Annotated in this window: 37 protein-coding genes; 23 read left to right on the top strand and 14 right to left on the bottom strand. The window is 49.0% G+C overall.

The genetic code is table 11. The features are described 5' to 3' along the window. Positions 1-195: 195 nt before the first annotated feature. The 9 genes from tldD to csrD form a co-directional block, all read right to left on the bottom strand. Positions 196-1,641, bottom strand: a complete 1,446-nt coding sequence (gene tldD, locus HMPREF3091_RS19650; protein WP_070718276.1) for a metalloprotease TldD — start codon at positions 1,639-1,641, stop codon at positions 196-198. Positions 1,642-1,648: 7 nt separating this feature from the next. Continuing rightward, complete coding sequence (nit1, locus tag HMPREF3091_RS19655; protein WP_008815385.1) at positions 1,649-2,497, bottom strand: deaminated glutathione amidase; 849 nt, start codon at positions 2,495-2,497, stop codon at positions 1,649-1,651. Between the two features lie 4 nt (positions 2,498-2,501). Beyond that, entirely contained in the window at positions 2,502-6,305 is a 3,804-nt protein-coding gene (yhdP, locus tag HMPREF3091_RS19660) for an AsmA2 domain-containing protein YhdP (RefSeq protein WP_070718278.1), read from the bottom strand. 42 nt (positions 6,306-6,347) lie between these two features. Next, positions 6,348-7,817: a ribonuclease G gene (gene rng / locus HMPREF3091_RS19665; RefSeq protein WP_070718281.1), complete on the bottom strand. Its 1,470-nt coding sequence runs from the start codon at positions 7,815-7,817 to the stop codon at positions 6,348-6,350. Next, complete coding sequence (locus HMPREF3091_RS19670) at positions 7,807-8,400, bottom strand: Maf family protein (protein ID WP_035504371.1); 594 nt, start codon at positions 8,398-8,400, stop codon at positions 7,807-7,809. Before HMPREF3091_RS19670 ends, rng begins: the two co-directional genes overlap by 11 nt. A 46-nt stretch (positions 8,401-8,446) precedes the next feature. Beyond that, complete coding sequence (gene mreD / locus HMPREF3091_RS19675; RefSeq protein ID WP_004097168.1) at positions 8,447-8,935, bottom strand: rod shape-determining protein MreD; 489 nt, start codon at positions 8,933-8,935, stop codon at positions 8,447-8,449. Next, positions 8,935-10,011: a rod shape-determining protein MreC gene (gene mreC / locus HMPREF3091_RS19680; protein ID WP_004097167.1), complete on the bottom strand. Its 1,077-nt coding sequence runs from the start codon at positions 10,009-10,011 to the stop codon at positions 8,935-8,937. The genes mreD and mreC overlap by 1 nt, the downstream gene beginning before the upstream one ends. A 157-nt stretch (positions 10,012-10,168) precedes the next feature. Further along, the gene (mreB, locus tag HMPREF3091_RS19685; RefSeq protein WP_004097166.1) at positions 10,169-11,212 is read right to left on the bottom strand and encodes a rod shape-determining protein MreB; all 1,044 of its coding nucleotides are present in this window, start codon (positions 11,210-11,212) and stop codon (positions 10,169-10,171) included. A 441-nt stretch (positions 11,213-11,653) separates the two neighbouring features. Next, positions 11,654-13,555 carry an RNase E specificity factor CsrD gene (gene csrD, locus HMPREF3091_RS19690; protein WP_004097165.1) on the bottom strand — a complete coding sequence of 634 codons (1,902 nt, stop codon included), beginning with the start codon at positions 13,553-13,555 and terminating at the stop codon, positions 11,654-11,656. Between the two features lie 296 nt (positions 13,556-13,851). On the opposite strand from csrD, the gene HMPREF3091_RS19695 reads away from it, so the two are divergent. The 9 genes from HMPREF3091_RS19695 to prmA all read left to right on the top strand — a co-directional run bounded on the left by HMPREF3091_RS19695 (position 13,852) and on the right by prmA (position 21,967). Beyond that, entirely contained in the window at positions 13,852-14,829 is a 978-nt protein-coding gene (locus tag HMPREF3091_RS19695; RefSeq protein ID WP_070718284.1) for an acrylyl-CoA reductase (NADPH), read from the top strand. A gap of 170 nt (positions 14,830-14,999) precedes the next feature. Next, positions 15,000-16,001, top strand: coding sequence for a protein-methionine-sulfoxide reductase catalytic subunit MsrP (gene msrP / locus HMPREF3091_RS19700; protein WP_070718287.1), 1,002 nt, complete (start codon positions 15,000-15,002; stop codon positions 15,999-16,001). Between the two features lie 29 nt (positions 16,002-16,030). Then, positions 16,031-16,630 carry a protein-methionine-sulfoxide reductase heme-binding subunit MsrQ gene (gene msrQ / locus HMPREF3091_RS19705; protein WP_070718290.1) on the top strand — a complete coding sequence of 200 codons (600 nt, stop codon included), beginning with the start codon at positions 16,031-16,033 and terminating at the stop codon, positions 16,628-16,630. Between the two features lie 242 nt (positions 16,631-16,872). Further along, positions 16,873-17,325 carry a type II 3-dehydroquinate dehydratase gene (gene aroQ / locus HMPREF3091_RS19710; RefSeq protein ID WP_004097160.1) on the top strand — a complete coding sequence of 151 codons (453 nt, stop codon included), beginning with the start codon at positions 16,873-16,875 and terminating at the stop codon, positions 17,323-17,325. A gap of 92 nt (positions 17,326-17,417) precedes the next feature. After that, positions 17,418-17,867 (top strand): acetyl-CoA carboxylase biotin carboxyl carrier protein, encoded by a 450-nt coding sequence (gene accB / locus HMPREF3091_RS19715; RefSeq protein WP_070718291.1) that lies wholly within the window; start codon positions 17,418-17,420, stop codon positions 17,865-17,867. Positions 17,868-17,878: 11 nt separating this feature from the next. After that, positions 17,879-19,228 (top strand): acetyl-CoA carboxylase biotin carboxylase subunit, encoded by a 1,350-nt coding sequence (gene accC, locus HMPREF3091_RS19720; RefSeq protein WP_004097156.1) that lies wholly within the window; start codon positions 17,879-17,881, stop codon positions 19,226-19,228. Positions 19,229-19,385: 157 nt separating this feature from the next. After that, the gene (locus HMPREF3091_RS19725; RefSeq protein WP_004097154.1) at positions 19,386-19,628 is read left to right on the top strand and encodes a YhdT family protein; all 243 of its coding nucleotides are present in this window, start codon (positions 19,386-19,388) and stop codon (positions 19,626-19,628) included. Then, positions 19,618-21,075: a sodium/pantothenate symporter gene (panF, locus tag HMPREF3091_RS19730; protein WP_070718293.1), complete on the top strand. Its 1,458-nt coding sequence runs from the start codon at positions 19,618-19,620 to the stop codon at positions 21,073-21,075. Before HMPREF3091_RS19725 ends, panF begins: the two co-directional genes overlap by 11 nt. A gap of 10 nt (positions 21,076-21,085) precedes the next feature. Next, positions 21,086-21,967, top strand: a complete 882-nt coding sequence (gene prmA / locus HMPREF3091_RS19735; RefSeq protein WP_070718296.1) for a 50S ribosomal protein L11 methyltransferase — start codon at positions 21,086-21,088, stop codon at positions 21,965-21,967. A gap of 27 nt (positions 21,968-21,994) precedes the next feature. Here prmA and HMPREF3091_RS19740 read toward each other — a convergent pair whose 3' ends face one another. Then, positions 21,995-22,474 carry an ASCH domain-containing protein gene (locus HMPREF3091_RS19740; RefSeq protein ID WP_070718299.1) on the bottom strand — a complete coding sequence of 160 codons (480 nt, stop codon included), beginning with the start codon at positions 22,472-22,474 and terminating at the stop codon, positions 21,995-21,997. Positions 22,475-22,784: 310 nt separating this feature from the next. On the opposite strand from HMPREF3091_RS19740, the gene dusB reads away from it, so the two are divergent. From dusB to HMPREF3091_RS19805, 13 genes are all read left to right on the top strand, one after another. Further along, positions 22,785-23,789, top strand: coding sequence for a tRNA dihydrouridine synthase DusB (gene dusB / locus HMPREF3091_RS19745; RefSeq protein ID WP_004097146.1), 1,005 nt, complete (start codon positions 22,785-22,787; stop codon positions 23,787-23,789). Continuing rightward, positions 23,771-24,067 (top strand): DNA-binding transcriptional regulator Fis, encoded by a 297-nt coding sequence (gene fis / locus HMPREF3091_RS19750; protein WP_004097144.1) that lies wholly within the window; start codon positions 23,771-23,773, stop codon positions 24,065-24,067. Before dusB ends, fis begins: the two co-directional genes overlap by 19 nt. Before the next feature lie 411 nt (positions 24,068-24,478). Beyond that, positions 24,479-25,975 (top strand): C69 family dipeptidase, encoded by a 1,497-nt coding sequence (locus HMPREF3091_RS19755; RefSeq protein ID WP_070718303.1) that lies wholly within the window; start codon positions 24,479-24,481, stop codon positions 25,973-25,975. A 255-nt stretch (positions 25,976-26,230) separates the two neighbouring features. Continuing rightward, complete coding sequence (locus HMPREF3091_RS19760; protein ID WP_004097090.1) at positions 26,231-26,962, top strand: FadR/GntR family transcriptional regulator; 732 nt, start codon at positions 26,231-26,233, stop codon at positions 26,960-26,962. 178 nt (positions 26,963-27,140) lie between these two features. Further along, on the top strand, positions 27,141-27,983 hold the full coding sequence (locus HMPREF3091_RS19765) for a 2-dehydro-3-deoxygalactonokinase (protein ID WP_246840030.1): 843 nt from the start codon (positions 27,141-27,143) through the stop codon (positions 27,981-27,983). Next, the gene (locus HMPREF3091_RS19770; protein WP_070718309.1) at positions 27,980-28,630 is read left to right on the top strand and encodes a 2-dehydro-3-deoxy-6-phosphogalactonate aldolase; all 651 of its coding nucleotides are present in this window, start codon (positions 27,980-27,982) and stop codon (positions 28,628-28,630) included. The genes HMPREF3091_RS19765 and HMPREF3091_RS19770 overlap by 4 nt, the downstream gene beginning before the upstream one ends. Next, a complete protein-coding gene (locus HMPREF3091_RS19775) occupies positions 28,627-29,502 on the top strand; it encodes an SMP-30/gluconolactonase/LRE family protein (RefSeq protein WP_070718312.1) in 876 nt (291 codons plus the stop codon). The genes HMPREF3091_RS19770 and HMPREF3091_RS19775 overlap by 4 nt, the downstream gene beginning before the upstream one ends. Positions 29,503-29,524: 22 nt before the next feature. Continuing rightward, positions 29,525-30,925, top strand: a complete 1,401-nt coding sequence (locus HMPREF3091_RS19780; RefSeq protein ID WP_070718316.1) for a sugar porter family MFS transporter — start codon at positions 29,525-29,527, stop codon at positions 30,923-30,925. A gap of 33 nt (positions 30,926-30,958) precedes the next feature. Then, positions 30,959-32,305 carry an MFS transporter gene (locus tag HMPREF3091_RS19785; protein WP_070718319.1) on the top strand — a complete coding sequence of 449 codons (1,347 nt, stop codon included), beginning with the start codon at positions 30,959-30,961 and terminating at the stop codon, positions 32,303-32,305. 132 nt (positions 32,306-32,437) lie between these two features. After that, complete coding sequence (gene ilvD / locus HMPREF3091_RS19790) at positions 32,438-34,147, top strand: dihydroxy-acid dehydratase (RefSeq protein WP_070718322.1); 1,710 nt, start codon at positions 32,438-32,440, stop codon at positions 34,145-34,147. A 2-nt stretch (positions 34,148-34,149) separates the two neighbouring features. Then, on the top strand, positions 34,150-35,046 hold the full coding sequence (locus HMPREF3091_RS19795; protein ID WP_070718325.1) for a dihydrodipicolinate synthase family protein: 897 nt from the start codon (positions 34,150-34,152) through the stop codon (positions 35,044-35,046). Positions 35,047-35,061: 15 nt separating this feature from the next. Further along, positions 35,062-35,835 carry an SDR family NAD(P)-dependent oxidoreductase gene (locus tag HMPREF3091_RS19800; protein WP_004097072.1) on the top strand — a complete coding sequence of 258 codons (774 nt, stop codon included), beginning with the start codon at positions 35,062-35,064 and terminating at the stop codon, positions 35,833-35,835. Between the two features lie 379 nt (positions 35,836-36,214). Continuing rightward, positions 36,215-36,631, top strand: coding sequence for a hypothetical protein (locus HMPREF3091_RS19805; RefSeq protein ID WP_070718328.1), 417 nt, complete (start codon positions 36,215-36,217; stop codon positions 36,629-36,631). A 95-nt stretch (positions 36,632-36,726) separates the two neighbouring features. Here HMPREF3091_RS19805 and HMPREF3091_RS19810 read toward each other — a convergent pair whose 3' ends face one another. The 4 genes from HMPREF3091_RS19810 to agp form a co-directional block, all read right to left on the bottom strand. Continuing rightward, complete coding sequence (locus HMPREF3091_RS19810) at positions 36,727-38,163, bottom strand: 6-phospho-beta-glucosidase (RefSeq protein ID WP_004097069.1); 1,437 nt, start codon at positions 38,161-38,163, stop codon at positions 36,727-36,729. A gap of 39 nt (positions 38,164-38,202) precedes the next feature. Then, complete coding sequence (locus HMPREF3091_RS19815; protein ID WP_004097067.1) at positions 38,203-39,714, bottom strand: PTS transporter subunit EIIC; 1,512 nt, start codon at positions 39,712-39,714, stop codon at positions 38,203-38,205. Between the two features lie 237 nt (positions 39,715-39,951). Continuing rightward, complete coding sequence (locus tag HMPREF3091_RS19820) at positions 39,952-40,686, bottom strand: MurR/RpiR family transcriptional regulator (RefSeq protein WP_070718333.1); 735 nt, start codon at positions 40,684-40,686, stop codon at positions 39,952-39,954. 124 nt (positions 40,687-40,810) lie between these two features. Continuing rightward, on the bottom strand, positions 40,811-42,124 hold the full coding sequence (gene agp / locus HMPREF3091_RS19825) for a bifunctional glucose-1-phosphatase/inositol phosphatase (protein ID WP_070718336.1): 1,314 nt from the start codon (positions 42,122-42,124) through the stop codon (positions 40,811-40,813). A 226-nt stretch (positions 42,125-42,350) separates the two neighbouring features. Between agp and HMPREF3091_RS19830 the strand changes: the two genes are divergently transcribed. Continuing rightward, on the top strand, positions 42,351-42,686 hold the full coding sequence (locus HMPREF3091_RS19830; RefSeq protein WP_035504363.1) for a DUF2002 family protein: 336 nt from the start codon (positions 42,351-42,353) through the stop codon (positions 42,684-42,686). Positions 42,687-42,838 lie beyond the last annotated feature (152 nt).

Below are 42,838 nucleotides of genomic sequence, written 5' to 3' on the forward strand. Positions count from 1 at the left end.
ATTCACTCGGCTGTCCGGTAATGTGCCGGAAAAGATCAACGTCAAAACCAAAGGACAAAATCAAAACGTTTTTTGGTTTTTAGTTTAAGTATTCGTAGGAAGAATCGCCGGAACAGGGATGTACCGGCGGAGTTTGAGGCGGGGCTAGATGACCGATACCAAAATGGAGCGAAGATGGCATCTCAGAAACGGGAGTTACGCCGTCCCACCTACCGTCATCGAATCTAACTTCAGGGTTGGTTGTCCTACACCGACCGGTACGCTTTGCCCCTCTTTACCGCACACGCCAACGCCTTTATCCAGCGCCAGATCGTTGCCGACCATAGAGATTTGCTGCATTGCTTCAATACCAGAACCAATCAGCGTAGCGCCTTTCACCGGTTTAGTGATTTTGCCATTCTCGATCAGATAAGCCTCTGATGTAGAAAACACAAATTTGCCAGAAGTGATATCCACTTGACCGCCCGCGAAGTTTGGCGCATACAGGCCATACTCGACGCTGGAAATAATATCCTGTGGGGTAGATTTCCCTGCCAGCATGTATGTGTTGGTCATACGTGGCATTGGCAGATGTGCGTAAGATTCACGACGACCATTTCCCGTTGGAGCAAGCCCCATCAGGCGGGCATTCATTTTGTCCTGCATAAAGCCTTTCAGAATGCCGTTTTCAATCAATACGTTGTACTGCCCCGGCACGCCTTCATCGTCGATAGCCAGAGAACCACGGCGACCACTGATAGTGCCGTCATCAACAACGGTACACAGCTCAGAAGCAACTAACTGCCCCATCTGACCGCTGAATACTGACGTGCCACGACGGTTGAAGTCACCTTCTAAACCATGCCCTACCGCTTCGTGCAACAGCACGCCTGGCCAACCAGCCCCCAGAACGACCGGCATCGAGCCCGCAGGAGCTGCAACCGCCGATAAATTCACTAACGCCATGCGCACCGCTTCTTTAGCAAACGCATCAGCGCGAACGTCGCCATCGACCAGTTCAAGGAAATATTCGTAACCGGAACGACCGCCACCGCCGCTAGAACCGCGCTCACGACGCCCATCTTCTTCTACCAACACGCTTACCGAAAGACGAACAAGAGGACGAACATCTGCCGCCAGCGTGCCATCGGTCGCAGCCACCAAAATCAGTTCATACACGCCAGTAATGCTGGCAGAAACTTCCTGCACTCGCGGATCTTCAGCACGAGCAACGTTGTCCACGCGATGTAACAGCGCAATTTTCTCTTCACGCGGCAGGCTTTGCAGCGGATCAATGGCCGGATACAGTAAACTATGAGGGATGTTACCCAAGGTTTGGACTTTGCCATTGCCTTGTTCACGCACAATGCTACGAGCGGCCTGAGCGCTTTGATTGAGCGCGTTAAGGGTAATCTGATCCGCATAGGCAAAACCGGTTTTCTCGCCGCTGATAGCGCGCACACCAACGCCTTGATCGATGTTGTAAGAACCGTCTTTAATTATACGGTCTTCAATCACCCAAGATTCGTGGTAACTGGACTGAAAATAGAGGTCAGCGTAATCAAGCTGACGCTCAGCCAGTGTGCCCAATACTGAAAACAGATCTTGATGACTCAGTTTGTTAGCAGCCAATAACTGCTCACTGACGAACGTCAGACTCATAGCGTTTTTACTCTTGTTTATCCAAAGGATTAACCAGCTTCGGCTGGAATCGGTTGTGTTGGGCGACCGGCATCTGGGTGCGGATATTCTCAAGTGAGTGAGTATTCACCTTCACCTTAATCGGCATAACCAAATCGGCATTTTGTTCAATCACATTGCCCCAGCCATCAACCGCCATGGTGTGCCCCCATGTACGGCGAGTTGCGCCATGACGACCAACCTGAGCCGGAGCCAAAATATAGCACTGGGTTTCGATAGCGCGTGCGCGCAGCAAAATCTCCCAGTGAGACTCTCCGGTCACGCGGGTGAACGCAGCCGGAACGGAAATAATTTCTGCACCTTTATCACGCAGCGCTTGGAATAAGCCAGGGAAACGCAGGTCATAGCAAATTGTCATGCCCAATTTGCCTACCGGTGTATCCACGACGGTAAGGTGCTGGCCGTGCTGATAGGTATCAGACTCGCGATAATGACCGTGAGTATCTTTGATATCAACATCAAACATATGTAGCTTGTCATAACGCGCTTTCAGCTCGCCTTGATCGTCAAACAACAGACTGCTCGCGGTGATTTGTTTGCTGTCTTCACGACTGACGAGCGGCATTGAGCCGACCAGAATCCATACGCCGTAGCGGCGCGCCATATCACGGATTGCATCCTGCAACGGCCCAGTGCCTTCCTGTTCCGCCTGTTGATGGTATGCTTTCGAATCAGCAAACAACAGCGCATTTTCTGGCGTCATGACCAGCTTGATATTGCTATTTAACTGTTTGAGTTGCTGTTCTATTTGCGCCAGATTCGACCGGATGTTATCTCCGCTGCACAGTTGCAATAAAGCAATATTTGCATTCCTCATCGTGCTATTTCTCCTTTGGCTGGCGTAACACTTCATTAATAGTTGGGTGATCTAAACTACCTGTAATGTTGTAGCGTATGAGCGATATTTTATTCCACAATGGCGCAAGCACTTTCGATGCGGCAAACACCGCAGCCCCCACCACGGGATTAATAACAAATGCGGTAGCGACGCCTACAGTCGCGGAAATCTCAGGCGCAACAACAGCCTGCATATCGATACGGCGCGTGACGAAGTTCACTGAACCATCCATCGCGATATCAGCGGCTAAGCCGTCTATCAGCAAATCATTCGTGGATAAAATACCATTCTTAAACTTACCATTGCCGCGAATGCTGTCATAGTAGAACCCCTGACCAAACGTATCGCTAAAATCAAGTTTTAGCTTACGCAGCAATGCATCAAAACTCACTAAACGTAGCAACTGTCCTGCTCGGCCACCGCCCGCGTTATCAATCTCACCTTTACCCAGCTTACTGCTTAGCGTGCCATTAAGCGAATTCACCTGTGGCCTCCACGGCTCACCAATCCAATTCACGTCGAAATGGACATCGAAAGGTGAATTTTTCAGCGGAGAAGCGAAACCAAAGTAGTCACTGCTGTTGGTCACGTTAGCGCCCTTCAGCCGGCCTTTGAGTACAGTATGATCTTTCTCGCCGCTTTGGTTCCAAGTGCCAGTCAACGTCAGTTGAGTATTACCCGTATTTATCAACCCGTTGCTTAATACCAACTGGTCGCCACGAGGTGCCAAATCGGCATTAACCTGACGCAACCGCTGCCCCATCATCCAGCAGTCCTGACAGCGAAGTATCATGCTTGGCCATTGGCTGAAAGAGACCCTCTTAACGGAGGGTGGAGCCGCCATAACATCGCTAGCCGCTGGCGTCGCCGTGCTCCACTGCGGGTTATAATACAGATACGCTAAATTCGCGCGCAGTACGTTATTGTTATCGAGATCGGCCTCGCCGGTAATTTCACGCCCTTTGGCACTAATATGGGTACCGTTCGCCAACTTAGAAGCCGAAACGGTTAGCTGATGCCATGTTTGCCCAGCCAGAATTAACTGCGGCGTACTCAAATTAACCACTTGTGGATAGCTAAAACTGGAGCCCGAGGCTTTCGATTTATCGCCCAGTGCAGGCGCCAGTGCCGCCAGCCACTCTTCGCCATCCAGCGCAGGTAGATTTAACGTCAACGATTCATTTTCTGGCAGCGCTGGAACCTTGCGACTGTTATCACTCCATGCCGCTCGCGCCAGTTTCACACCGTGTTTTTGCAGAATAAGCTGGCTGTTAAAATGATTCTTTGGCCCCAAGCTTCCCGAAAGCATGAAACCATTAAGATCGCCTTTGGCATTAACCACGAGAGGTAATGCCTCTCCCCGCGCTTTATCTAGCGGAGAAGGTAAGTGACTGCTTACATTTTTTAGATCTGCATTGACCTGAACGTCATACGATGGATGGCCTTTGTGCGGCAGTTTGATCGCAACGTTACTGTTCCAAGGCGCAGAGCCACTGACGTCTTTCGCCAATGCCGTCGGCATCCATGGCAGTTTGGCAGGCTGCCAATCCGCATTTAGCTCAACATTAACACCGAAGTCCTGTTCACCTTCCGCCGTTGAGAAAGTGAAATTCACTGGCTGACCAAACCACGACGCATTCATTGGGCTGCTGGTTAAATTGCCATTGTCGAAGTGCAATGAGCCGTTTAGCTGGGTAAAGGTGCTGGCGAGTGGTTTAATCAGCAAAGCGTTATTTTTGAACGTGACATCCCCCGAAGCGCGAGTGGCTTTGCCGTCCAAGGGAATATCGAGATGTAAGCGCCCACTGACACTTCCATCGACTTCCAGCTCATCTAACGCCGCGCCCACAGAATTCGCCAACGGTGACTCTTTAAAGTATTCATGCACCGCCTTACCTGAACCGGCGACCTTAGCATCAACCAAGAGCTTTTTATTGTGGTAAACCGGGATAACCGCAGTGATATCCGTGCCATCAACATCGCCCAGCTTGGTATGCGGTGCGTCCATCCACAGCCCATCGTTGAGGAAGTTTAAGTCAATGGCCAGATTGTTCAGCGGGGCCCAACCAGGCTGGAAGCGGAACGTCGCATCGCGCAACGGCACGTACACTTGGAACTGGCCTTCATTATGCTGATACGGGAAATAATGTGGGTTACCTGAATACACCAAGGTCGCATTATCGACTTTGCCGCCTTCTAATGCGCCAGTCAGATAGTCTACCAAGTGCGTGCCCATCAGCGGCTCAGGGAAATAGCGCCATGCCTGGGTGGCGTCATACAGCCGAATCCCAGACAAGATACCCAGCCACGGCTGCCCCTCTTTAGGGTGCTGATATTTAAATTCGCCTGTCGCCCATAAAGACTTGGCTTGAACATCAAGATTGTCACCTGAAAGCGACCATCCCTTGTCGTTATTAGTAAAGGAGGCATAGCCACTCGCGTGACTGACTTCCAACGGTGCACGGAACATATTGCCATAAGGCAATATGCTGTCTTTCAAGGAGAATTTCAGCCCCGCATTCATCGCGCTGCCGGAAACACTACCGTCGAAGTGATCCACTCCCGGCAATAATTTCCATGGCTGCCAACTCACACCCTGCCACGCACCAATAAACCGTGAACGTTCAGGCTGCTGTAGGGGAATATCTACCCCTGCATAGGAAACATGGCCCTTTGGCTGAATGTCATCCCAGTGGCCAATAGCATCCGGCGTCAAGAATGCCAACGTCGGTAAAATAGGCCCGATGCGCTCTAGCTGCAAATCTGTCGCCCGCAGACGCAGTTCTTCTGGCTGATCGGGACCAATAAAGCGGGTGTTCTCAGGACGATACATCGCACTTAGTGAGCCTTTAGGCCATGCAACGCCATCGGTAGCGAGGTTCAACTGAGGAATATCAAAGGTCCAGCCGCCAGCCACTCGCCCGACTTGCAAATTAAGGTTATCTACCGTGAGATCGTGCTGTTTATCCGCCGTGCTCCAATTGGCCTCACCTTGCTTGAGAACCAGATGCCCACCTTGAATTTCGCCGTCGGCCACCGTGAGCCACGATGCAAGGCTGAACTTCGCGCTATGCAGACCCGTGTTACGGTTCACCCAACGACTCAACCATGGCTTCATCTCAATCTCATCGGCCTGTAAATAGACCTGACCATCGCTCAGCAAGCCATTTTTATCATGCAAATCCATTCGAACCTGCAAATTGCCATGCTGGCCTTCCTGCGTCGAGAACATCACCTGTCCTTCAGCACGATGGCGCGTGGCGGTGTTTAACCATGTCAGATTAGGGATATTAAGTTGAATGCGTGTGCCAGACGGGCTAGGAAACGTAATCTTGCTATCGCGCAGGATAAAATGGTCAAACTGATAGAGGAAAATATTGGTGAGGGTGTCACTTTCAACCCCATCGGTACCCGATGAAGAGCGGCTGAAAGGCTCATTGCTGTTAGCGTTTAAATGATAAAACGTTAGATCGCGGAACTGCCAGCGCCAGTGCAGTAAAGACTGCCACACATCCAGCGCCACGGTCACGCGCTGAATTCTAATATTACCTTTAGGCTGTACCAGTGAAATGTCGCGCACATCCAGCGTTGGACCAAATGATTGCCAACTGGCATCTAGCGTACCGATCTTCATCGGTACACCAGAGTACTGCTCAATTTTTTCAACGATTTGTGGACGAAAACGCTCAAGATGAGGCAACGCCAAGCGCAGACCACTCACTATCAGCGCCACCAGCACAGTCAATGTCACCAGTGTCGCCAGTAAGTATCCAGACAATCGCCTCACGCTCTTCTCCTTGAAATCATTATCGTAAGTTGAGCGTGCAAATCACATCATAACCACGTCGAATTGTTCTTGGTTGTAGAGCGGCTCAATCTGTACTTTGACCTGTTTACCGACAAAAATCTCTACCTCAGCCAAAGAATGAGATTCTTCGCTTTTCAGCGCTTCGCCAACGGCGGGTGATGCATAAACAAGGAAGCGGGCACTGTCATAAGCATGATGAACACGCACGATTTCACGCAAAATTTCATAGCACACCGTTTCGACCGTTTTCACCGTTCCGCGTCCACGGCAAGTTGGGCAGTCGCTGCACAGTACGTGCTCAATACTCTCACGCGTTCTTTTACGCGTCATTTCCACTAATCCTAGCTGGGAAAATCCATTTATGCTGGTTTTTGCACGATCTTTACTGAGCGCTTGTTCTAACGAATGTAAAACGCGACGGCGATGATCCTCGCTGCTCATATCGATGAAATCAATAATGATTATGCCACCTAAATTCCGCAAGCGTAACTGACGCGCGATAGCCTGCGTCGCCTCTACATTCGTATTAAAGATGGTTTCATCCAGATTACGATGCCCCACAAAGGCACCGGTATTGATATCTACCGTTGTCATCGCTTCGGTCTGATCGATAATCAGATAGCCACCCGATTTTAATTCGACACGACGATCGAGCGAACGCTGGATCTCATTCTCAACATCATAAAGATCGAAGATCGGCTGCTTACCGGCATAGAGTTCCAGCTTAGACGTCATTTCTGGAATATATTCGCGAGTGAATTCGGTAAGTGAATCAAAATTAAGACGAGAATCCACACGAATGCGATCCAAAGCAGCGCCAGCAAAATCGCGCAATACGCGGTGCGCCAACGCCAATTCACCATACAGCTTACATTTGGTTTTATTACGGCGTTTGCGTTCCATCACTTTGGTCCACAAACGCTTTAAAAATGCGGCATCTTGTGCCAATTCTTCGTCATCAATACCTTCAGCCGCAGTGCGGATAATAAAACCGCCCTGCTCATCACAGTATTCAGAAACGATCGATTTCAATCGATTACGCTCCGCTTCCCCCTCAATACGCTGAGATACGCCGACATGGCTGGCTCCCGGCATAAAAACTAAATAGCGAGAAGGTAGCGTGATATCCGTTGTCAGACGAGCACCTTTCGTACCCAAAGGATCTTTTACCACCTGAACCATCAGGTCTTGTCCCTGACGAACCAGCTCAGCGATATCGCGGACATGGAAATTCTTTTGTTCATCACCCGCTACGCATTCAGTATGCGGCATGATGTCCGAGGCATGTAGGAAGGCTGCTTTATCTAATCCAATATCGACAAATGCGGCCTGCATACCTGGAAGTACACGGCTGACACGCCCTTTGTAAATATTGCCAACGATACCGCGTTTAGATTCGCGTTCGATGTGGATTTCTTGCAGGATCCCCCCGTCAATGTAGGCGACCCGTGTCTCTGAAGGTGTAACGTTAACTAGCAATTCAGCTGTCATGGTCTCTCCTCACGTCCCGTAACGCCATAAACTGTTCAAGTAGCTCCTGTGTTTCCACTAACGGTAGTCCCATCACAGCATGATAACTACCGGAAATGGATCTCACGAAGCAGCCACCTTTTCCTTGTATTCCGTATGCACCCGCTTTATCCATGGGTTCGCCGCTGGCGATATAGTCGTGAATATCCTGTTCGCTGAGAGCCCGAAATGTCACGTCGGTAATCACATGACAATATAACTGATGTTGGCGATCGGCCAGTGAAACCGCCGTAATGACCTGATGGGTTCGCCCCGACAGTTGGCGCAGCATCTGCGCTGCATGCTCGCTATTACGCGGCTTCTCCAATACTTGTCTATCAAGGACAACAATCGTATCAGCACCCAATACCGGTTTATCTTCAGGCGCAGCTTGAACGCCGGCACGTGCTTTATCCTGTGCCAGACGACATACATATTCCAACGGAGCCTCTTCTGGCTGACGCTGCTCTTCCACATCAATAATCAGTCGTTCAAATGGAATATCCATTAACGCTAATAATTCACGACGGCGCGGCGATCCAGATCCCAGATAGATAGAGTCCATTGATAATTCTCTTTATATAAATGAATGATCTTTACCCAGAGGTAAATCATTGAACCGCAAAACGACGGCGTACCTTACGCATCAGCAGAAATAGCCACGGCCAAAGTACACCGTTAACCACACTACTCCAGAACACCTCTGGACGGAAAGAGGCATTTGCAATAACAAATTCCCCCCAGAAAACAACAATGTCCATCGCCGCAGTCAGTAAGACCACCATCAGAGCCTGTTGCCATAGCGCCATATTGCGGAATAGCTGAAACTTGAAGGCGACTAAATAGGCCAGCAGGCTAAACGCCAATGCCCGAATACCAAGCGTTGAACCTAAGATCAAATCCCAGATTAGCCCCAGCACAAACCCTGTGCCCACATTCACGCGGTGTGGCAACGCCATAACCCAATAAATCAGAAACAGCGCTAACCAATTAGGCCGGAACATCATCAGCTCATCCGGCCACGGCATGATCTGCAAAACAAAGGCCAGCAAAAAGAATAGCCAGATAACCCAGCGACCTTGGCTACGATATCCCGACATTAACGGCCCCCTTGCGTACGAGCAGGAAGCGACGTTGCGGATGGCGATACCGCTGGTGCAGCGCTGTTATTTGCAGGTGCTGCTGGCGTCGTTGGTGCAACGGCAGTGGTGCCTGGAGGCGTGATCCCTGCGGCTGGAGCAGGTTGCTGTGGCCCCATCTCTGACGGCGTTGGCAATACCTGTGGCATCATTTGCATCAGACGCTCATTGGCAACCCGATGCACTTCATCTGGCGGCAGCGGCATCGTGCCGTTGCGATCGGCTCCCCACAGCAGCAACAGGTAGCGTAAGCGCTGGAGTCCTGCGGTTGGGCGCGCTTTGATTACGGTATACGCACGCTGGTTATCAACTTTAACCGAAGAGACAACCGCAACCGGATAGCCTTCTGGGAAGCGCCCACCTAATCCTGATGTCACAAGCACATCGCCGACACGAATGTCAGTATTGGCCGGTAGATGTTCAAGCTGGAGATCGTCGGTGCAACCATTGCCCGCAGCCAACACTCGGATATCGTTGCGTAAGACCTGAATAGGTAAGGCATGCGATGCATTACAGATAAGCAGCACGCGGCTGGTCATCTTACCAACCGCAACAACCTGACCAACCACGCCTTTATCGCTAATTATAGGCTGACCAAAATAAACACCGCTGTTACTGCCCTTGTCAATCACCACCTGATCGCTATAAGGATCGGGCAACGTTGAAATAACCTGAGTCACCATCTTGTGCTCATCCTGACGTAGCGGTGAGCCTAATAATTCGCGCAGGCGAGCATTCTCTTGTTTAAACTGGCCGAGTAACAGGGTATCGCTATTTTTTAATAGGAGTTCTTGGCGTAATGCCCTGTTTTCCAGTTCCAATTGTTCGCGAGTGGCCAACGTATTGGATACATTGTCCAGAATCTGACGGGGTCCGTTTGACAGATAATAAAATGGACTGACGGCGGTATCGAGGTAGCTACGGATGTGCAGAAAAGTGCCAAAACGGCTATCTGCAACTACTAATCCTATAGCAACAACCACGGCCAGAAAAAGTCGGAGTTGCAGAGAAGGACCTCTGCTGAAAATCGGCTTCATAAAATTGCGTTATCCTCGACAGCAGGGAAACAGGCAAATTTTCCCGAGCGGTATTAGCGATTCCACGATGCACAACCACCGGCTTGGGGATCCCAATCCGGTGGCAGACACGTGGCATCACCGGCAAGCAGAAGCTAAGCCTCTGCCTACTGGCTGATTATTCTTCGCTGAACAAATCACCGCCATGCATATCGATCATTTCCAACGCTTTACCACCACCACGCGCCACACAGGTCAACGGGTCTTCGGCAACAACAACTGGAATACCGGTTTCTTCCATCAGCAGACGATCCAGATTACGCAGCAGTGCACCACCGCCGGTCAGAACCATCCCGCGTTCAGAGATGTCAGAAGCCAACTCTGGTGGACACTGTTCCAGAGCTACCATCACCGCGCTCACGATACCCGTCAGAGGCTCTTGCAACGCTTCGAGGATTTCGTTGGAGTTCAGCGTGAATCCGCGAGGAACACCTTCAGCTAAATTACGGCCACGAACTTCAATCTCATGAACTTCATCACCCGGATAAGCAGAACCGATACCGTGTTTGATACGTTCAGCGGTTGCTTCACCAATCAGTGAGCCGTAGTTACGACGCACATAATTAATGATGGCTTCATCAAAGCGGTCACCACCAATACGAACAGAAGAGGAGTAAACCACACCGTTCAGGGAGATAACGGCAACTTCGGTAGTACCACCACCAATATCCACAACCATTGAGCCAGTTGCTTCAGACACAGGCAGGCCAGCACCAATTGCCGCAGCCATCGGTTCTTCAATCAGAAAGACTTCACGTGCGCCAGCACCCTGAGCAGACTCACGGATCGCACGACGTTCAACCTGAGTGGCACCAACCGGCACACACACGAGAACGCGTGGGCTTGGACGCATGAAGCTATTGCTATGCACCTGTTTGATAAAGTACTGAAGCATCTTTTCAGTCACGAAGAAATCGGCAATAACGCCGTCTTTCATTGGACGAATTGCAGCAATATTGCCCGGTGTACGACCCAGCATCTGCTTAGCTTCATGCCCTACCGCAGCAACACTTTTCGGGGAGCCTGCGCGGTCCTGACGAATCGCCACTACGGACGGTTCGTTCAATACAATGCCTTGTCCTTTCACATAAATCAGGGTATTGGCTGTACCCAAGTCGATGGACAAGTCATTTGAAAACATGCCACGGAATTTCTTAAACATAACTGAAGGATAATCCTGAAAGCTGGGGGCGAAAAATAAAATCCGCCTACTTTACCAACCACACGAAGCAGCGACAAGGCGCAAAAACGTCCTACTTCGGTGAAAATTTACACCATGTTTGAGATTCAACGAATTAGGCTCGCAGGTCAGAGAAACAACAGCACAATCTCACCTTCAACAGCCACAGAAACACCACGCCGGTAATTCGTTTAACGGTAAAACACAGCACACATAAGCTTTAAAACTGACCGACAGACAATATACTGCTCAGCAGATCCATTAACGTAAATGCGTTGAATACTGCGCACGGTCCTTTGTATCAATCGGCAGGCGATAAACAAACGTTAGCACCTACCAACTATGAATGACTTGGTCGCGCGCTATTCTACGTGAATTTCACGCGACAAAAAGGCCAATTTATTGCCTATGCGAATATTTTTTTTACACACGGCTAACCGGTCTCGGTTTTGCAAAGAAATCGCCCTGACCGCCGGCAATTCCCTTCTCTTTTAGCACCAGCCATTCCTCTTTGGTGCGAACACCTGCGGCAAAAACTTGCGCCGAAGTTCCCTCACAGGCACCTGTCAGACTCTGAACAAACAGCTGATTTTCTACGCGCTTGTGAATATTGCGAACCAAACCGGGATGAAGTTTTACCAACGTCACCTGCAATTGCTTAATATAAGAAGTGCTAACCACTTTTAAGCCCGCTTGAGAAATAACAATATGACATCCGAGTCCTTGCAGCAGTCTAACAACTGGGCGCAAGCGGTCTATATGCTGGCTCACATCTGCTTCAGCTAATTCAAAGAAAATGCGCTGACGGAGCGCTTTTTCATTCTGAAGCAGAGTATCGCGCAACCAACGTTGAAAACTGCGCTGCAATAATGAGTCAATACTAACCGGAAAGGCCAGTTTCTCTGCAGAAAAATGACGCAATAACGGAATAATCTGAAGCAGCATCTGGCGGTCGTAACTTTCAGCCATACCAAGCTGTTGAACTAGCGGATAATATTCGGCGCTGGGTAACGCCTGACCACCGTCGTAAATATAAGGCAGGATATCGTGATGATGCACATCACCTTTGACGTCGATGGCCTCTTTGTGCAAAAGCGTTGGGCCGCCTCGTGCCAGCGTTTGTTCTAATAAAGTGCGCCATTTGACGCTACCACGAACCACCTCAGGAACGGGATTATCATCCACGAACCATCCATTACTCCCCTGTAATGCAGCATTACGCGCTGCCTGCTCCGCCTGATCCATGACCTGTTCCGTACTTTGTCCATAGTGGTACAGGCTAATGCCAATATGCAGTACTTCTTCGATATCAATTCCGTTGGCCGGCGGTATTGCGCTAATAGAGTTAATGAGCTGCGCTGCAAATCCTTCCGCTTCTTTTAATGAACGATGAGGAAGTAATACGGCAAAATTATTTTGAAAATAACGAGCTAATAACCCCGATGGATAACGCATAACCGACGTCGATAGCATATTCACCAGCGAATAACGGAATTCTTCTCGCTCCCGCTTTCCGTGTAAACCTGCCAGCGATTCCCAATCAGGCACACGGATAACCATCACAACGCCATGGGCCCCTTCATCTTCAAGCTGTGTCGTGAGTTGGTTATCAAAAAAGAGGCGATTATTCAGACCGGTTCGAGAATCCTGGGCTGCAAATGCGCGGATCAGCGTATCAACGCGTCCACGTTCTTCTCTAGCATCAGCAAGATCGGAGAGTAATCGGTCAATCGCACTGCTCGCATTAGGAGGAAACTCGTGTACATCGCCGCGAACCGCATTCTCTCGTTCACCGGCAAGAATTTTACGCGCTCTACGCTCAAGCTTTTCCAACCCAAGGGTTTGCTCACGCAGCCAGCGATAGCTAAAAAGCAACACCACAATCATTAAACATATAGAGATCGTAACGGGGAACATTGTCTCCAGTGAGCGGGTATAGCTGGCAGTGGGGTCGATATACACCATTTTTAGGCTATAGCCCGGATGATGCATTAACGTGGCTTCGACATAGCGCTGATTCGTCAGGGTGTCCCATACGTTATATGTATTGGGCAATTTAAGTTGATAAACCTGATGGGAGTCATTATGGACAATGATTTCACTCACTCCGGAGGATCGCATCACCACCGGCAGCCATTTTTTAACGTTATCGCGCGGCTCAGTGAGGAGAAGCTGATCAATCGTGGTCGCGAGTGCATTCAATTGGCGCTCAGCGTGATTGTGGCTCTGATTGAAAAAACTGTATGTACTGCCTAGCAACATCAGCAGCATGGCTAATGCGACTAAAACAGTAATAAACGCAAATAACTTGGTTGTGATACGCATCCCTGTCAGTACCCACCTATATAATGTAACTTAGCCAAGAAATATGGCACCCAAGCGCTTTTCCTTTACACAATGCAGACATCCTAAGAGCTTCATTGCTCTATATCAAAGACAACTTTTCAAATTATTCACACACTGATTAATCTACTACTAGCATAGCGAATTACTGATTAATCTGAGACGATTTCTATCAACAATTAGTTCGGTAGTTATTTTTTACCGATTTATAATTTTTCACGATTTATCACTTCCCGACGGTTCGCTCGGCAATCTCACGACCTCAACGAGGATCCCGCATGAAAGCTTTAGTGCTTGAACAACTTGATGGCAAAACCATTGCCAATATTCAGACTCTGAAAACTGACGATCTCCCTGCCGGAGATGTTCTCGTTGATGTCCAGTGGTCTAGCCTGAACTATAAAGATGCCCTCGCAATCACTGGCAAAGGAAAAATTATACGCAATTTTCCGATGGTTCCCGGCATCGATTTCGCAGGCACTGTACACCACAGCGAGGATCCCCGTTTTCACGTTGGCCAATCCGTTATTCTCACTGGCTGGGGTGTGGGGGAAAATCATTGGGGCGGCCTATCCGAACAGGCTCGTGTCAGCAGTGAATGGTTAGTTGCGCCGCCGCATGGTCTAGATGCGCGTAAAGCTATGATTATTGGTACTGCAGGCTTTACTGCGATGCTGTGTGTCATGGCTTTAGAAGACGGCGGAGTTACGCCAGACAGTGGAGAAATTCTGGTCACCGGTGCCAGCGGCGGTGTAGGTAGTACCGCTGTCGCACTGCTGAGTCGACTAGGCTATCGCGTTGTTGCCGTCAGTGGCCGCGAAAGTAATGAAGAGTACCTAAAATCACTCGGCGCCGAACGCGTTCTGCCCCGCAGCGACTTCACCGCAGACAGCCGTCCATTAGAGAAACAGATCTGGGCTGGAGCTATTGATACCGTTGGCGACAAAGTATTGGCAAAAGTGCTGGCTCAGATGGACTACAACAGCACGGTTGCAGCCTGTGGTTTAGCCGGTGGCTATCAGCTACCGACCACCGTCATGCCATTCATCCTACGCAACGTGCGCCTGCAAGGCGTGGATTCCGTGATGACCCCTCATGAGCGCCGCACTGAAGCGTGGCTGCGTTTAGCTGATTTACTGCCAGAAAGTTTCTATCAGCAAGCCTCCACGGAAGTCACCTTAGAAAACGCGGCTGAAACCGCAGCCGCACTGATGGATAACAAAGTCACTGGCCGAACCTTAGTCAAGGTACGCTGAACCACAGGAATTCTTGGCTAATTTCTGTATTACTTCCACTCCCGCGAATAAGGGGGAGTGGAAGTCTGCCCTCATTTATAACAATTTCGTGATACTCATCCATTACGCGCAAATCCTGCCATCATGTTTTTCAAGAGCGACAATAATTAAGAAAAACGAGGGCATCGATCATGGCCAAATTCCCGAAATTCACCGAAGCAGAAGTCACGCCAGAAAGCGTATTTCACCAACGCCGCAGTGTGTTAAAAGCCTTAGGCATTACCGCTGCATCATTAGCCCTTCCCCATGCCGCACAGGCCGACTTGCTATCGTGGTTTAAAGGCCACGATCGTCCCGCCGCGCCAGCGGGAAAACCACTCCAGTTTAGCCAACCGGCGCAATATCAAGCCAAGCTGGCGCTAACCCCAGAAAATAAAGTTACCGGTTACAATAACTACTACGAGTTTGGATTAGATAAAGCCGATCCTGCCGCCAATGCGGGAACACTGAAGACCGAAGGCTGGAAAATCCGTATCGATGGCGAAGTCGCCAAACCACTAACGCTCGATATGGACGATATCTATAAGCACTTTGCTTTAGAGGAGCGCATCTATCGCATGCGCTGCGTTGAGGCTTGGTCGATGGTGATCCCTTGGGTGGGGTTTGAGCTTGGTAAGCTGCTAAAAATGGTAGAACCTACCAGCAAAGCTCGCTATGTAGCCTTCCAAACGATCTATGACCCCGACAATATGCCTGGGCAAAAAGATCGCTTCATCGGCGGCGGATTGAAATATCCCTATATAGAAGGATTACGTCTAGATGAAGCAATGCACCCGCTCACCTTGATCACCACAGGTGTCTACGGCAAAGAACTTCCACCGCAAAATGGTGCACCGCTACGTCTAACGGTGCCATGGAAATACGGTTTTAAGGGAATCAAATCGATTGTCAGCATTCGCCTCACCCACGACGAACCGCCAACAACGTGGAATACCAGCGCACCCGATGAATATGGGTTTTACGCCAACGTTAATCCGCACGTTGATCACCCTCGTTGGTCACAGGCCAGCGAGCGTTTTATCGGCTCGGGTGGAATTTTGGACGTAAAACGTCAGCCTACGCTGTTGTTCAACGGTTACGCTGAACAGGTGGCGTCACTCTATAAGGGCATGGATCTTAGGACGTTTTTCTAAGGGAATTACGTACGGAGAATCATTCTAAGATGAAAAGAATCACACTTAAGCAGGTAAAAATTCTCAAAGTGCTGATCTGGCTGGCGGTAAGCCTGCCGCTACTCTGGCTGGTATTTGCTGCGACGCAAGGATTGCTCAGCGCCGATCCCGCCAAAGATATTCAGCACTTTACCGGCAGAATGGCGCTAAAACTGCTGTTAGCCACTTTGCTCATCACTCCACTGGCTCGCTATGGCAAACAACCGCTGTTAATCCGCTGCCGTCGTTTACTCGGAGTATGGTGCTTTGTTTGGGCCTCTATTCACTTAGCCAGCTATACAATTCTTGAACTTGGGTTAGACTTCTCACTACTCGGTAGTGAGTTGATTAAACGCCCTTATCTGACGCTAGGTATCATCAGTTGGCTGATTTTGTTCGCATTAGCAGCAACCTCGACGCAATGGGCAATGCGAAAAATGGGTTCCAGCTGGCAGAAATTACATAATTTTGTCTATATTGTGGCCATTCTCGCCCCCATTCACTATCTGTGGTCGGTGAAAACGCTATCACCACTGCCTATTTTTTACGCGATTGGCGCGGTTATTTTGTTAGCATTCCGTTATCAGAAAATTCGCCAATGGTGGCGGTAACGGTTGGAACTTATTAGTATTTTTCTGCCGAAATTCATACAACGTGTTTCCAACTGGCGAAGTTCGCAGTTGAATATCTTCGCTGATTCGACCAGTATTTAGCTGCTAATTGCCACGAAATCATTATAATGCCCGACCTTATACGCCGATCTGTGCCACAAATTGACACAGAAAAGGTGACAAGTCGGTGACATAGGGTTATTTTGACGGATGATCGTCTGATTGCCGGAGATAGCAGCACAATGGCAGATAAGTTCAACATTTTGCTTTTAAACGGACCTAACCTGAATTTGTTGGGAACCCGTGAGCCTGACAAGTACGGTAGCACCACATTGCCGGAAATTGTCAGCCACTTAGAACAGGCCGCCAATGCGCTGAACGTTTCGCTCAGTCATTTGCAGTCTAATGCCGAATTTGAACTCATCGATCGCATTCATGCTGCTCGTGGCAATACCGACTTCATTCTGATCAACCCAGCGGCATTTACGCATACCAGCGTAGCGATCCGCGACGCATTACTGGCAGTTCAGATCCCGTTTATCGAGATTCACCTGTCAAACGTGCACGCTCGCGAGCCTTTCCGTCATCATTCCTATCTGTCTGATATCGCCGTTGGCGTCATCTGTGGTTTGGGTGCTGATGGATACGAATTCGCTCTGCAGGCGGCAGTTAACCGCCTGAAAAAATTTAACTAAGGATGTCATTCCTGCCTATCCGAACCGATGGTTTAGACTCAGGCGGATGAACATCTATATTCTACGTAACAACAAAGAGTACGGAATCACACATGGATATTCGTAAAATCAAAAAACTGATCGAACTGGTTGAAGAATCTGGCATTTCTGAGCTGGAAATTTCTGAAGGTGAAGAATCAGTACGCATTAGTCGTGCCCCAGCAGCTGGCAGCATGCCAATGATGCAGCCTTACTACGCGGCAGCACCTGCACAAGCAGCAGCGGCTCCAGCGGCAGCACCGGCAGCAGAAGCTCCGGCAGCGATTAGCGGTCACATTGTACGTTCTCCGATGGTCGGTACTTTCTACCGTACTCCAAGCCCAGATGCGAAATCTTTCGTTGAAGTTGGCCAAAAAGTGAATGCAGGCGATCCGCTGTGCATCGTAGAAGCCATGAAAATGATGAACCAGATTGAAGCCGACAAATCCGGTGTGGTGAAAGCCATTCTGGTTGAAAACGGCCAACCGGTTGAATTTGACGAGCCTCTGGTCGTCATCGAATAACGAGGCGAGTCATGCTAGATAAAATTGTTATCGCCAACCGTGGTGAGATTGCGCTACGTATCCTACGTGCTTGTAAAGAACTGGGAATTAAAACCGTTGCAGTCCACTCCACGGCTGACCGCGATCTAAAACACGTGCTGCTGGCAGACGAAACTGTCTGTATCGGCCCTGCACCATCAGTCAAAAGCTATTTGAATATCCCTGCTATCATCTCTGCAGCTGAAATTACCGGCGCAGTAGCGATTCATCCAGGATATGGCTTCTTGTCTGAAAACGCTGATTTTGCTGAGCAAATCGAGCGTTCCGGCTTCATCTTTATCGGCCCTCGTGCAGAAACTATTCGCCTGATGGGTGATAAAGTTTCGGCCATTAGCGCGATGAAAAAAGCGGGTGTTCCTTGCGTACCGGGTTCTGACGGCCCACTAGGCGACGATATGGTGAAGAACAAAGCCATCGCCAAACGCATCGGTTATCCGGTCATCATCAAAGCTTCTGGCGGCGGCGGCGGACGCGGTATGCGTGTTGTTCGCGGCGATAAAGATCTGGAACAGTCCATCATCATGACCAAAGCGGAAGCTAAAGCAGCTTTCAGCAATGACATGGTTTACATGGAAAAGTATCTGGAAAACCCACGCCACATCGAAATTCAGGTGCTGGCAGATGGTCAAGGCAACGCAATCTATCTGGCAGAACGTGACTGCTCCATGCAGCGCCGTCACCAGAAAGTTGTCGAAGAGGCACCAGCACCAGGTATTACGCCTGAGCTACGTCGCTACATCGGCGAACGTTGCTCCAAAGCCTGTGTCGATATCGGCTACCGCGGTGCAGGGACTTTCGAATTCCTGTTCGAAAACGGCGAGTTCTATTTCATTGAAATGAACACCCGTATTCAGGTTGAACATCCAGTGACCGAAATGATCACCGGCGTTGACCTGATTAAAGAACAGCTTCGTATTGCCGCTGGTCAACCGTTGTCTATCAAGCAGCATGAAGTTCAGGTGCGTGGCCATGCGGTAGAATGCCGTATCAACGCGGAAGACCCTGATACCTTCCTGCCAAGCCCGGGTAAAATCACGCGTTTCCACGCGCCGGGTGGCTTTGGTGTTCGTTGGGAATCTCATATCTACGCAGGCTACACCGTGCCTCCGTACTATGATTCCATGATTGGTAAGCTTATCTGTTACGGTGAAAACCGTGACGTGGCGATCGCTCGCATGAAAAATGCGTTGGCAGAACTGATCATTGACGGCATCAAGACTAACGTTGAGCTGCAACAAAAGATTATGAATGATGAAAACTTCCAACACGGTGGTACCAACATTCATTATCTGGAGAAAAAACTCGGCTTGCAGGAAAAATAACTGCGTGTGAGTTTTGTCTCTCTTAAAAGGTCGGGTAACCGGCCTTTTTGCTTTTTAGTTGCCTAATCGTCTGAAGAAACGATAACGCTGCATAAAAAGAACGGTTGCCGTAAAATCCCCTACCTTATGATTTTGTACTTATAAATGGGAGACCCCCATGGATGCTCGCTTTTTGCAGGCAAATCGTGAAGCCCGCTGGGCTTTGTGGCTGACCATTGCTTATCTGGTGTTGTGGATCATAGCGGCCTATGTTCCTAACAGCTTACAAGGCATAACAGGACTGCCGCACTGGTTCGAAATGGCCTGTTTACTGCTGCCACTGGCGTTTATTTTGCTGTGCTGGGCAATGGTTCGCCTGATTTTCAAAGATATACCCTTAGGGAACAATGATGCAGACTGATGTCATTTTACCGCTAGTCGGCTATCTGTTACTGGTATTTGGTCTGTCGGTCTATGCCTACCGTCGCCGCCAAAAAGGTAACTTCCTCAACGAATATTTCATCGGTGACCGCTCGATGGGGGGCTTCGTATTAGCCATGACGCTAACGGCCACCTATATCAGCGCTAGCTCCTTTATAGGCGGCCCAGGGGCTGCCTATAAATATGGGTTAGGCTGGGTATTACTGGCGATGATTCAGCTACCAGCAGTGTGGTTATCGCTCGGGGTTCTGGGCAAGAAATTCGCTATTCTGGCGCGCAAATACAATGCAGTAACGCTCAATGATATGTTGTATGCCCGCTATAAAAGTCGCCTGTTAGTTTGGGTGGCTAGCCTCAGCCTACTGGTTGCTTTTATTGGCGCCATGACCGTGCAGTTCATCGGCGGAGCGCGTTTGCTGGAAACTGCAGCGGGTATCCCTTATGACACTGGGCTTTTGATATTTGGCATCAGCATCGCTCTCTATACCTCGGTGGGAGGATTCCGTGCGAGCGTTTTGAACGATGCCATGCAGGGTTTGGTGATGCTGCTCGGCACGATTATTTTGCTCGCCGGAGTGATCCATGCCGCTGGCGGTTTGCATGCCGCAGTGGATACTTTGCAAAATATCGATCCTAAGCTGGTTTCGCCGCAGGGCGCTGACGATATTTTAAGTGCGCCATTTATGGCATCGTTCTGGATATTGGTGTGCTTTGGGGTTATCGGCTTGCCACATACGGCTGTGCGTTGTATTTCCTACAAAGACAGTAAAGCGGTTCATCGCGCCATCGTTATTGGCACTATCGTGGTGGGAATACTGATGTTTGGTATGCACCTTGCGGGTGCGTTAGGCCGTGCTGTGTTGCCAGATTTAAAAGTGCCAGATTTAGTTATCCCTACCCTGATGGTCAAAGTTTTACCGCCGTTTGCTGCAGGTATTTTTCTGGCAGCGCCGATGGCGGCGATTATGTCCACGATCAATGCTCAGCTGTTACAATCGTCGGCAACCATCGTTAAAGACCTGTATTTGGGGATGCACCCTCAGGCGCTCAAAAACGAAAAACGCTTGGCGAGAATGTCCAGCCTGTCTACGCTGATTTTAGGGCTTTTACTGTTGCTGGCGGCATGGCGTCCTCCAGAAATGATTATCTGGCTAAATTTGCTGGCCTTTGGTGGCTTAGAAGCGGTATTCCTGTGGCCACTCGTACTAGGGCTTTATTGGGAGCGTGCTAATGCACACGGCGCGCTGAGCTCAATGATTTCTGGTGCCATTTGCTACGCTGTACTTGCTACTGCTGACTGGCATATATTCAGCTTACATCCGATTGTTCCATCGCTGCTCATTAGCTTAGCAGCATTTGGGATCGGCAACTTTTTTGGCGAGCGTGGTGAAACAGTGCCAGCCGCGACTGAATTAAATTCAAAATAGAGACTTCGAGATGCCTTGGATTCAAATCAAAATCAACACGACCGGTAATCAGGCTGAATCCCTGAGTGATGCATTGATGGAAAGCGGTGCTGTATCAGTGACTTTCCAAGATACTCATGATAATCCGGTATTTGAACCACTGCCGGGCGAGACTCTGCTTTGGGGCGATACCGACGTTATCGGCCTGTATGACGCAGAAACCGATATGAAAGAGATTGTGGCGATTCTGGAAAATGATCCAGCGTTAGGCAAAGGCTTCCACCACAAAATCGAACAGATCGAAGATAAAGATTGGGAACGCGAATGGATGGATAATTTCCACCCAATGCAGTTTGGTCGCCGTCTATGGATCTGCCCAAGCTGGCGCGATGTTCCCGATCCAAGTGCGGTCAACGTCATGCTTGATCCTGGTTTGGCATTTGGTACTGGGACTCATCCCACAACCGCACTGTGTCTGCAATGGCTAGACGGTTTGGATCTGGAAGGCAAGACCGTGATCGACTTCGGCTGCGGCTCGGGTATTTTGGCCATCGCAGCCTTGAAACTCGGCGCTGCACGCGCTATCGGGATCGACATCGATCCTCAGGCTATTCAGGCAAGCCGTGACAATGCGCAGCGTAACGGTGTTTCCGAACGTTTAGAGTTGTATCTGCCAAAAGATCAGCCTGCAGACCTCAGCGCAGACGTCGTAGTCGCTAATATTCTGGCAGGCCCACTGCGCGAACTGGCGCCGCTGATCAGCGATCTGCCAAAATCTGGCGGTCATCTGGGTCTATCCGGTGTTCTAGCAACGCAGGCGCCAAGCGTTGCAGAAGCTTACGAAGATAAATTTATCATCGATCCTGTCGCTGAACGCGAAGAGTGGTGCCGCATTACCGGCATTCGCCGCTAAGCGACTTCGCTATACAAAAACAGCGCTTTATATAGGCGCTGTTTTTGTTTCTGCCACCCCTAACAAACGGAAGTATTCGCATACTAGCCACATATCTTCGCTAAACGTCTTATCTATCGCCTGCTGCGAAGTTTCAAAAAACGTCTGATGAGCCTGTCTCCAATAAGCCAAAGACTTATCCCCTTCGCCTTCTGCAGCCGCGAATATGGCGTCCACATCACGAAAGCGACGCAAAGATACCTGCATTGTTTCTATCGCCGCCACGGGCTTTTCATGCCCATCTAGCACAATAGTCAGATAACCCGCGGTAGGAATGGTCATCCCCTCATGCCAATACTCATCCAAAGCACTACAGGTGGCATATTTTTCACCGCTCACGATAAGTTCAGACAGCTGCTGAGCTAAGTCCCCTGGCGTACCAAAATGCTCAACGTGATAAATTCGCCCCTCTAATTCAGGATGCTGTTGTACTATTTTCAACCAGAATAATGCGATTTCACTATCCATATCATCCTCTAAAATGCGATATGCATCTCATTTATAGCGCCATTATTGTGGATTTCTTAAGCGTTTTATCTGGCAACAGGCACCAAAACTGACCTAAAACGACCAATAAGAAAGGGAAAAAACAAAAGAGCATTTTTTAACCATTAATACATAACCATATGTTAAACAACAAAAATAATCAAATACGAAGCGCCAGCTAGTGATTTCATTGATCTACAACAGCTGATTGTTCAAAGTTTGGCCTTTCATATCCGAGCAAAAATGCGTAATATACGCGCCCTTGCGGACACAGTATGGTCAGTCTTTGTCTATGCGCATTGGACATATAGAACTTAAAAATCGCCTCATTGCTGCGCCTATGGCCGGCATAACCGATCGCCCTTTTCGGACGCTTTGCTACGAAATGGGTGCCGGGATGGCTGTCTCTGAAATGCTCTCTTCCAATCCGGAAGTGTGGCAAACGGATAAGTCACGTCTGCGCATGGTTCATTTAGACGAGCCTGGGATCCGAGCCGTGCAAATTGCTGGCTGTGACCCTGATGACATGGCTGCTGCGGCCAAAATCAACGCTGATAGCGGCGCGCAGATCATTGACATCAACATGGGTTGCCCGGCAAAAAAAGTGAACCGCAAACTCGCGGGTTCTGCTCTTTTGCAGTATCCCGACTTGGTTGGAAAAATCCTCAGCGCGGTGGTTAACGCTGTAGACGTACCGGTAACGCTTAAAATTCGTACGGGCTGGAGCCCAGAACACCGTAACTGTGTTGAGATTGCCCAATTGGCTGAACGCTGCGGAATTCAGGCCTTGACGATTCATGGCCGAACCCGTGCTTGCTTATTCAACGGCGAGGCGGAGTACGACAGCATTCGGACAGTTAAGCAGAGTGTTTCCATCCCGATTATCGCGAATGGAGACATAACTGACCCGCATAAAGCCAGAGCGGTGCTCGACTACACTGGAGCCGATGCTCTAATGATAGGACGTGCCGCTCAGGGGAGACCCTGGATCTTCCGGGAAATCCAGCATTATCTGGACACAGGGGAGCTGCTTCCGCCCATGCCGTTGGAGGAGGTTAAGCACTTGTTATTAGGGCATGTACAAGAACTGCATAATTTTTACGGTTCTGGTAAGGGATTTCGCATTGCCCGCAAGCACGTATCTTGGTATCTCCAAGAACACGCCCCATGTGACCAGTTTCGGCGCACATTCAACGCCATAGAGGATGCCAGCGAACAGCTGGAGGCGTTGGAGGCATATTTCGAAAATCTTAGCGTAAAAAAAGAGCTGACAGAACTATGTTCGAACAACGCGTAAATTCTGACGTACTGACCGTTTCTACCGTAAACTCCCAGGATCAGGTGACTCAAAAGCCACTGCGTGACTCGGTTAAACAAGCCCTTAAAGGCTATTTTGCTCAACTGAATGGTCAAGACGTTAATGATCTGTATGAGCTGGTACTGGCTGAAGTAGAACAGCCACTGTTAGACATGGTGATGCAGTATACTCGCGGTAACCAAACCCGCGCTGCGCTGATGATGGGTATCAACCGTGGTACTCTGCGTAAGAAATTGAAAAAATACGGCATGAACTGATACTAGTCAGTTAACGTATTGAAAAAAGGCGCTTCTCCTTTATTGGATTAGCGCCTTTTTTATTAAAGTGAGTAGATGAATTCACCACAGCAATTAATCCACAGCATTATTCTGGTTTATGCCCCTCCTACCTTGGTAAACACGACTGCATTGAGAGCCGAGTCACGGTATTCAGTCACTGTAAGTTGTTAATCTTTCAAACATTACAATGGAATATCCAAATACATCAGTGTTCATAGATATATCCATCGTTGATTCAAATCGCATACACGCTGGCTAAGCTCGTCACTCAACTCTCCCCTGAGCCTCGCCCCTCTAACTAGCGTATTTAGCCTGCAACTCACGTTCGCAAGGGTATAGATGCGTTGTTTGATTGATCGTTTTTGTTTACTCACTTAATAGGGAAAAGAAATGTTTTTTTTCAAGAAATGTGTGGTCGCATTGTCGATTAACATTGCTCTCATTTCATCGGGTTTCGCCTGTACAACTTTGCTCGCAGGTAATGAAGCGACAACCGATGGCTCGGTGTTTGTTGCTCGCAGCGCGGATAGTGACGCACTCAAGGCACAGCATTTCGTTATTCATCCAGCGCAGAAAAATCAGACCGGCGTCTATAGCACCAAAGCGCACAACGGTGCGAATGACTTCTCCTACCCACTCCCGAAAAACTCATTGCGCTATACAACGGTGCCAAATTGGAAAACACAATTGCATGGTGCGACCGGTTTTAACGAACTCGGCGTTGGTGTAACCGGCACTGAGTCTATTTTTGCATCACCTAAAGCTTTAGCTGTCGATCCTTATGTCGAAGATAAAGGGATCACCGAGGACGATATTCCCGATATCCTGCTCTCTCAAGCCAAAACGGCACGGGAAGCTGTAGCCTTGCTCGGCAGTATTGTTGAAACACACGGCGCTGGTGAAGGATTTGGGGTTGCCGTCGTTGATGAGCATGAGGTGTGGTATTTAGAGACGGGGAGCGGCCACCAGTGGATGGCACAGCGTGTGCCAAATGATAAATATTTCGCCACCGGCAATCAGGGGCGTTTACAACAGTACGATGCAAAAGATCCTAACGTGATGGGGTCAAAAAACCTGATCGAGTTTGCTACCGAAAAAGGTCTGTATAATCCAAAAACAGACGGTGAATTTAATTTCTCTAAAGCCTATACCCGCGACGACGAACGCGACCGCACCTATAATGATCCCCGCGTCTGGACAATCCAGAAGATCTTTAACCCATCAGTCAATCAAGACGTTTCTGCTGGAAGACAATTCCCCGTCCTGCTAACTCCAGAGAAAAAGCTTTCACTGGATGATGTTAAGGCCGTGCTGCGTAACCATTATGATGGAACAAAACACGATCCTTACTCTAACGGCCTGAATGGAAAAGAGCCGTGGCGCCCAATCAGCGTGTTCAGAACCTATGAGTCACATGTGATGCAGGTTCGCCCATGGTTGCCGAAAGAGATTGGCGAAGTGACCTATGTGGGTCTGGGTATGGCCGATCTCACCGCATTTGTTCCTTACTACAGTGGATTACAGGCATACCCACAAAACTATGCGCAGGGTACCGATAAAGCGGATAGTGATTCTATTTACTGGAAATATCGTAAGCTGCAAACGCTCGTTATGACCGATTATCCGAAGTTAGCTCCGATTGTTAAAAAAGCCTACCATGACTGGGAGATCAAAGTTGCCGATGAACAGAAGGCAATGGAATCTAAGTACCTGAAAATGGCTAAAACCGACAAAGCTGGCGCGGATAAAATGCTGAATGAGTTTAATCTACGCGTGATGGCTGATGCGGAAAAACTCACTGAAAATCTCACTAACGAAATTTTCACCCTCCGCACCAAAGATATTCAATCTGATATCTTCTTTGCCAACGCAGCCAAGAAGGATTAAAGCACAGGCATTTTAATCACGGTGACATCGTGTTTTGTGTCGCTGCTATTATCATCAAAAGGTGACTGCTACAGCGGTCACCTTTATCCAGAATCAATCCCCGCCCAGCCTACTCATTCGAATATCCATGTCTTAAACAGACAACGGGATAACATCCTCATTTATCGCGCTAACAATGTTAATATAACGCTCAGGCGAGATTCACTTCATGCCACAAAACCATGTTTTCTGTTTACCACGGCCTCCGAGATTGCCATGAACAAACCTGCATCTTCTGTTTCTGAATCGATTACCCGTGATTTAGCTCTACGTATTATCCGTGGCGAGTTAGCTGAAGGTATGGCAATTCCAGGGGAGCATGAGCTTGCACAGCAGTACGAGGCATCTCGCACATCTGTACGCAACGCATTGCAAGTACTTGGTGCTAAAGGCATGTTACTGATCCAAGCCAAACGCCGTAGCACGGTTACGCCACGCGAGCAGTGGAGTTTTCTCGACGCAGAAGTCCTATCCTGGTTGGAAAATGTAGGTATTGAATCTGAACTGGTTGAACAACTGATGCTAACGCGCCTCATTTTCGAGCCCGACGTTGCCGCTATGGCTGCGCTCAACGCCAACGGTCATGATTTAGCGGCTATCGAAGATGCTTGGCATACCATGCAATTAGGGCAAAAAAACAATTCAGCAGAGCAATTCGAACGCGGCGATCTCGCCTTCCACACCGCGGTGCTACGCGCCTGCCACAACCCCTTTCTTGCTTCTGTCGGCAATGCACTCTCTGCGGCAATGATGCTGTCATTCAAACACACTCTAGAAGACGATCTCCAACTCACTCAAGACGCTGTTCAGCAACACCGGGATCTGTTGGAAGCGATCCGCTTAAAGCAGGCCGATCAGGCTCGCCAATCTATGCGTCATATCCTATTAAGTGCGGCTCACAAGCATATTTGGCGCGAGATCCCAGAAAAATATCAGCACTTTTTCTAATCCCACACTTTTTGCATATTTCTTTTAGCTCGTAGCTAACTTTCGATCTCGTTCACAGATCTAAGCTTATTTATTCGCCATTATTCTTGTCATACAAGAATTGACATGTTGTAACTCAAGAATGAATAATCACTGGATTGCCATCGATTGGGGAACCTCAAATTTCCGAGCGTTTCTGATGAATAACAACCAATGCATTGACACGATAAATGCGCACTGCGGACTGCTTAGCGTACCTGACCGTCAATTTGATGCTGCCCTTTTGCCGCTTATCACGCCTTGGCTAATGGAGTATCCCAATCTCCCGATACTGATGGCGGGAATGGTCGGGTCACAACAAGGCTGGCAAGAAGTGCCTTATGTCGCTCTCCCCGCAAGCTATCAATGCTTTGCTCAACAAACCGCTCAGGTCACAACTTCGTGGGGAAGCCCTTGCCGAATTGTGGCGGGAGCGAGTGGCGCCAATACTTTTGGCTTACCCGATGTCATGCGCGGAGAAGAAGTACAACTGATTGGCCTAGCGGCACAATATCCGCAAGAACAGCATTTAGTGATTCTGCCCGGAACCCATAGCAAACACGCCACGATCGCTCACGATCACATCCTGCACTTTAATACTTTTATGACGGGTGAGATCTATGCGGTGATGCTAAATCACTCGTTGCTCGGCAAGGATCTTCCTGAATCTGATGAAGATCATTACGCCTTTGCCCTTGGTGTGCAAAACGCGCAAAACGCCCCCAATCTCAGTAACGCATTATTTTCAGCTCGCACGCTAAAGCTCGCCGGTTCTATCACCCCAGCGCAGGTTGCCAGTTATCTATCTGGTTTGCTCATCGGCTCTGAATTGTCGGCATTACCGGGCAAGCAGGCGTGGATCGTGGGCTCTGCAACCCTTACCGAACGCTATACCCGCGCAGCGAGTCTGCTTGGCATCACGCTAACGCCTGCCAACGGAGACGACTGTTTTATCCACGGCATGAACACCATTTATCAATCCTTAACCGGAGCATTGGCATGAATTACATGAATTTTGCACTGCGCTGGCAGCAGTGCTCGCTGCCACTGGTCGCGATTTTACGCGGAGTAACGCCACAGGAAGCCCAAGGAGTAGCAGAAACACTTCTCGAGTGCGGTTTCACTTATTTGGAAGTGCCGCTCAACAGCCCGCAACCACTCGAATCCATCACAATAATGGCTAAAACCGTAGGCTCAAAAGGGTTCGTTGGGGCAGGAACAGTGCTGACTGAACATCAGGTTCATCAGGTTGCCGAGGCTGGAGGGCAATTAATCATTTCGCCCAATATGGAACCTTCGGTGATCCGCGCGACCTGTGAACTAGGGCTTATCAGCATGCCCGGCGTCGCCACGCCCAGCGAGGCTTTTACCGCGCTACGCGCCGGAGCCAGCGCACTTAAGCTCTTTCCTGCCGAATTAGTGACACCCACGATTGCCAAAGCGATGAGCGTAGTGCTTCCCGCCGAAACGGTCTGCCTACCGGTGGGAGGAATTAATCCTAACAGCGAGCAAATGCGTAGCTATCTGAACTCTGGTGCGCGAGGTTTTGGTCTAGGCGGCGGTTTATATCAGTCTGGGATTTCGCTGGCGACTCTGCGTGAACGAGCTATGGCCTACCACCACGCATGGCAACAGGCCAATCAAAAATGATCGCTAATGCGCTGCAAGACTTATCTGTCATCGGTGACTACCGCGCCCTTCTCGGAGAATCTCCGGTGTGGTGTTTCCGATCCCAGTCGCTTATCTGGGTAGATATTTTACAACGTCGCCTATTGCGCTATTGGCCGCAACAGGGGGAAAAGATCGAGATCCACGAATTACCTTTTCTTTGTAGCGCTGCCTTACTCACCGAAGAATCCGAACAATTTCTCCTTGTGACGGCACAAGGCGTCATGCTTTACGACTATAGCCAGCAAAGCCATCGCCAACTCTGTCCGTGGCCTGAAGATGAACAAACCCGTCCGAACGAAGCGGCGATCGCACCCGATGGATCGTTGTGGTTCAGCACGATGGAGCTCACGGCTCGCTCAGCAATCGGGAGCTGGTATCGCTATGAGTACGGCGACGCCCTGCCTGAAAAAATGCTTAGTGACCAACATGTGCCCAACACCTTGGCTTGGCTGGGGTCATATGTCTGGTTTGTAGACACTTTCCGTCACCGTTTTTGTCGCAGCGCGGCGCATCGCATCAGCACACAAACCCTGAGCGAATGGCCGATAGAAGACTTGCTTGCCGACGGCTCGGCGCTGACCCTCGACGGAATGCTGCTCAATGCCTGTTGGGGTAGCGCTTGCCTCACCGCCTACCGTTTAGGCGATGCCGCTCCTGAATGGCTCGCAACACATCCACTGCCTGTAACACAACCCACTAGCTGCGCCTTTGGCGGGCCTGATTTACACGATTTATATATCACCTCAGCCTCTGATGGGCTTGCTATGCCATCAAAAACTGAGGGGGCACTTTTATGTTATCGAACTCCCTACACAGGACAGCAAGCAATGCTGTTCAACCTAAAAAGATAAATAATCACCCACGAGGTTAACCATGACTACGCATTCGATTTCGCAGTCAACACCCCATACAAATCGGCAGACTCTGCTGATCTGTTTTCTCGCTGCACTGGCAGGTCTGCTGTTTGGACTGGATATGGGCGTTATTGCTGGCGCACTTCCCTTCTTAGCCAAAGAGTTTGCACTCAGCAGCCACCAGCAAGAGATGGTCGTCAGCATCATGATGTTAGGTGCCGCACTGGGCGCGTTATGCAGCGGCCCACTATGCGCACGAATCGGACGTAAAAAAACGCTGTTAATCGGATCTATTTTATTTGTTGTTGGATCAATTGGCTGCGCGCTTGCTCCTGATTTATCAACGCTGGTTATCTCACGCTTCTTACTCGGCGCTGCAGTCGGCGTGGCTTCTTTTGTTGCCCCGCTTTACCTATCTGAAATCGCACCAGAACACATTCGCGGCAGCATGATCTCGCTGTACCAGTTGATGATCACGATTGGCATTCTGGCGGCATTCCTCTCTGACACGGCTCTCAGCGCTAGCGGCAACTGGCGCTGGATGCTAGGCATCATCACCATTCCTGCTCTAATCCTGTTTTTTGGGGTACTCACCCTACCAGAAAGCCCTCGCTGGCTGATGATGAAAGATAAACATGCGCTGGCAGAGAAAGTACTGCTATTGCTGCGTTCTACCCGTGAAGAGGCGCATAGCGAACTGGAAGCTATCCGCGAAAGCGTTCAGGTGAGACAGCGTGGTTGGCAGCTCTTCCGTGCTAATAGCCATTTCCGCCGTTCAACCTACCTTGGCATTTTGCTGCAGTTCATGCAGCAGTTCACCGGCATGACCGTAATCATGTATTACGCACCAAAGATCTTCGCGATCGCAGGATTCGCGTCAACCGAACAGCAAATGTGGGGAACCGTTATCGCAGGGTTAACCAACGTGCTGGCGACGTTTATTGCCATCGGCTTAGTCGATCGCTGGGGACGTAAACCCATCCTCAAACTCGGTTTTAGCGTCATGGCTATCTGCATGGCATCAATGGGTTACATGTTCTTCGTGGGTATCACAAGCGCGACCGAACAATACACCGCAGTGACCCTGCTACTGATCTTTATCGTCGGTTTTGCTATGAGCGCAGGTCCACTGATCTGGGTACTTTGCTCCGAGATCCAACCGTTAGCCGGACGTGATTTTGGCGTCACCTGTTCCACCATGGCTAACTGGATCGCCAACATGATTATTGGAGCCACATTCCTAACGCTCATCGATACCATCGGCAGCGCAGGAACTTTCTGGCTCTACGCTGGACTCAACGTCGTCTGCATTGTGCTCACCCTGTTGTTTGTCCCTGAAACAAAAAATATCTCTTTGGAAAACATCGAGAAAAACTTAATGACCGGCCTACCGTTGAGAAGCATCGGCAGCGCACTCTAATTCACTGTTATTTTTGTTTCGCCGAGGTCAGATATGACAGCTTTGGACATCACAAATACCTCTGATAGTGAGAAAAAGATCGCCGCGGTATATAACAAAATCACTCGCCGCCTGATCCCGTTTTTGATCCTGTGTTATTTCTTCGCCTATCTGGATCGCGTCAACGTTGGCTTCGCTAAGCTGCATATGCAGGATGCGTTGAACTTTAGCGATACCGTATACGGCGTGGGAGCAGGGATCTTCTTTATTGGTTATTTTCTGTTTGAGTTGCCAAGTAATCTATTGATGCAGCGTTTTGGACCACGCTTTTGGATCGCTCGGATCATGATCAGTTGGGCAATTCTCTCAGCGCTGATGATCTTCGTGCAAACGCCTACTCAATTCTACGTTCTGCGTTTTTTGCTAGGTGTTGCAGAGGCTGGATTTTTTCCCGGCATCGTGTTTTATCTCACGCTATGGTTCCCGTCATGGCGTTCGGCACGCACGCTGGGGCTATTTATTCTAGTCACGCCGCTATCCACCATCATTGGCAGCCCGTTATCGGGGTTTATTCTTAAATTTTTTGATGGTGTTGATGGCCTGCATAACTGGCAATGGCTGTTTGTTGTCGAAGCCATTCCTTCGTTCCTTCTGGCGTTCGTGGTGCTACGTTATCTCGACAATGACGTCAAATCTGCACGCTGGTTGAGCACGGAAGAGAAGCAAATTGTCGCAGACGATCTAGAAACGGATCGTCTGCGCAACCTCATTGCCAATGAGGGCAAGCCCCCGCAAAACCTAAAAATGATGTTCCGTAATGGCTACGTATGGCTGCTGGCGCTGATCTTCTTCAGCTTCAACATCGGCTATTACGGTATCAATTTCTGGCTACCGTCGATCATTAAAAGCTCCGGTGTTAACGACGATTTTCATATCGGCTTACTTGCCGCGCTGCCTTACGTTTTTGGTGCCGTCTTCATGGTGTGGAACAGCCGTCACTCCGATCTGTGCTGTGAACGCCGCTGGCATATAGCCATTCCGGCCATATTAGGTGCCGTGGGTCTGACGCTAAGCGCCTATTGCAGCGGTTCCACCCTATGGATGATGGCGTGGATTTGCTTAGCCATGTCCGGCACGTTAGCGCTTATCCCAACCTACATCAGCCTACCGGGTACGTTGTTGTCTGGCACAGCTGCCGCGGCTGGCATCGCTTTAGTTAACTCAGTGGGCAATTTAGCGGGGTTCTTCGGCCCTACGGTGCTCGGCTGGCTGAAAGACAACACAGGCAGCACCAATGTAGGTCTATATATTCTCGCCGCATTTTTATTGCTGTGTGCTCCATTGATGTTTTTGTTACCAGCCAAGCTGGTTAATCCCCGCCGTAATGCTGGCAGATCCTAAACCCTAAATAATTCGAGTTGCATTGAGGCGGCAAGTGAGTGGACGCGACCAACAAAAATGCAACTTTGAAGTATGACGGAGATAAATGCAAAGCGCGGCTGGCGTTATATCGTTATTGAAAAGAGGCAGTTTATGAGTGGATGTAAAAGCTGTGGCACCTGTGGTGATGGGCACTTTAACCCTGTACTTAGTGGGGATGATGGTGCGCTTAAGCGGGCCCTGTACAAATCGATGGGACATACGGATGAACAGCTACGCCGTCCGGTGATCGCGGTGGTTAATAGCTACACCAATGCCACTGCTGGCCATGCAAATCTCAACGAACTCACGGCAGAAGTCTTAAAAGGTATAGATGAAGCTGGCGGCGTTGGGATGGTATTCGGCACGATTGCACCTTGCGATGGTATCGCCGAAGGGCATTTGGGCATGCGTTATATTCTTGCCGCCAGAGAAGTGATAGCGAGCTCAATCGAAGTGATGATGCGCGCCCACCGTTTTGACGGCATGGTGCTACTCGGTTCCTGCGACAAGATCGTCCCTGCGATGCTAATGGCCGCTGCACGATTGGATATTCCAGCCATTCTGGTTAATGGTGGGCCGATGTATCCCGCCGAATATAAAGGTAAGCACTGGGACGGCAATATCGTCACCGAGGCCATTGGCTGGAAAAAACGCGGAGAGATCGACGAAGCTGAATTCCGACATATCGAGGATATCGCTGAGCCGGGTCCAGGTTCCTGCACCATGTACGGCACCGCCAACACCATGTGCTGTATTTCTGAGGTGCTCGGCATGAGCCTGCCGGGTAGCAGCACATTGCCAGCCGTGTCACAGGAGCGCCGAGAATGTGCCTTCCGCACGGGTCAAACGGCGGTTGATTTAGTTAAGCGCGGCGTCAATGCGCGCCAAATTATCACACCACAGTCAATCCGCAACGCCATGATTTATCTACTCGCCACCGGCGGATCTACAAATGCTATTTTGCATTTACAGGCTATCCACTATGAAGGCGAATACGGACATCTGCCGCTGTCGGATTTTGACAAACTAAGCCATCACGTTCCGCTCGTGGCATCACTCTACCCTGCTTCTGAATACGACATGATCGACTTCTGGGAAGCGGGTGGTGTCGCGGCCGTTGAGAAAGAGATTGCCTCACTGATGGACCTCAACGCCCTTAGCGTCAGCGGTCAATGCAAAGCCGAATGGTTGGCTCAGGTTCCTGTCAGCCAGCGACCTGAAGTCATCCATACACTAGCAATACCGGTTCGCAATGAAGCTGGGGTTGCGGTGCTGCATGGCAATCTGTCTCCGCTTGGCTGCGTCGTAAAACCTGCCGCGGTGCCAGAGCACTTGATGACCTTCACTGGCCCAGCCGTGGTATTTAACAGCGAGCAAGAATCCGTTGATGCCATCCTTTCTGGAGATATCGCGTCAGGTTCTGTGCTGGTCTTACGTTATGAAGGCCCTAAAGGTGGACCGGGTATGCCTGAAATGTACAAGCCAATGAAATGTCTCGAAGGTATGGGACTTTCAGATAGCTGCGCGCTGATTACTGACGGCCGTTTCTCAGGCTCTAACCGAGGGCTGTTCGTTGGTCATATTTCCCCTGAGGCCAGCGATGGCGGCGATCTCGCACTAGTCGAAAACGGCGATACCATCACCATCAATATCCCTACTCGTGAGCTCACGCTGAACGTCGACGAAGCCACATTGGCAGAGCGTCGCAAACATTGGGTTCCACTGGAGAAACAGGTACCACGCGGATTTTTACGGTTGTATCGCCGCTGGGCATTACCTGCGGCACAAGGCGCAGTGCTTGCAGACAGAGATGAGGAATAATCATGTACCAATCAGCAGACATCTGCGGTGTCAATCCCATTGCGGCCATGCCATTTAACCCACAAGGTGAGCTAGATTTTCCCAGCTTTAGCCGCATGCTAGAGCACTTGGCTACAACGGGCATCCAAGGGCTAACCCTGTTTGGTATCGCCAGCGAATTTCCTAAGCTGGATGACGACGAACGCTTGCAGCTCTCCAATCGGTTTTTATCCGACCTTCGTGGCAGCGGTATTTTTCGAGCGATTTCGGTCACAGACCACAGTACAGAAATTGCGGTTAAACGCGCTCGCGACTATCAAAAACGTGGGGCAGACGCCTTAATGCTGTTGCCTCCGTTTTTTCTTCAGCCCAGCCCAGAAGCGATTTCGCATCATATTTTCTCGGTGCTAGAGGCCGTGGATATCCCAGTAATGGTGCAGTACGCGCCGGGTGAAACTGGGCTTGCAATCACTCCTGAGCAATTGGCCAACGTCGCCACTCGTTATCCTCATGCGGTATTTAAGATTGAGTGCAATCCTCCAGTGGACTACACCCAAAAGTTCTTACAGCAAGCACCGCAGGCTAGCGTACTAAATGGTTATGCAGGGCTTTACATGCTTCAAATGTTGGAAGCTGGCGGCAAAGGCGTCATGCCGGGCTGCTCTTTTAGTGAGATTTATGTGCGGATATATCAGCTCTGGCAAAACGGTGATAAAGCCGCAGCGCAGGAACTGCATAGACAGCTGTTACCGTGGATCCAACGCTGGATGACACACTGCGAATACATTATCCAAGTAGAAAAAACGATCCTCCAACGCAGAGGGATCATTACCAGCGATTATTGCCGTCATCCCGGATGGGCATTAACGGATCAGGATCGTGTGATGATCGAAAGTTTCATCTCAACATTTTCCCTTTAATTTTGCGGAGTCTCTATGTCTACATCAGCCCAACAACCACGCATTATCATTGTTACCGGAGCCAGCCAAGGTATCGGCCACGCCATCGCACAAACGTTCTTAAAACAGGGTGATATCGTTATCGGTTGTGCCTTTTCCTCCATTGAAAAAGCCCCCCACGCGAAAGAACTTTTAGATCTTTACCCTGAACATTTTCATTATTATTCGGTTGATATCACGCGTACCGAATCTATTGCCGAATTTATCGCCTCGGTAGAACAGCGCTTTGGGCGTCTCGATGTGCTGGTTTCTAATGCGGGTAAAAACGTGTTTAAAGGTATCGATTGTGAACTGGAAGATTGGCACCACAATCTTGATCTTAACCTGCGTTCTCATTGGTATATGGCGAAATCCTGCCGAAGTATGTTAGAGAAATCTAAGGGCGTTATTCTGGTCATGACGTCTAACCACGCCTTTTCAACCATGCCAGGATGCGCGCCGTACAATATCACCAAACGAGCCCTGCTTTCGTTGGTGCAAAGCCTGACCATTGAATGGGGGCCTGCAATTCGCAGCGTAGGCATCGCTCCGGGTTTTATTGATACCGCCGGCAATCAAGTATGGTTTGACTCCCATGGCGACGGAGAAAAAGCACGCCTTGAAACTATTGCTAAACACCCCGTCGGTCGCATCGGGACTTCCGAAGAAGTGGGCGAACTATGCCTGTTCTTAGCCAGCCCCGCCGCTGGGTTTATTGCTGGAACCACCATCATCATGGACGGCGGGCGCAGCGCATTAATGCAAGACTGATTGGACGCTATCTCTACACCTGAAACATCAACCGCCTATCGGGGCGGTTTTTTTTCGTAACTCAGAAAAACTCACCTTACCGACAGAACTGCGTGTGCAGAGAGAGTTCTCACAAAAGTATTGCTGTATCTTTCAAGATACAACGATCCATTCATATTAAAAGCAATTTCTATCGCATTGAATTATAAGAAATATAAATAACTTTACCTTTTCTGATGCGATAAAAGCTTCACAAGCCCCTGCCAGAAGACATAAATTCTTGCAGAGCAAATTGGACAGATGGAGAAGGTTTTATAAAATCGGTTGTCCAAGCTACAAGCAATAGCCATTGAACTTAACGCGCTGAAATAATGAACTTTTACTAATTGAGAACAATTCCATGAAGAAAACACTGTTAGCTCTATTCGTTCTCGCGCCATTTGCCAGCATCGCTGCACCAACACCACAGCCGATGATTGGCAACTATCACGCTGTAGGCTATACAACCTGTGGTGGATATAAAGTGCTTTCGAGCGCCATCAGCAATGAAAATGTCATGGTGCTACAAATCACTGACCCCGTTACCAAAGCATCACAGATTTTCTATGGCGATCGCAGCTCAGACGAGACTGAAAAAGTGCCTTACGTGCTTTCAAACTACGATGCAAGCACACAAAAATTTACGCCGGATCCCTCAAATACGACGATTCAATTCGGGATCAAAATGGGGAATCCAGGCAAGCCAGGAAATGATTTATATAATCTGACGATGGGTGGCCAAACTTACGTCTGTAAACAGTTCACCATCTTTAGCTGATGCAATAAGCAACAATCATCATTGATTCGTTGTATTTTGCTCATACAAAAAGCCACCGAGGTGTTATCGGTGGCTTTTGTTTTTAAATCAGATGACTAGAGCTGTTCGCCGTTGCTTTCAATGACCTGTTTGTACCAATCAAAACTCTGCTTTTTAGCGCGTTGTTGAGTGCCGCTACCGTCGTCGTGTTTATCCACGTAGATAAACCCATAACGCTTGCTGTACTGGCCAGTGGTGAAAGAAACACAGTCGATACAACCCCACGGGGTATAGCCCATCAGTTCAACGCCGTCGTCAATCACCGCTTTCTTCATTTGCTCAATATGAGACTTCAAATAAGCGATACGATAATCGTCGTGGATCTGTCCATCAGCACTTGGCTTATCTATCGCACCAAAACCATTTTCCACGATGAACAATGGCTTCTGATAACGCTCATACAGAATGTTAAGCGTGTAACGTAAACCCACAGGATCAATCTGCCAGCCCCACTCTGAGGCCTTCACATGAGGATTCGGCACCGAGCCTTCAAACCCTGCCAGCGCGGTTCCTGTTCCGGCAGAATTTGCCTGCACGGCATTACTCATGTAGTAGCTCAGCCCAATATAATCCGCACAGCCCGCCCGCAGGATTTGTTCATCCCCCGGCTGCATTTCAATGTGATATCCCTTGCGTTCCCACTCTTTAAGAATGTACGAAGGGTAATAACCACGCATATGCACATCTCCAAACAGGAAACGCTCACGCATGGCTTCCTGCGCGTACATCACATCATCTGGATGGCAGGAATAAGGATAAAGCGGCACCATCGCAATCATGCAGCCAATTTTTAGCTCTGGATTGATGTCGTGCCCCAATTTAACAACCAGTGCGCTCGCAACAAACTGATGATGTAGTACCTGATACATACATTCTTCGGGGTTTGGCTCATTCGTGTAAATCACCCCAGAACAGCAATAGCCAAACAGCGGCGTTTTCCAGTTACGCTGATTATTGATTTCGTTAAACGTCATCCAGTACTTCACTTTATGCTGATAACGTTTGATCACTACTTCGCTAAAACGAACAAAGAAATCAACGACTTTACGATTTTTCCAACCACCATACTCTTTGACTAAATGCCACGGCATCTCGAAATGAGATAGCGTAATGACTGGCTCAATACCGTATTTCAGTAGTTCATCAAACATGTCATCGTAAAACTGTAGCCCTGCTTCATTCGGCTCGAGTTCGTCGCCGTTAGGGAAAATACGCGACCATGCAATCGAAGTACGAAAGCATTTAAACCCCATTTCAGCAAAAAGGGCGATATCACCTTTATAACGATGATAGAAATCAACGGCCTCATGGTTGGCGTATAAATAACCATCCTGAATACCGTCGGTAATCACACGATCAACACCATGCGCTCCGCTGGACAATACGTCGACGATGCTGAGCCCTTTTCCACCCTGATCCCAGCCGCCTTCAACCTGATGGGCTGCGACCGCACCGCCCCACAGAAAATCATCCGGTAACCGTTGTTGTTTCATGCTGTTGCTCTCTTCTTTAATCAATTTTGTGGTTTACTCTTAAACAGCTTCTGGCTGTGCTGAGGTTTTAACTTCCGTTGAGGGAATTTCTTCTTTAAATCCAGCAAACCACGTAAATATCGCGCCTAGCACAAAGGCCACGCTAATCGACAACACAAAGCCGAGGAACTGCGGTAGATGCCCTTCTTTAAAGAACACCGGCAATACGGCGATCCCAGGAATACAGTAGCTCCAAGACACGGCGTTAAATGAACCAGCAATAGCACCACCAACCGCTCCCGCCATGCACGCGCACACCATCGGGCGTTTTAAGCGCAACGCCACACCGTAAATAGCTGGTTCAGTGATGCCAAACAGGCCTGTCATACCCGCAGACAGCGCAACACGTTTCATCTCAGCATCTTTGGATTTCAAATAAACCCCCAGAACGGCTCCCGCCATGCCAAATACAGCGGAAGCCTGCAATCCGGTGAAAGTGTCATAACCGAGCGTGGCATAATTGCCGACCGTTACCGGCGTGATCCCCCAGTGAACACCAAGAGTTACCAGCGGCGTCCACAGCGCACCAACCACGAATCCGGCAACAGCAGGGCTAAGGTGATACAAAGTGTTATAAACACCGCCGATAGCCCCACCGATCATGTTTCCAATGGGACCAAAGACCAGCAGCGTAAGCGGAACAATAATGGCCAAACAGAACATCGGCGTGAACAGGTTACGAATAACCAACGGTAGGATGCGTTCAAAAAAGCGCTGCACGTAAGACATCATCCATACCATTAAAATGATTGGTATCACCGCAGAGGTGTAGCTTAGATACTGTACCGGCATGCCCAAGAAAGTCAGCGGATCGGCACTCAGTGGAATACCCACCACTTCTGTCAGCACACGTGCAATCTGTGGATTGTTGACGGCCTCTTTCATGAGCGCCTGCATCGCAGGATCGGCCGAATTCACCAGCAGGATCTTGTTAGCGGTAAGCATGTTCATGTAGTCGGGACAAACCAGCGCACAAGCTGCGATCACCGCGGTGAAAGGGTTAACGTTGAATTTCTTCGCCGCGGTATACGCCACCATCACGGGCAGGAAGGTGAAACCAGTCCAAGAAACGAAGTTAAGAATACGGTAAGTACCGCTGGCAGGATCCATCCAGCCTAAAACAGCAAACAATGAGATTAAGCCTTGTAGCACACCACAGGCAGCTAGAGGATAAAGGAACGGTGCAAAAATACTGGAAATGATATCCATCAAGCGGCTAACAATGCCAACATTTGGCGCACTGACGGCAGCATTTTCGTCAACGTGAATCAGCTTTAATACTTCCTGATAAGCATCCCCCACATGGTTGCCAATTACGACCTGTAATTGACCACCAGACTCTATTACCGTAATAACGCCTTTAACGCGCTTTAGAGTTTCTTTATCTGCCTGAGCATTATCTTTTAATACAAATCGTAATCGAGTTGCACAATGTGTGACGCTAATCACATTATTATCGCTACCAATTAACTTTACGATTTCCTTGGCCGAATCTGCGTAATTAATTGCCATAGAATTAACCCTTCTGTAAGTACAGAAATCCCTATTCAATTAAATCTGAGAGGAGGATTTATACCCTCAATAATTCGAGCGCAACCAACGCACATGCTGCTTGAAGTATGACGGATATATTATGCATGGACTGGATAGTAGCAAAAAATTAAACAAAGTCACGATATAACAAAAAAACATAAATGTGATTTGTCACGTCGAAGAAACATGATGTTTTTTATTCGATCAATCTCTCAATTATTGAGTTGATAGATTTTTGGCGAGTTTTTTACCAATGGCTTCAAGCATATAAATGACAGGAACCTGAGTCGTAATATTATATTCACTGGCAATCAGGATTTGTGGCATATGATAGGAGAGATTGAAGTCTGCCATTCTAGCCAAAGAGGAGGTTTCACTATTGGTGATACTGATGATTTTACACTGATGCAGGCTAAACTGGCTGGCCAGTTTTAATATTTCAGGCGTTTCGCCAGAAACGGATAAAATAACAGCTATCGCATTTTTATACATATCCGAACTAATAGGATAGTAAGGATCGTCAATATAATTACTGAATTTACCCACATTGGAGAAAAAACGAGCGCCATATTTACCTAGCGTACCTGAAGTTCCGGCCCCAACAAAGATAATCCGATCAGCCTCAGCAATTTGTTCTGCCGTACGCGTAATAAGCGCCTCGAACTCATCGTTATGAATACTTTTAAAGAAACTCATTATTTCACTCGCTCCCGAGGTCAATAATAATTTCTCTTCCTGTTCAATATAAAGCTTAAAACGAATACGGAACTCTGAATAACCACTGCAGTTCATTTTCTTGCAAAAACGTAATATCGTCGTTGTGGATACATCCGCAGCATCAGCCAACTCGCGGATGGTCATATACATCACCTTATCTTTATTCTTAATGACATAGTTATATACCATTAATTCCAAGCCATTGAGCGTTGATAAGGCAATATGGGTAAACATGCGATCATCCGTTAACAAGTTATCGTGCCAAAGTATCAGAACATCACTGAGATGACAAAGCAACAGTGGCTAAAGCCGCCTTCCGATGAAACTCCATCAGAAGGCGGCAACGAACGGCTACGTATTATTCACCTTTAATATCTTTCGCTATTGCCGCCTTAAAATCATCCATCGGGCAGAAACCATTAGCATCGACTTTACACCCATCAATTTGCAATATGACACGCTGAGCCGGCGTCGGTAGAGACAACGGCGTCGCATTGCGGATCTGATCGGTCGACTGATAAACATATTCAATCTTCATCAGGTCGCGGTTATCTTTCTTATCATGCCAACGCTGAAACACAATTTTTCCGCTGATCGGTGTTTTCTCATATTGCTTCGGCAAATCGTATGGGGCGGTTTTCATCGCGGCTAACAGAGAAGCAATGTTGGAGTCATGCCCCACCAGTACGGCAACCTTAGCTTTGTGCGCATCAGCTGCTAACGCATTTGTATCAGGCGTACCCACCAGCGTTGCGCTTACGAAACGCATTAAAGGTGCCGCTGCATTCTGGGCGACTGCCGACGAACCAAACAGAGTCTCGTGATAGAGATTTTTTATTTCTTCTAACTGCTGCCACTGCTTCTCATCAGTAATCTGACCCCATGCCACGTCTTTCAGCGGATAGCCTTCGTAATACTGCAACATGAAGCCATCTGAGGCACCGGTACCGACACGTAACGGCCCCGTGATGCCGGGCTCTTTATCCTGCACAATATTGACCGTATTCGGTTGATCTGCCAGCGAACAGGTTTTCTTTTCGGTACAGACTTTCGATTGCCCATAGTCCATAACCTGCTGTAGCACCGCATAATTGGGTTTCAAACGCTCATTAAGACCATCAATTCCCCCCGGCCCAGCATGCTGATTAATCGACTCGATTGCCTTTTGTTTAAACTCATCCGTCACTTTCGCGGTGATGATGGGGTTAAACGTTGGATCCATGGTGCCGACTTTTTCCTGATGATTCACTTTCAGCGAACACTCAGGAAATGCGCCGCTCACAAAGCTTTTCGCGGTATCAATGGTACGTGGCAAGCTATTCGCGTAGACAAATACCGAACCGGCGGTTGGACATCCCTTCGCAGGCAGAATACCGGTTTGGGCTAACCAGTCGCGCATGTACTTACCGAATAAGGTTTCTACTTCTGCACCTTTAGGCGTCAGCAGTCCCCCTTCAGTTTTCCATACCGGCCACTGATGCGGCGTCGATTCTGCCAGAATATCGCCATAGCCCACTAATGGCGCTCGGATACCATGACGACTAAAAATAAGAACCTGCTCAAGCTGGTAACCCTCGGGCGTCGCATTGCTTGGTTCAGCGGCCTGAGCCCCAAGGGGGAGCAATAAAGCTAGCGCACTTAACGCGAAAAAGCCTTTTGTTATTCTTTTCATTTGTCTGTTTCCTTATACAAATTGAAGGGTTACCTACCGAAATACACAGAAGTGAGTGTAGATAGCTTTCCATATTGAGTTATTGGCAAGCTTCACATAACGAGATTTATCATTTTCGAGTTGCTGATAAATACGGTGAATTTCTCTTCCAGATAAGTCCGGTTGTCCCACAGTTTCAATCCGCTATGGTCAGTGCCTATGATAGAGAACAATGGGAGAGTCAGACATGTATTTGCGCCCTGACGAAGTGGCACAAGTCCTTGAGAAAACAGGTTTTATCAGAGACTACGTCACCGATAAAGCGTATGGTTTTCACAAAGGTGAACACTATGTTTACGTCAATCGTGAGGCCAGAATGGGCCGAACAGCGCTGGTCATTCACCCAGCGCTAGGGCAGAAAAGTCTCAAATTTGCCCATCCTGCTGAACCACTACGCAGCAGCGTGGCTTACACCCGCTTCCCACAAGACCCGCATGCGGTAGAAACAGCGTTCATTGGCATTCCGCATGGATTTACCTCGCGCGCGCGTTTAAGCCAATATCTTGAAAAAATGTTCCAGTAATTCACTGTAAAATCGCAAAAAAAAAACCTCTGCCAGCGGGTGCATGGCAGAGGCAAACTCTTGCAGCTATAGTGCTGTTTTATACCTTAAATAATTCGAGTGGCATTGAGGCGGCCAGTGAACGCAGCCAACAAAAAGGCAACTTGAAGTAT

It is taken from the genome of Hafnia sp. HMSC23F03, from assembly GCF_001816025.1.
Taxonomy (GTDB): Bacteria; Pseudomonadota; Gammaproteobacteria; order Enterobacterales; family Enterobacteriaceae; genus Hafnia; species Hafnia paralvei.

Coding starts and splice junctions, on each gene's coding strand:
- tldD (WP_070718276.1), bottom strand. CDS start 1,641: ATGAGTCTGACGTTCGTCAGTGAGCAGTTATTGGCTGCTAACAAACTG.
- nit1 (WP_008815385.1), bottom strand. CDS start 2,497: ATGAGGAATGCAAATATTGCTTTATTGCAACTGTGCAGCGGAGATAAC.
- rng (WP_070718281.1), bottom strand. CDS start 7,817: ATGACAGCTGAATTGCTAGTTAACGTTACACCTTCAGAGACACGGGTC.
- HMPREF3091_RS19670 (WP_035504371.1), bottom strand. CDS start 8,400: ATGGACTCTATCTATCTGGGATCTGGATCGCCGCGCCGTCGTGAATTA.
- mreD (WP_004097168.1), bottom strand. CDS start 8,935: ATGTCGGGATATCGTAGCCAAGGTCGCTGGGTTATCTGGCTATTCTTT.
- mreC (WP_004097167.1), bottom strand. CDS start 10,011: ATGAAGCCGATTTTCAGCAGAGGTCCTTCTCTGCAACTCCGACTTTTT.
- mreB (WP_004097166.1), bottom strand. CDS start 11,212: ATGTTTAAGAAATTCCGTGGCATGTTTTCAAATGACTTGTCCATCGAC.
- csrD (WP_004097165.1), bottom strand. CDS start 13,555: ATGCGTATCACAACCAAGTTATTTGCGTTTATTACTGTTTTAGTCGCA.
- HMPREF3091_RS19695 (WP_070718284.1), top strand. CDS start 13,852: ATGAAAGCTTTAGTGCTTGAACAACTTGATGGCAAAACCATTGCCAAT.
- msrP (WP_070718287.1), top strand. CDS start 15,000: ATGGCCAAATTCCCGAAATTCACCGAAGCAGAAGTCACGCCAGAAAGC.
- msrQ (WP_070718290.1), top strand. CDS start 16,031: ATGAAAAGAATCACACTTAAGCAGGTAAAAATTCTCAAAGTGCTGATC.
- aroQ (WP_004097160.1), top strand. CDS start 16,873: ATGGCAGATAAGTTCAACATTTTGCTTTTAAACGGACCTAACCTGAAT.
- accB (WP_070718291.1), top strand. CDS start 17,418: ATGGATATTCGTAAAATCAAAAAACTGATCGAACTGGTTGAAGAATCT.
- accC (WP_004097156.1), top strand. CDS start 17,879: ATGCTAGATAAAATTGTTATCGCCAACCGTGGTGAGATTGCGCTACGT.
- HMPREF3091_RS19725 (WP_004097154.1), top strand. CDS start 19,386: ATGGATGCTCGCTTTTTGCAGGCAAATCGTGAAGCCCGCTGGGCTTTG.
- panF (WP_070718293.1), top strand. CDS start 19,618: ATGCAGACTGATGTCATTTTACCGCTAGTCGGCTATCTGTTACTGGTA.
- prmA (WP_070718296.1), top strand. CDS start 21,086: ATGCCTTGGATTCAAATCAAAATCAACACGACCGGTAATCAGGCTGAA.
- HMPREF3091_RS19740 (WP_070718299.1), bottom strand. CDS start 22,474: ATGGATAGTGAAATCGCATTATTCTGGTTGAAAATAGTACAACAGCAT.
- dusB (WP_004097146.1), top strand. CDS start 22,785: ATGCGCATTGGACATATAGAACTTAAAAATCGCCTCATTGCTGCGCCT.
- fis (WP_004097144.1), top strand. CDS start 23,771: ATGTTCGAACAACGCGTAAATTCTGACGTACTGACCGTTTCTACCGTA.
- HMPREF3091_RS19755 (WP_070718303.1), top strand. CDS start 24,479: ATGTTTTTTTTCAAGAAATGTGTGGTCGCATTGTCGATTAACATTGCT.
- HMPREF3091_RS19760 (WP_004097090.1), top strand. CDS start 26,231: ATGAACAAACCTGCATCTTCTGTTTCTGAATCGATTACCCGTGATTTA.
- HMPREF3091_RS19765 (WP_246840030.1), top strand. CDS start 27,141: ATGAATAACAACCAATGCATTGACACGATAAATGCGCACTGCGGACTG.
- HMPREF3091_RS19770 (WP_070718309.1), top strand. CDS start 27,980: ATGAATTACATGAATTTTGCACTGCGCTGGCAGCAGTGCTCGCTGCCA.
- HMPREF3091_RS19775 (WP_070718312.1), top strand. CDS start 28,627: ATGATCGCTAATGCGCTGCAAGACTTATCTGTCATCGGTGACTACCGC.
- HMPREF3091_RS19780 (WP_070718316.1), top strand. CDS start 29,525: ATGACTACGCATTCGATTTCGCAGTCAACACCCCATACAAATCGGCAG.
- HMPREF3091_RS19785 (WP_070718319.1), top strand. CDS start 30,959: ATGACAGCTTTGGACATCACAAATACCTCTGATAGTGAGAAAAAGATC.
- ilvD (WP_070718322.1), top strand. CDS start 32,438: ATGAGTGGATGTAAAAGCTGTGGCACCTGTGGTGATGGGCACTTTAAC.
- HMPREF3091_RS19795 (WP_070718325.1), top strand. CDS start 34,150: ATGTACCAATCAGCAGACATCTGCGGTGTCAATCCCATTGCGGCCATG.
- HMPREF3091_RS19800 (WP_004097072.1), top strand. CDS start 35,062: ATGTCTACATCAGCCCAACAACCACGCATTATCATTGTTACCGGAGCC.
- HMPREF3091_RS19805 (WP_070718328.1), top strand. CDS start 36,215: ATGAAGAAAACACTGTTAGCTCTATTCGTTCTCGCGCCATTTGCCAGC.
- HMPREF3091_RS19810 (WP_004097069.1), bottom strand. CDS start 38,163: ATGAAACAACAACGGTTACCGGATGATTTTCTGTGGGGCGGTGCGGTC.
- HMPREF3091_RS19815 (WP_004097067.1), bottom strand. CDS start 39,714: ATGGCAATTAATTACGCAGATTCGGCCAAGGAAATCGTAAAGTTAATT.
- HMPREF3091_RS19820 (WP_070718333.1), bottom strand. CDS start 40,686: ATGTTTACCCATATTGCCTTATCAACGCTCAATGGCTTGGAATTAATG.
- agp (WP_070718336.1), bottom strand. CDS start 42,124: ATGAAAAGAATAACAAAAGGCTTTTTCGCGTTAAGTGCGCTAGCTTTA.
- HMPREF3091_RS19830 (WP_035504363.1), top strand. CDS start 42,351: ATGTATTTGCGCCCTGACGAAGTGGCACAAGTCCTTGAGAAAACAGGT.